The sequence below is a fragment of the Cupriavidus sp. BIS7 genome (genome assembly GCF_000292345.1).
Lineage (GTDB): Bacteria > Pseudomonadota > Gammaproteobacteria > Burkholderiales > Burkholderiaceae > Cupriavidus.
This window is the reverse complement of the sequence record NZ_ALOU01000049.1, coordinates 57,672-115,342: the sequence shown is the minus strand read 5'-3', so window position 1 is coordinate 115,342 and position 57,671 is coordinate 57,672. Positions and strand designations below refer to the sequence as shown.

At 61.0% G+C, this 57,671-nt stretch carries 49 protein-coding genes and 1 tRNA gene (2 of these 50 cut by a window edge); 25 read left to right on the top strand and 25 right to left on the bottom strand.

The window, feature by feature from the left end; genetic code table 11:
• Positions 1-22: the 5' end (the start) of an allantoate amidohydrolase gene (locus B552_RS0118090; protein ID WP_019450461.1), read on the bottom strand. Its footprint begins 1,235 nt before the window's first position; the window shows 22 of its 1,257 coding nt (coding positions 1-22); its start codon is at positions 20-22; its stop codon lies beyond the left edge, outside the window.
• A gap of 488 nt (positions 23-510) precedes the next feature.
• Between B552_RS0118090 and B552_RS0118085 the strand changes: the two genes are divergently transcribed.
• From B552_RS0118085 to B552_RS0118060, 6 genes are all read left to right on the top strand, one after another.
• A complete protein-coding gene (locus tag B552_RS0118085) occupies positions 511-1,917 on the top strand; it encodes a C4-dicarboxylate transporter DctA (protein WP_019450460.1) in 1,407 nt (468 codons plus the stop codon).
• A gap of 52 nt (positions 1,918-1,969) precedes the next feature.
• Positions 1,970-2,662, top strand: coding sequence for a GntR family transcriptional regulator (locus B552_RS0118080; RefSeq protein WP_019450459.1), 693 nt, complete (start codon positions 1,970-1,972; stop codon positions 2,660-2,662).
• A gap of 106 nt (positions 2,663-2,768) precedes the next feature.
• Entirely contained in the window at positions 2,769-3,353 is a 585-nt protein-coding gene (locus B552_RS0118075; RefSeq protein ID WP_237718242.1) for a hypothetical protein, read from the top strand.
• 76 nt (positions 3,354-3,429) lie between these two features.
• Positions 3,430-4,122, top strand: a complete 693-nt coding sequence (locus B552_RS0118070; RefSeq protein ID WP_019450457.1) for a PspA/IM30 family protein — start codon at positions 3,430-3,432, stop codon at positions 4,120-4,122.
• 60 nt (positions 4,123-4,182) lie between these two features.
• A complete protein-coding gene (locus B552_RS0118065; protein WP_019450456.1) occupies positions 4,183-4,842 on the top strand; it encodes an OB-fold-containig protein in 660 nt (219 codons plus the stop codon).
• A 77-nt stretch (positions 4,843-4,919) separates the two neighbouring features.
• Positions 4,920-6,644 carry a flotillin family protein gene (locus B552_RS0118060; RefSeq protein ID WP_019450455.1) on the top strand — a complete coding sequence of 575 codons (1,725 nt, stop codon included), beginning with the start codon at positions 4,920-4,922 and terminating at the stop codon, positions 6,642-6,644.
• 263 nt (positions 6,645-6,907) lie between these two features.
• Here the strand turns inward: B552_RS0118060 and B552_RS0118055 are convergent, their stop codons facing one another.
• Together B552_RS0118055 and B552_RS0118050 are read right to left on the bottom strand one after the other, a co-directional pair.
• Complete coding sequence (locus tag B552_RS0118055) at positions 6,908-7,819, bottom strand: LysR family transcriptional regulator (RefSeq protein ID WP_019450454.1); 912 nt, start codon at positions 7,817-7,819, stop codon at positions 6,908-6,910.
• A gap of 115 nt (positions 7,820-7,934) precedes the next feature.
• A complete protein-coding gene (locus B552_RS0118050; RefSeq protein ID WP_019450453.1) occupies positions 7,935-8,612 on the bottom strand; it encodes a hypothetical protein in 678 nt (225 codons plus the stop codon).
• Between the two features lie 285 nt (positions 8,613-8,897).
• Here B552_RS0118050 and gcl point away from each other — a divergent pair, with 285 nt between their 5' ends.
• The 6 genes from gcl to B552_RS0118020 all read left to right on the top strand — a co-directional run bounded on the left by gcl (position 8,898) and on the right by B552_RS0118020 (position 16,648).
• Positions 8,898-10,682: a glyoxylate carboligase gene (gcl, locus tag B552_RS0118045; RefSeq protein ID WP_019450452.1), complete on the top strand. Its 1,785-nt coding sequence runs from the start codon at positions 8,898-8,900 to the stop codon at positions 10,680-10,682.
• 98 nt (positions 10,683-10,780) lie between these two features.
• Positions 10,781-11,560, top strand: coding sequence for a hydroxypyruvate isomerase (gene hyi / locus B552_RS0118040; protein ID WP_019450451.1), 780 nt, complete (start codon positions 10,781-10,783; stop codon positions 11,558-11,560).
• 183 nt (positions 11,561-11,743) lie between these two features.
• The gene (gene glxR, locus B552_RS0118035; RefSeq protein ID WP_019450450.1) at positions 11,744-12,667 is read left to right on the top strand and encodes a 2-hydroxy-3-oxopropionate reductase; all 924 of its coding nucleotides are present in this window, start codon (positions 11,744-11,746) and stop codon (positions 12,665-12,667) included.
• Between the two features lie 76 nt (positions 12,668-12,743).
• Positions 12,744-14,075: a glycerate kinase gene (locus B552_RS0118030; RefSeq protein WP_019450449.1), complete on the top strand. Its 1,332-nt coding sequence runs from the start codon at positions 12,744-12,746 to the stop codon at positions 14,073-14,075.
• Between the two features lie 32 nt (positions 14,076-14,107).
• On the top strand, positions 14,108-15,574 hold the full coding sequence (pyk, locus tag B552_RS0118025) for a pyruvate kinase (protein WP_019450448.1): 1,467 nt from the start codon (positions 14,108-14,110) through the stop codon (positions 15,572-15,574).
• Between the two features lie 180 nt (positions 15,575-15,754).
• The gene (locus tag B552_RS0118020) at positions 15,755-16,648 is read left to right on the top strand and encodes a neutral zinc metallopeptidase (RefSeq protein ID WP_019450447.1); all 894 of its coding nucleotides are present in this window, start codon (positions 15,755-15,757) and stop codon (positions 16,646-16,648) included.
• A 159-nt stretch (positions 16,649-16,807) separates the two neighbouring features.
• Here the strand turns inward: B552_RS0118020 and B552_RS0118015 are convergent, their stop codons facing one another.
• The 4 genes from B552_RS0118015 to B552_RS0118005 all read right to left on the bottom strand — a co-directional run bounded on the left by B552_RS0118015 (position 16,808) and on the right by B552_RS0118005 (position 18,727).
• Complete coding sequence (locus B552_RS0118015) at positions 16,808-17,152, bottom strand: hypothetical protein (protein ID WP_019450446.1); 345 nt, start codon at positions 17,150-17,152, stop codon at positions 16,808-16,810.
• Between the two features lie 287 nt (positions 17,153-17,439).
• Positions 17,440-17,871, bottom strand: coding sequence for a nucleoside diphosphate kinase regulator (gene rnk, locus B552_RS0118010; RefSeq protein WP_019450445.1), 432 nt, complete (start codon positions 17,869-17,871; stop codon positions 17,440-17,442).
• A gap of 144 nt (positions 17,872-18,015) precedes the next feature.
• On the bottom strand, positions 18,016-18,153 hold the full coding sequence (locus B552_RS29105) for a hypothetical protein (RefSeq protein ID WP_193352203.1): 138 nt from the start codon (positions 18,151-18,153) through the stop codon (positions 18,016-18,018).
• Positions 18,154-18,292: 139 nt separating this feature from the next.
• Positions 18,293-18,727 carry a Cd(II)/Pb(II)-responsive transcriptional regulator gene (locus B552_RS0118005; RefSeq protein WP_019450444.1) on the bottom strand — a complete coding sequence of 145 codons (435 nt, stop codon included), beginning with the start codon at positions 18,725-18,727 and terminating at the stop codon, positions 18,293-18,295.
• 234 nt (positions 18,728-18,961) lie between these two features.
• Here B552_RS0118005 and B552_RS0118000 point away from each other — a divergent pair, with 234 nt between their 5' ends.
• Both B552_RS0118000 and htpX read left to right on the top strand, forming a co-directional pair.
• Positions 18,962-19,345, top strand: coding sequence for a hypothetical protein (locus tag B552_RS0118000; RefSeq protein ID WP_019450443.1), 384 nt, complete (start codon positions 18,962-18,964; stop codon positions 19,343-19,345).
• A 112-nt stretch (positions 19,346-19,457) separates the two neighbouring features.
• Positions 19,458-20,336: a protease HtpX gene (gene htpX / locus B552_RS0117995; protein WP_019450442.1), complete on the top strand. Its 879-nt coding sequence runs from the start codon at positions 19,458-19,460 to the stop codon at positions 20,334-20,336.
• Positions 20,337-20,375: 39 nt separating this feature from the next.
• Here htpX and B552_RS27680 read toward each other — a convergent pair whose 3' ends face one another.
• The 7 genes from B552_RS27680 to B552_RS0117960 all read right to left on the bottom strand — a co-directional run bounded on the left by B552_RS27680 (position 20,376) and on the right by B552_RS0117960 (position 30,411).
• Positions 20,376-21,401 (bottom strand): GlxA family transcriptional regulator, encoded by a 1,026-nt coding sequence (locus tag B552_RS27680; protein WP_019450441.1) that lies wholly within the window; start codon positions 21,399-21,401, stop codon positions 20,376-20,378.
• 166 nt (positions 21,402-21,567) lie between these two features.
• On the bottom strand, positions 21,568-22,776 hold the full coding sequence (locus B552_RS0117985; protein WP_019450440.1) for an MFS transporter: 1,209 nt from the start codon (positions 22,774-22,776) through the stop codon (positions 21,568-21,570).
• 87 nt (positions 22,777-22,863) lie between these two features.
• Positions 22,864-26,082 (bottom strand): cytochrome P450, encoded by a 3,219-nt coding sequence (locus tag B552_RS0117980; RefSeq protein ID WP_019450439.1) that lies wholly within the window; start codon positions 26,080-26,082, stop codon positions 22,864-22,866.
• Between the two features lie 163 nt (positions 26,083-26,245).
• Positions 26,246-26,650 (bottom strand): alternative ribosome rescue aminoacyl-tRNA hydrolase ArfB, encoded by a 405-nt coding sequence (gene arfB, locus B552_RS0117975; RefSeq protein WP_051003587.1) that lies wholly within the window; start codon positions 26,648-26,650, stop codon positions 26,246-26,248.
• A 59-nt stretch (positions 26,651-26,709) separates the two neighbouring features.
• Positions 26,710-28,101 (bottom strand): FAD-binding oxidoreductase, encoded by a 1,392-nt coding sequence (locus B552_RS0117970; protein WP_019450437.1) that lies wholly within the window; start codon positions 28,099-28,101, stop codon positions 26,710-26,712.
• A 222-nt stretch (positions 28,102-28,323) separates the two neighbouring features.
• Complete coding sequence (locus B552_RS0117965; RefSeq protein WP_193352202.1) at positions 28,324-29,547, bottom strand: RtcB family protein; 1,224 nt, start codon at positions 29,545-29,547, stop codon at positions 28,324-28,326.
• A 30-nt stretch (positions 29,548-29,577) separates the two neighbouring features.
• The gene (locus B552_RS0117960; protein WP_019450435.1) at positions 29,578-30,411 is read right to left on the bottom strand and encodes an enoyl-CoA hydratase; all 834 of its coding nucleotides are present in this window, start codon (positions 30,409-30,411) and stop codon (positions 29,578-29,580) included.
• A 218-nt stretch (positions 30,412-30,629) separates the two neighbouring features.
• Between B552_RS0117960 and B552_RS0117955 the strand changes: the two genes are divergently transcribed.
• Together B552_RS0117955 and B552_RS0117950 are read left to right on the top strand one after the other, a co-directional pair.
• A complete protein-coding gene (locus tag B552_RS0117955) occupies positions 30,630-31,010 on the top strand; it encodes a hypothetical protein (RefSeq protein ID WP_019450434.1) in 381 nt (126 codons plus the stop codon).
• A gap of 9 nt (positions 31,011-31,019) precedes the next feature.
• Positions 31,020-31,262, top strand: a complete 243-nt coding sequence (locus B552_RS0117950) for a YMGG-like glycine zipper-containing protein (RefSeq protein ID WP_026035785.1) — start codon at positions 31,020-31,022, stop codon at positions 31,260-31,262.
• Between the two features lie 477 nt (positions 31,263-31,739).
• Here the strand turns inward: B552_RS0117950 and B552_RS29440 are convergent, their stop codons facing one another.
• A complete protein-coding gene (locus B552_RS29440) occupies positions 31,740-32,015 on the bottom strand; it encodes a helix-turn-helix domain-containing protein (RefSeq protein ID WP_019450432.1) in 276 nt (91 codons plus the stop codon).
• A 377-nt stretch (positions 32,016-32,392) separates the two neighbouring features.
• Between B552_RS29440 and B552_RS29245 the strand changes: the two genes are divergently transcribed.
• Together B552_RS29245 and B552_RS0117935 are read left to right on the top strand one after the other, a co-directional pair.
• A complete protein-coding gene (locus B552_RS29245) occupies positions 32,393-33,106 on the top strand; it encodes an ATP-binding protein (RefSeq protein ID WP_280949277.1) in 714 nt (237 codons plus the stop codon).
• Between the two features lie 58 nt (positions 33,107-33,164).
• A complete protein-coding gene (locus tag B552_RS0117935) occupies positions 33,165-35,750 on the top strand; it encodes a S8 family peptidase (RefSeq protein WP_019450430.1) in 2,586 nt (861 codons plus the stop codon).
• 2,168 nt (positions 35,751-37,918) lie between these two features.
• Here B552_RS0117935 and B552_RS0117915 read toward each other — a convergent pair.
• Together B552_RS0117915 and B552_RS0117910 are read right to left on the bottom strand one after the other, a co-directional pair.
• Positions 37,919-40,396: an arsenate reductase (azurin) large subunit gene (locus B552_RS0117915; RefSeq protein WP_019450427.1), complete on the bottom strand. Its 2,478-nt coding sequence runs from the start codon at positions 40,394-40,396 to the stop codon at positions 37,919-37,921.
• A gap of 16 nt (positions 40,397-40,412) precedes the next feature.
• Positions 40,413-40,937 carry an arsenate reductase (azurin) small subunit gene (locus B552_RS0117910; RefSeq protein WP_019450426.1) on the bottom strand — a complete coding sequence of 175 codons (525 nt, stop codon included), beginning with the start codon at positions 40,935-40,937 and terminating at the stop codon, positions 40,413-40,415.
• A gap of 173 nt (positions 40,938-41,110) precedes the next feature.
• Between B552_RS0117910 and B552_RS0117905 the strand changes: the two genes are divergently transcribed.
• The 4 genes from B552_RS0117905 to B552_RS0117890 are packed head-to-tail and all read left to right on the top strand — an operon-like array spanning position 41,111 to position 45,154.
• A complete protein-coding gene (locus B552_RS0117905) occupies positions 41,111-41,989 on the top strand; it encodes a PhnD/SsuA/transferrin family substrate-binding protein (protein ID WP_019450425.1) in 879 nt (292 codons plus the stop codon).
• A 10-nt stretch (positions 41,990-41,999) separates the two neighbouring features.
• Positions 42,000-43,457, top strand: coding sequence for an ATP-binding protein (locus B552_RS0117900; protein WP_019450424.1), 1,458 nt, complete (start codon positions 42,000-42,002; stop codon positions 43,455-43,457).
• 14 nt (positions 43,458-43,471) lie between these two features.
• Complete coding sequence (locus tag B552_RS0117895) at positions 43,472-44,809, top strand: sigma-54 dependent transcriptional regulator (protein ID WP_019450423.1); 1,338 nt, start codon at positions 43,472-43,474, stop codon at positions 44,807-44,809.
• 36 nt (positions 44,810-44,845) lie between these two features.
• Positions 44,846-45,154, top strand: a complete 309-nt coding sequence (locus B552_RS0117890; protein ID WP_019450422.1) for an acylphosphatase — start codon at positions 44,846-44,848, stop codon at positions 45,152-45,154.
• A gap of 85 nt (positions 45,155-45,239) precedes the next feature.
• Here B552_RS0117890 and B552_RS0117885 read toward each other — a convergent pair whose 3' ends face one another.
• The 5 genes from B552_RS0117885 to B552_RS27665 form a co-directional block, all read right to left on the bottom strand.
• The gene (locus B552_RS0117885; RefSeq protein ID WP_019450421.1) at positions 45,240-45,968 is read right to left on the bottom strand and encodes an MIP/aquaporin family protein; all 729 of its coding nucleotides are present in this window, start codon (positions 45,966-45,968) and stop codon (positions 45,240-45,242) included.
• 165 nt (positions 45,969-46,133) lie between these two features.
• Positions 46,134-46,652, bottom strand: coding sequence for an arsenate reductase ArsC (locus tag B552_RS0117880; RefSeq protein ID WP_019450420.1), 519 nt, complete (start codon positions 46,650-46,652; stop codon positions 46,134-46,136).
• Entirely contained in the window at positions 46,649-47,101 is a 453-nt protein-coding gene (locus tag B552_RS27670) for an ArsI/CadI family heavy metal resistance metalloenzyme (RefSeq protein WP_019450419.1), read from the bottom strand. The genes B552_RS0117880 and B552_RS27670 overlap by 4 nt, the downstream gene beginning before the upstream one ends.
• Positions 47,098-47,436, bottom strand: a complete 339-nt coding sequence (locus B552_RS28540) for a metalloregulator ArsR/SmtB family transcription factor (protein WP_083860322.1) — start codon at positions 47,434-47,436, stop codon at positions 47,098-47,100. Before B552_RS28540 ends, B552_RS27670 begins: the two co-directional genes overlap by 4 nt.
• A gap of 147 nt (positions 47,437-47,583) precedes the next feature.
• Complete coding sequence (locus B552_RS27665) at positions 47,584-48,093, bottom strand: DUF6471 domain-containing protein (RefSeq protein ID WP_157160288.1); 510 nt, start codon at positions 48,091-48,093, stop codon at positions 47,584-47,586.
• A 2,076-nt stretch (positions 48,094-50,169) separates the two neighbouring features.
• Here B552_RS27665 and B552_RS27660 point away from each other — a divergent pair.
• Positions 50,170-52,926, top strand: coding sequence for a DDE-type integrase/transposase/recombinase (locus B552_RS27660; RefSeq protein ID WP_019450414.1), 2,757 nt, complete (start codon positions 50,170-50,172; stop codon positions 52,924-52,926).
• 5 nt (positions 52,927-52,931) lie between these two features.
• Positions 52,932-54,011 (top strand): AAA family ATPase, encoded by a 1,080-nt coding sequence (locus B552_RS0117845; protein WP_026035782.1) that lies wholly within the window; start codon positions 52,932-52,934, stop codon positions 54,009-54,011.
• A gap of 620 nt (positions 54,012-54,631) precedes the next feature.
• Here the strand turns inward: B552_RS0117845 and B552_RS29240 are convergent.
• Positions 54,632-54,775, bottom strand: a complete 144-nt coding sequence (locus tag B552_RS29240) for a hypothetical protein (RefSeq protein WP_019450412.1) — start codon at positions 54,773-54,775, stop codon at positions 54,632-54,634.
• Positions 54,776-55,469: 694 nt separating this feature from the next.
• Positions 55,470-55,545, bottom strand: a tRNA-Arg gene (locus tag B552_RS0117825).
• Between the two features lie 325 nt (positions 55,546-55,870).
• Here B552_RS0117825 and B552_RS0117820 point away from each other — a divergent pair.
• Positions 55,871-56,752 (top strand): c-type cytochrome, encoded by an 882-nt coding sequence (locus tag B552_RS0117820; RefSeq protein ID WP_019450410.1) that lies wholly within the window; start codon positions 55,871-55,873, stop codon positions 56,750-56,752.
• A 105-nt stretch (positions 56,753-56,857) separates the two neighbouring features.
• Here B552_RS0117820 and hemN read toward each other — a convergent pair whose 3' ends face one another.
• Positions 56,858-57,671, bottom strand: the 3' portion of a protein-coding gene (gene hemN / locus B552_RS0117815; RefSeq protein WP_019450409.1) for an oxygen-independent coproporphyrinogen III oxidase. 692 nt of this gene lie beyond the right edge of the window; only the last 814 of its 1,506 coding nucleotides appear in the window; its start codon lies beyond the right edge, outside the window; its stop codon occupies positions 56,858-56,860.

The window sequence follows — 57,671 nt, the reverse complement described above, 5'->3', positions numbered from 1 at the left end:
ACGGCGTAGGGGTTGCTGCCATCTGAGTGTCTCTCCTGCTGGTGGTCCGAGGCTGTTTCAGAATGATTCTGGCGTCGTTGCGGGGCCTTGCCGTACTTGTTTGTACTGTCTGCGGCCCCGCGCCTAGCCAGAACCGCTGCGCTTCATTCTGAAACAGCCTCGGGCTCGGTCCGGGCAAATCCCAAGGCTGAGCTCTATTCTGTGCGATTCATGTTAGCACAGTGAATTCAGAAATTGCATACAAAAATGATATGCACTATATTGGCCTCCATGCACCGACAATCCGCTGCGGACAATCCGGTCCGGACAAGTGGATTGCGTGGATTCCGCCTCAACAGGGGGGCTTTCCATGCGGGATATGGCGCTTGCGCCGATTTCCCGTGGTGACGCCAGGCTCGCCGCCACGTCCGCACTCCCGCGCCATGTGACGGCAGGCATTCCTGAAGCAGATCAGGGTCGGCCAGCGACGCAAAGACGTCTGCCTGGACCGCGCCCGGCACGGAGACAACGATGCAGCATGCCGTACCCACGCAGCGCGCCGCCGGCGCACGCCTGCACACCCGATTCACCCGCTCGCTGTTCGGTCAGGTTCTGATCGCGCTGGTGATCGGCACCCTGCTCGGGCTGGTCTTTCCCGAGTTCGCCGCCAAGCTCAAGCCGCTGGGCGACGGCTTTATCAAGCTGGTCAAGATGCTGATCGGCCCCATCGTGTTCTGCGTCGTCGTGACCGGCATCTGCGGGGCCGGGGAACTGAAGAAGGTAGGCCGCGTCGGTATCAAGGCCGTGATCTATTTCGAGATCGTCACGACGATCGCACTGGCGCTTGGCGTGGTGATGGCCTACGTGTTCCATCCGGGCACCGGCATGAACGTCAATCCGCGCACGCTGGACATCTCGGCCATGGCCGCCTACATCGAGTCGGCCGACAAGGTGAAGAGCACGGGCATGGTCGATTTCCTGCTCAAGCTGATTCCGAACACGATCATGGGCGCGTTCTCCAGCGGCGATGTGCTGCAGGTGCTGCTTGTGTCCGTGCTGTTTGGCTGCGCGTTGTCCGTGGTGGGCGAGCCCGGCCGGCCGCTGGTCAAGCTGATCGAAACGTTTTCCCAGACGATGTTCAAGATGATGGGCTTCATCATCAAGCTGGCGCCGCTGGGCGTGCTGGGTGCGGTGGCGTTCACGGTGGGCAAGTACGGCATCGGATCGCTCAAGCAGCTCGGCTTCCTGGTGCTCCTGTTCTACGGCTCGGTCGCGATCTTCGTGGTTGGCGTGCTGGGCGTGATCATGCGGCTGTGCGGTTTCTCGGTGCTGAAGCTGATCCGCTACCTGCGCGCCGAACTGCTGGTGGTGCTGGGCACCGCATCGTCCGACAGCGTGCTGCCGCAGGTGATGAAGAAGCTCGAGTACATGGGCATCCGCAAATCGGTGGTGGGCCTGGTAATTCCTACCGGCTACTCGTTCAACCTTGACGCTTTCTCGATCTACCTGACGCTGGCCGCCGTGTTTATCGCCCAGGCCACCAACACGCCGCTGGCGCTGGGCGACCTGCTCGGCATCCTGGCCGTGGCGCTGGTGACATCGAAGGGCGCGCACGGCATTCCGGGTTCGGCGATCGTGATCCTGGCTGCGACGCTCTCCGCGCATCCGGCGATTCCCGCCATCGGCCTGGTGCTGGTGCTGTCGGTGGACTGGTTCATCGGCATCGCCCGTGCGGTGGGCAACCTGATTGGCAACTGCGTGGCCACGGTGGTGGTGGCGGCCTGGGAGCGCGATATCGACCGTGAACGGGCCCATGGCGTGCTCAACGGCACGATTCCGGCCGGCGAGCTCGAGGAAGGACTGGCGGCGCCGCACGAGCATCTCTCCGTGCAAGTACCGGTATCGGCGCCGCTGCCCGGCACCGCCTCGGGGCGCTAGAATCACGCACATCCCAGTTACCGCGCAAGTCCGCCAGGCCACGCGCGACACCATGCCCGAGCACATTGATCCCGACATGACCGCCGAGGCGATCGCAGACGACATCGTCTCCGCCATCGTCTCGCACCGGCTCCCGCCCGGCACCAAGCTGCGCGAGGAGGCGCTGGCCAGCGTCTATCGTGTCAGCCGCACCAAGGTACGCGCGGCACTGCTGATGCTGTCCAAGGACAAGGTGATCCAGATCGTGCCGGACAAGGGCGCGTTCGTGGCCAAGCCGAGCGCGGAAGAAGCGCGCGAGGTGTTTGCCGTGCGCCGCATCCTGGAAGCGGCCCTGGCGCGCGAGTTCGTCGCCAGGGCAACGGCGGCGGATTACAAGCGCATCGAAAAGCACCTGTCGGCCGAGCGCAAGTCGCTGGGTGGCAACGACGCCCAGACGCGTACCCGGCTGCTGGGCGACTTCCACATCGTGCTGGCCGAGGTGGCCGGCAACAACGTGCTGACAGAGATCATGCGCGAACTGTCGATGCGCAGCGCCGTGATCACGATGCTGTACCAGAGCCGCCGCGATGCAACATGTTCATCGGACGAGCACCGTGCGTTCATCGAAGCGGCACGCGCTGGCGACGCGGATCTTGCGGTGAATCTGATGGTCGAGCACCTGGCGCATGTCGAGGCCGCTTTGCACTTTGAGGAAGTACCTGCGGCGGCACGCAGCAAGGATCTGGTTGCCGCGTTGCTGGCTTGACGCGCCTTGGCTTGAGGCGCCCTTCCCGCGCGGCATCGTAGAGCCCTCGAAAGCTTTTCTGCCCTGAACACTTCTGCACCTGAGCGTTCGAGCGCCCACACATTGCTTGCGTTTGCAATTTTTTAATTGCAAACGTTTACCACCCGCAAAAAATGCACTAGGCTTCCCAAAACGACATCAAATGGGCGGGCTTGGCGTGCAGACAGTATCCATTCGCTTACCTGAAGACGACCTTGCGTGGTTGAGCAATCTTCAGTTGCCTGGCGCAAGCAGCCCTAGCGACAAGCTCCGGGCGTTGCTGGCCGATGCACGACGTCGCGCCGAGGGCGCTAGCGACTACATCAGTTGTCTGGCTTTGCTCCGCGAGCAGATACGGCCACTGCTTGATGCAACTCAGACGTTGGAATATGCAAACGCCATCCATTCGGAGATTGTGCCGATGCTGGCGATGCAGACCCCCGAATTGATGGCGACCTTGATCGCAGGCGTGCCAACCGGAAGTGATGCAGTGGAAGAAGCGCGAGCATTGGAGGCCCGGCTCGCCAGTCGTGCGATGAGGATGCTCCTGAGCCTGCTGCGCCTGGCCGTCACCAATCGAACCCCTGCGTACGACCAGGCCGCACTGGATCCCTTCGTGCCTGAAATTCTGGAACTGGCGGGCATGATTCGAATGACGCGGGATACGCCTTAGATTCGTAGTTGGCAGCATCCCAGAGGGGGCAACACCTCTCGACGTGACACCGAACCGTTTCTCGAGGAGCCGCACCATGATCAATGCAGGATTGGGCGATCGGATTCGACGCCTGTTGACAGCCAACGTCCACGCTTTGGTAAGCACGCTTGAATCCAAGGCACCACAAGCCGTCCTGGAACAGTATCTACGGGATTTCGATGAGGTGATTGCCCAGGCGCGAGTCGTGCTGGGCCAGCACGAGGCGTCGCGTCACCAGGCGGCGAAGGCAATCGCGCGGCTGAACAACGAAATGGAACGACTGGATGAGCAGGTCGCGCTGGCGCTGGACCAGGGCGACGAGGCTGCAGCGCGTGCCGGTGCCGAACGCCAGATCGATCTTGAAGACCAGCTTGTCACGCTCAACGGCGGCTTGCAGGATGTCGTCGACAAGGCCCAGAGCGCCGAGACCGATCTGCTGGGCCTCCGCGCGAAGCGTGCCGAGATGGAGCAGGCGTTGAAGGAAATGATTGCGGCGCGCGCCGCGGCGCAAAAAAGCGAGCCGTCTTTTGCGGGTACGCCATACGCGCATGGCACGCAGCGGGCAGAGAGGCTGGCAGAGGGCTTCAACCGCACGCTGGCCGATGCTTCCGGGCTGGCAGGACTTGGCGCATCGGATTCAAAGGCCAATGCTTCGCTGCTTAGCCGCCTTGAAACCCTGCACCGTCAGCAGCGTGTCACAGAGCGACTAGCTCGTGTAAAGGATGCGAAGGAGACCGACAGCCACTGAATCTCGCTTCGATACGGCGCCAATGCCCGGCAATATCAATACTAAAAAAGACAACTTCCTATGGATGCGCTATTGCTGCCTGGTAATGCTCCTTTCGTCGTCGCCATCGGCTTGATGGTATTGATCGGACTACTCGAGGGCATCGCTCTCCTGCTTGGCCTCGGCCTTTCCGACGTGGCGGAGAATCTGCTTGTTACCCATTTCGCGATCGACCATGTCGATGGTGCTGCAAGTAGCGCAAGCGCTGTGGGTCAGTTCCTGGGATGGCTGCACGTCGGGCGCGTGCCGTTGCTGGTGCTGCTGGTTCTGTTTCTGATGGGATTCGCAATGATCGGTTTGGCGATGCAGAGCACGCTTGGGGCGATCTCCGGACACTTGCTGCCGGCCCCGCTTGCCGCCGCGCTGGTCGCACCCGCGGCGTTGCCATTTGTTCGCGCGACCGGGGCCCTGGTCGCCGGCATTCTGCCGCATGACGAGACCTCTGCCATCTCCGAGCAAGACTTCATCGGGCGCGTTGCCACGATAACCGGCGCCGAAGCATCGGTGGCCAATCCCTCGGAGGCTCGCATGGTAGATGAGTCCGGCCAGATTCACTATCTTCGTGTCGAGCCTGACGACCCCGAACATCCCCTCGTTCGCGGTGATGCCGTACTTATTGTTGCAAGAGTTTCCGGCAGTCTGTATCGCGCCATCCCCAATCCACGCCCCGACCTCTTATAGAGATTGAATTTTCATTCTCGCTGCGCGATCGCAGTTCGTCTATTGACTGGTCCTACCTACGGAGTTTCAAACCTAATATGGATTCCTTGATCGTTTGGGGTGCAATCGGCCTGGCTGCCATCATCGGCATCTGCATCGTCGGTTTGATCTTCTCGCGTCTGTACACGCGGGCTTCAGCCGAGCGCGCCTTCGTCCGTACTGGACTTGGCGGGCAAAAGGTCATCATGAGCGGTGGCGCGATTGTCCTTCCGGTGTTCCATGAGGTCATTCCGATCAACATGAACACCCTCAAGCTGGAAGTCAGCCGCGCTTCGCATGACAGCCTGATTACCAAGGATCGCATGCGGGTCGACGTAGTCGTTGCGTTCTTTGTCCGTGTAAAGCCGACGGCCGAAGGCGTCTCTACTGCAGCGCAGACACTTGGGCAACGCACCATTGCCCCGGAAAGCCTGCGCTCGCTGGTGGAAGACAAATTTGTCGATGCGCTGCGCTCGACCGCTGCGCAAATGAGCATGCAGGATCTGCAGGACGCCCGCGAGAAATTCGTCCAGGGGGTGCAGAACACCGTCGCGGAGGATCTGACCAAGAATGGGCTCGAACTGGAGAGCGTGTCGCTCACGAACTTCAACCAGACGTCGAAGGAGTTCTTCGATCCCAACAATGCATTTGATGCAGAGGGCCTGACCAAGCTCACGCAGGAAACGGAGCGCCGCCGCAAGGAGCGCAATGAGGTGGAGCAGGACACCGAAGTTGCAGTACGCGAGAAGAATCGCGACGCGTTGGCCAAGAAGCTGGAGATCGAGCAGCAGGAGGCCTTCATGAAGCTCGACCAGGATCAGCAGGTCAAGACGCGCACGGCCGAACAGAATGCTCGCATCACCGCCTACGAAGCCGAACGGCGCCAGGAAGCCGAGCAGAGCCGGATTGGTGCAGAACGGCAAGTGCAGGAGTCCGAGATCCTGCGTGAACAGGCGGTACGTACCCGCAAGGTGGAAGCTGAACGGGAGGTGCGTGTAAAAGAGATCGAGCAGCAGAAAGTGACCCAAATGGCCGCCATCGAACAGGCCAAGGTCACAGAGATCGCGGAGCAGGAAAAGGCGATTGTCATTGCTGAGAAGTCGGAAGCCCAGTCGCAGGCACAGTCACGCGCAAACGAAGCGCTGGCGGAGGCCGTGAAGGCTGAACAGGCCGTGGAAACGGCGCGTAGAACCGCGGAAGCCGACCGGGCCAAGCAGGTCGCCCTGATCGAGGCTGCGCAAGAGGCTGAGACACTCGCGGTGCAGGTCACAACGAAGGCCCGATCTGAGCGCGAAGCCGCTCAGATGCAGGCGACTGCCATCGTCGAACTCGCCGAAGCTGCTCGCAAGAAGGGCCTGGCCGAGGCCGAAGCCCAGCGCGCGCTGAATGACGCCATCAATACGCTATCTTCCGACCAGACAAGCCTGAAGTTCAAGCTGGCATTGCTGCAGGCATTGCCAGCGGTGATCGAACAAACGGTCGAGCCCATCAAGGCTATCGATGGCATCAAGATCATTCAGGTCGACGGTTTGAATCGCGGAGGCGCAGGAGGCGATAGTGGTGTTGCGGCGGGCAATGGCAACAATGGCAACCTGGCCGAGCAAGCGATGTCGGCCGCGCTGTCCTACCGCGCGCATGCACCGCTTATCGACTCGCTTCTTCAGGAAATCGGGCTGTCGGGTGGATCGCTCAATGGACTGGTCCCCGGCGCCACGCCTGCGGCACTTGACGGCGTGACGACGCTGCCGTCTGCCGCAGCACGGAATGACCTGCGGGAAGCGTAGTTGTAGGCACTATGCATGCCGCTGCAAGATTGAAGTTCGGTGTGAATCTGGTGGGATGATGCCTCCGGCTTGATCGCCATCAAGGACGAAGGATGGATGGGAGCGCATCATTCCCCTAGCCATGGAGTTGCGGGGGCGCACTTCATGAGCTCTCCCCGTCCTTCGCAAGAAGGGCTGCCCGCAGACCGCAATGGCTGCGGGCTTTTTCTTTTGTAGATATTGCTTTTCTCCCCTCCCTTCTACCGCACGGCGGGAGAGACATCTCAAACCCTGCTACTCCAATACCCCGGCTTTGCGAATGCCTGCTTCAGGTGTTCGATGAAGAAGCGGATCTTGGCCGGTACTGGCCGCTGCTGCGGGTACACCGCGAGGATGTCGTAGTCGGGCAGCGCGTATTCGTCCAGCACCGTAATCAGCTCTCCGCTTTCCAGCTGCGGCAGGATTTCCCAGGTCGAGCGCCAGCCCAGCCCCAGACTCTCGCCGGTCCAGCGGTGCAGCAGTTCCCCGTCATTGCAGTCGAGGTTGCCGTTGACGCGCACCGTCACGGTCTTGCCGTTCTGCTGGAAGTACCAGCCGCGCTGCTGCCCGCCCTGAAGGTTGAATGCGAGGCAGTTGTGCTTTTCCAGGTCTTCCAGCGTATGTGGCACGCCGTACTTCGCGAAGTAAGCGGGCGTGCCGCACACCACGCGCTTGTTGGTTGCCAGCTTGATTGCCACGAAGTTCGGATCGATCGCACCGCCGATGCGGATGCCGAGGTCGTACCCCTCGCGCACCAGGTCCACCACGCGGTCGGTCAGGTTGAACGAGATCTGTACCTCGGGATTGGCGGCCAGGAACGCCGGCGCATGCGGCGCAACGTGCTTGCGTCCAAACGCGGCCGGTGCCGACACGATCAGGTGGCCGGTGGCCTTGTGCTTGCCTTCGGCGATCAGCATCTCGGCGCGGTCGAGGTCGGCCAGCGCCTTCTTGCACTGCTCCATGAACGCCGCGCCCTGCTCCGTCACCACGATGCGGCGCGTGGAACGGTGCAGCAGCTTGACGCCGATGCGCGCCTCCAGCGCGTTGATGCGGCGGCCGATCATGACCGGCGTGACGTTCTGCGTCAGCGCAGCCGCGGCCATGCTGCCGTGTTCCACCACGGCGATGAATGCTTCGATTTGTTTGAGTTTGTCCATGCCAGCTAAGCCAAATGTCTCCTGCCGGCACATTGTGAGGCATCAGAGCCTTGCTGCGCATCCCCGCGCGGCAATGACGCCCATCCGGCGCCCACCCGGTGCCCTTCAACCCCCCTCAGGTCTGGCGCTGGCGGCCCAGGGCTTCGCTGATCTCCGCGGCCTCGCCAAGCACATGCGCCAGCCGGCGCAGCGGCGAACTGCATTGCAACTGGGCGAACAGCGCCAGCGCGCAACCGGCCACCAGCACCGCGCCGTAGATGGCCACCAGCGCGGGGCCGCTGCCGGGCGCCATCACAGCGAGCCCGTCGGCCAGGATCACGGCGGCGGGACCGATGGCCAGCACCAGTGCCATGGTGCGTGCGCAGCCCTCCCAAAGGCGCGCCTGAAGTGCCACGCGGCGCTGGCGGGCCCGTAGCTGGAGCGCCGGAATCCGCCCCAGACGCAGTAGCAGAGCATTCTCGGCCTCGGATTCCGCGTCCAGCCGATGTGACAGCCAGCGCAGCGGATGTTGCAGCGCAGCACGGCCGCGCAGCAGGCGCGCGAACCACGCGGCGACATAGAGCACGCCACTGACGGCCAGCAACACGTGGAAGGCCTGTGGCAGCCACGTGGGAGGTGTCTGCGCCAGCACACGGTGCCACCACAGCAGCGCCCCGCCGCCGGCCAGCGTGGGAAGCAGCGCCAGGACGAATCCAGTCCACAGCCCCTTGGCAACCCGGCTCTCAGCGTTAGCAGCCGGTGCCGTCTGTAGCGCTTCAATCAGTTCGTAGGTGGTTGGCAGCCGCGAGTACATGGCAAGGCAGAGGGCGATTCGAAACCCGTTATTTTGGACCGAGGACCGCGCCGCCGATAGACCGGAACGCAGTAAATCGCGTCAGACCCCACGCCGTGGGGGAGCCCGGGAGCACCGGTGAATGCGTACTGCCACGGTCACATCGGATCGGTACATGCTGCAACATTACTAACCACAGGTATCGAATCAACTGATCGCGCTTCTGTTTATCCACAGGCGGTGCAGGCATAGCATCGGATCCAGAACAAATCCCACCCATTGTTTTGAATCGTATTGGAGACAGACATGCCGAAGATGAGAGCAGTCGACGCGGCCATCGCCGTTTTGGAAAAGGAAGGCATCACCACCGCGTTCGGCGTACCCGGCGCCGCCATAAACCCGTTCTACTCGGCCATGCGCAAGGCCGGTTCGATCCGCCACCTGCTGGCGCGTCACGTGGAAGGCGCCTCGCACATGGCCGAGGGCTACACCCGTGCCGAGCCGGGCAATATCGGCGTCTGCATCGGCACGTCGGGCCCTGCCGGCACCGACATGATCACGGGCCTGTACTCGGCCTGGGCTGATTCGATCCCCATCCTCTGCATTACCGGCCAGGCCCCGCGCGCCCGCCTGTACAAGGAAGACTTCCAGGCCGTCGATATCGAATCGATCGCCAAGCCGGTGACCAAGTGGGCCGTGACCGTGCGTGAGCCGGCGCTGGTGCCGCAGGTGTTCCAGCAGGCGTTCCACCTGATGCGTTCGGGCCGTCCGGGTCCGGTGCTGATCGACCTGCCGTTCGACGTGCAAGTGGCCGAGATCGAATTCGACATCGAAACGTACGAGCCGCTGCAACCGTACAAGCCGGCCGCCTCGCGCGCGCAGATCGAGAAGGCGATCTCGATGCTGAACCAGGCCGAGCGTCCGCTGATCGTCTGCGGCGGCGGCGTGATCAACGCCGACGCATCGGAGCTGCTGGTCGAGTTCGCCGAACTGGTCAACGTGCCCGTGGTGCCGACGCTGATGGGCTGGGGCGTGCTGGCCGATGACCACCCGCTGCAAGCCGGCATGGTGGGCCTGCAGACCTCGCACCGCTACGGCAACGCCACGCTGCTGGCCTCGGACTTCGTGATGGGCATCGGCAACCGCTGGGCCAACCGCCACACGGGCAGCGTCGACGTCTACACGAAGGGCCGCAAGTTCGTGCACGTCGATATCGAGCCCACGCAAATCGGCCGCGTGTTCGGCCCGGATCTTGGCATCGTCTCCGACGCCAAGGCTGCGCTGGAACTGTTCGTCGAAGTGGCACGCGAAATGAAGATGGCCGGCCGCCTGCCGTGCCGCAAGACCTGGGTGGCCGACGTGCAGAAGCGCCGCCGCACGATGAAGCGCAAGAGCGACTTCGACAACGTGCCGGTCAAGCCGCAGCGCGTGTATCGCGAAATGAACCAGTACTTCCCGCGCGACGTGCGCTACGTGACGACGATCGGCCTGTCGCAGATCGCCGCCGCGCAGTTCCTGTCGGTCAACCAGCCGCGCCACTGGATCAACTGCGGCCAGGCAGGCCCGCTGGGCTGGACGATTCCGGCCGCCATTGGCGTGAAGACCGCCTCGCCGAACTCGGACATCGTGGCCATCTCGGGTGACTACGACTTCCAGTTCATGATCGAGGAACTGGCCGTGGCCGCGCAGTTCAAGGTGCCGTACATCCACGTGGTGGTCAACAACTCGTACCTGGGCCTGATCCGCCAGGCGCAGCGCAACTTCGAGATGGACTACTGCGTGCAGCTTGCGTTCGACAACATCAACGCGCCCGAGCTGGAAGGCTATGGCGTGGACCACGTGAAGGTTGTCGAAGGCCTCGGCTGCAAGGCGATCCGTGTGTTCAAGCCCGAGGACATCGCCCCGGCCTTTGCCGAAGCGCGCGACCTGATGGCCGAGTTCTCGGTGCCGGTGGTGGTCGAAGTGATCCTCGAACGCGTCACCAACATCGCGATGGGCACCGAGATCGACAACATCAACGAATTCGAGCCGATTGAGGACATCGAAGACGTCGATACGGCGATCCTGGCCGAAGAAACCAGCGCCGCCTAAGCAACGATCAAGCACCGTTTCCCCGTAGTACGCCACCCTGCCCCGCTCCACCGGGGCGGGCGTGGCGGGTTTTTCCCAGACACCGAGAGAGACAAACAATGCCAAAGCTCGCAGCCAACCTGACGATGCTGTTTAACGAAGTCGGCTTCCTGGACCGCTTCGAGGCCGCCGCCCGCGCCGGATTCCGTGGCGTGGAGTTCCTGTTCCCGTACGCGTTCCATGCCGACCAGATTGCCGATCGCCTGAACCGCTTCCAGCTCGACCTGGTGCTGCACAACCTGCCTGCCGGCAAGTGGGAAGCGGGCGAGCGCGGCATCGCGTGCCATCCGGACCGCGTTGGCGAATTCCAGGACGGCGTGGGCGAAGCGATCAAGTACGCGAAGGTGCTTGGCGTGCGCCAGCTCAACTGCCTGGTTGGCATCCTGCCGCAGAACGTAAAGCGCGAGCAGGCCAACGAGACGCTGGTGGAGAACCTGCGCTTCGCGGCCAATGCACTGGCGCAGGAACATATCGATCTGCTGGTCGAGCCGATCAACACGTTCGACATCCCTGGCTTCTTCCTGTCGCGCACGCAGCAGGCCATCGACCTGATCGGTCAGGTCAACGCGCCCAACCTCTACGTGCAGTACGACATCTATCACATGCAGCGCATGGAAGGCGAGATCGCCAATACGATCCGCGCCAACCTGCCGAAGATCAAGCACGTGCAGCTTGCCGACAACCCCGGCCGCAACGAGCCCGGCACCGGCGAGATCAACTACCAGTACCTGTTTGGCTTCCTCGACGAGATCGGCTACCAGGGCTGGATCGGCTGCGAGTACAAGCCGAAGACGACTACCGAAGCCGGCCTGGGCTGGCGCGCGGCGCACGGCGTCTGAGGCACGGCTTGTTTTGGCTCCCTCTCCCGCAAGGCGGGAGAGGGCGGGGGGAGAGGGCAACGAGGCTCTACGAAGTGACCTCGGTGTTCCAAGCGCTGCGCCCTCTCCCCCAACCCCTCTCCCGCGCTGCGGGAGAGGGGAGCAGAACCCACAGAATTTTTCTACCTTACTGGAGACATCAACATGGCAAACCAACGCAACGTCGGCTTCATCGGCCTGGGCATCATGGGCGCCCCGATGGCGGGACACCTGCGCGCGGCCGGACACACGCTGTTCGTGCATGACGTGAACCCTGCGCCGCAGTTTCTCGTCGATGCCGGCGTGACGGTCTGCACCAGCGCCGAGGAAGTGGCCAAGCGTGCCGACATCGTGATCGTGATGGTGCCGGACACCCCGCACGTGGAAGCCGTGCTGTTCGCCGAGAAGGGTGTTGCCGCCGCGTTCAAGGCCGCTGGCAAGGACGCCTCCTACGGCAAGATCGTCGTGGACATGAGCTCGATCTCGCCGATCGCCACCAAGGACTTCGCCGCGCGCATCAACAAGCTGGGCGCCTCGTACCTGGACGCGCCGGTGTCGGGCGGTGAGGTGGGCGCCAAGGCAGCATCGCTGACGATCATGGTCGGCGGCCCCTCGGAGGCGTTCGATCAAGTCAAGCCGCTGTTCGAACTGATGGGCAAGAACATCACGCTGGTGGGCGGCAACGGCGACGGCCAGACCACCAAGGTGGCCAACCAGATCATCGTGGCACTGAACATCCAGGCCGTGTCCGAAGCGCTGCTGTTCGCGTCGAAGGCTGGCGCCGATCCGGCAAAGGTGCGTCAGGCGCTGATGGGCGGCTTCGCTGCATCGCGCATTCTGGAAGTGCATGGCGAACGCATGGTCAAGCGCACCTTCGATCCGGGCTTCCGCATCGAACTGCACCAGAAGGACCTGAACCTGGCACTGCAGGGCGCGAAGGCGCTGGGCGTGTCGCTGCCGAACACGTCGACCGCGCAGGAACTGTTCAACGCGTGCGCGGCCAACGGCTTCGGCAAGCTTGACCACTCGGCACTGTGCCGCGCGATCGAGATCATGTCGAACCACGAGATCGCCAAGGGCACGAAGTAAGCCCGCCCGCAGCCGCCCGCGCCGCTTTTCGGGGCGGCTGCATTTGCTTTCGCTTGCGTTTTATTTCAGGACTCACATGTTTGCCACCGACGCCACCGCCGCCCTGCTGTCGCCGCAGCGACAGGCCGGCACGCCCGACTATCGCAACCCCGTTCAGGCCCGTGCACTGCTGCGCGACCTGTTCGATACGGCCGTCTCGGCCGTGAGCGCGACGCACTGCCTGCCGCCGCATCTGCCGTCGCCGCCGAAAGGGCGCACCGTCGTCATCGGCGCGGGCAAGGCCGCTGCCGCGATGGCGCAGGCAGTGGAGTTGCACTGGCAGGGCGAGCTGTCCGGTCTGGTGGTCACGCGTTATGGCCACGGTGCCGAGTGCCATCGCATCGAAGTTGTCGAAGCCGCGCACCCCGTGCCGGACGCAGCAGGCCAGCAGGCCGCGCAACGCATGGTAGAACTCGTGCAGGGCCTGACCGCCGACGACCTCGTGCTGTGCCTGATCTCCGGTGGCGGATCTGCGCTGCTTGCCGCACCGGCACCCGGCATCACGCTGGCCGACAAGCAGGCCGTGAACAAGGCGCTGCTGCGCAGTGGCGCGAACATCGGCGAGATGAACTGCGTGCGCAAGCACCTTTCCGCGCTCAAGGGTGGACGCCTGGCCCTGGCTTGCGCCCCGGCGCGCGTGGAAACGCTGCTGATTTCCGATATTCCCGGCGATGATCCGACGCTGATCGCAAGTGGTCCGACATTGCCCGACGAGACCACCTGCGCCGACGCGCTCGCGGTCATCGCCAAGTACAACATCGATGTGCCCGCCAACGTGCGCGCGCATCTGGAGAGCGGCGCGGGCGAAACGCCCAAGCCCGGCGATGCGCGCTTCGAAGGCCATCGCAGCGTGACGCTGGCCAGCGCGCAGCAATCGCTCGAAGCTGCCGCCGCGCGTGCACGCGAACTCGGTCTCACCGCGCACATCCTGTCCGACAGCATCGAAGGCGAAGCGCGCGACGTGGCCGAAGTCCACGCTGCCATCGCGCGCCAGATCGTCGCCCATGGCCAGCCATTCCAGAAGCCTTGCGTGATCCTGTCCGGCGGCGAGACGACCGTCACTGTGCGCGGCAACGGTCGTGGCGGCCGCAATGCGGAGTTCCTGCTTTCGCTCGCGGTGTCGCTCGACGGCCTGCCCGGCGTGCATGCGATTGCGTGCGACACGGACGGCATCGACGGTTCCGAGGACAACGCCGGTGCGCTGCTGGACCCCGACACGCTGACGCGCGCCGCGGCACGCGGGCTGTCCGCACGCGCGCACCTGGAGAACAACGACGGGTACGGCTTCTTCGCCGGCATCGACGACCTGATCGTCACCGGCCCGACCCGCACCAACGTGAACGATTTCCGCGCGATCCTGATCATCTGAAACGCGCCCTGCAAGGAAGAGAGGAGACAATCATGAGACGCCAGCGCAAAGCCAAGATCGTGGCCACACTCGGCCCGGCCAGCACGGACATCGCGGTCATCCGCCAGTTGTTCGAAGCCGGTGCCGACGTATTCCGGCTGAACTTCAGCCACGGCACGCACGAAGACCATCGCGCGCGCTATGACGCCGTGCGTCAGGTCGAAGAGGAAACCGGCCGCCCGATCGCGATCCTGGCCGACCTGCAAGGCCCGAAGCTGCGCATCGGCACGTTCGCGGCCGGCAAGGTGGCGGTCAGCACCGGTGACAAGTTCGTGCTCGACAGCGACCCGACTCCCGGCGATGCAACGCGCGTCTACCTGCCCCACCCCGAGCTGTTCAAGGCCGCCAACGCAGGCCAGTCGCTGCTGATCGACGATGGCAAGGTGCGCCTGAACATCGAGGCCGTGTCCAGCGGCAGCATCATCACGCGCGTGGCCAACAACGGCACGCTGTCCGACCGCAAGGGCGTGAACGTGCCCGATGCGGTGATCCCTATCCCCGCGCTGACGGAGAAGGACCGCCGCGACCTGGCCTTCGCACTCGAACTTGGCGCCGACTGGATCGCGTTGTCGTTCGTGCAGCGCCCGTCCGACATCCTTGAGGCGCGCGAAATCATCGGCACGCGTGCCGGCGTGCTGTCGAAGATCGAGAAGCCGGCCGCGCTGCAGCAGCTCGAAGAGATCGTGCGGGTATCGGATGCGGTGATGGTGGCGCGCGGCGATCTCGGCGTGGAACTGCCGCCCGAGCGCGTGCCCGGCGTGCAGAAACGCATCCTGCGCATCTGCCGCGAGCTTGGCCGCCCGATCGTGATTGCCACGCAGATGCTGGAGTCGATGATCGACTCTCCGGTGCCGACGCGCGCCGAGGCCTCGGACGTGGCCAGCGCCATCTACGACGGTGCCGATGCAGTGATGCTGTCCGCCGAATCTGCAAACGGCCGCCATCCGGTGCCGGCCGTGTCGATCATGGATCGCATCATCACCGAGGTGGAACGCGACCCGCTCTATCGCAACATGATCGACGCCCAGCACGAGGCGCCGCTCTCCACGCGCCAGGACGCCATCTGCGCCGCGCTGCGCGAGGTCACGCACATCATCGGCGCCAAGGCTACTGTGACGTACACGTCGTCGGGCGCCACCGCGCTGCGCGCGGCACGCGAGCGTCCGTGCGCACCGATCGTCAGCATCACGCCGAACCTCGACATCGCGCGTCGCCTGGCCATCACCTGGGGCGTGCATTCGACGGTGAGCCCCGATGTGCAGAGCGTCGACGAGATGGTGGAGGCGGCCGCACGTGCCGCACTGGTGGAAGGCTACGCCGCACCGGGCGACCAGATCACGATCGCGGCCGGCATGCCGTTTGGCCAGGGTGGCACGACCAACCTGCTGCGCGTTGCTGAAGTGGGTACGGAGGTAGCCGGGCTCGACATCGGCAAGGTGCCGGTTTCCGAGGCAGTTTGAGGCACTGAGCCCTCTCCCCCAGCCCCTCTCCCGCCACGCGGGAGAGGGGAGAACACCGTGGGCATTTCAAGACCTGTCGGTTTGCTCCCCACCGTCCGACAAGAATCGCACCGTCCCACTGGGCGTCAGATGCCGTTGCTATACTCCATCGGCATATCAGAACCCCCGACGGAGCCCCCAATGCGTCTCGATGACGAAGCCGAAAGCCAGAACGTAGAAGATCGCCGCGGCGATGGCTACGGGGGTGGCGGCGGATTCGGTCTGCCCATTGGCGGCAAATCGATCGGCATCGGCACGATCGTCATCGCACTGGCCGCGTCCTATTTCTTCGGCATCGACCCGTCGGTGATATTCCAGGGCGCGTCCGTGGTCCAGAACCACCAGCAGCAGGCGCCGCAGCCCCAGGCACATCGCCCGCCCGCAAATGACCAGTTGACGGTATTCACGCGCAAGGTGCTTGGCAATACCGAGCGCACGTGGGAACACATCTTCGAGACGGACCTGAACCGGCGCTACAACCCGCCGAAGCTGGTGCTGTTCTCCGGCGCCACGCAGACTGCCTGCGGCACTGGCCAGACCGCGATGGGCCCGTTCTATTGCCCCGGTGACCAGAAGGTCTATATCGACCTGTCGTTCTACGACGAACTGCGTCAGCGTTTTGGCGCCGGTGGCGATTTCGCGCAGGCGTATGTGATCGCGCACGAGATCGGGCATCACGTGCAGAACCTGCTCGGCGTATCGGGGAAGGTCGATGCTGCGCGCCGCCGCATGAATGAAGCCCAGGCCAACCAGCTTTCCGTGCGCATGGAACTGCAGGCGGACTGCCTGGCGGGTGTCTGGGCTGCCAATGCGCAGCGCCTCAATCAGCAATTGCTGGAGCCAGGCGATATCGAGCAGGGCCTGAAGGCCGCCGCCGCGATCGGCGACGACCGCCTGCAACGCCAGGCGCAGGGCTACGTGGTGCCCGAGGCCTTTACGCACGGTACGAGTGAACAACGCGTGCGTTGGCTGCGTCAGGGACTGACGACAGGCGACGTCCGCAAATGCGACACATTTGCCGCGCGGCAACCTTGATAAGTCAGGGAAAGACAGCAGGCGGGGGAAAAATCACCTGCGCGACGGAGAGAGAAGGAGGAGGTCGGTCGCGCAGGTGGGAGAGAAACCTATGAGCAGGCGGCCACGCGAAGTGGCCGCCGCGATCCATCAGGACCGGATGCTCCGATACTTCAGACTTCAGACGCGATAGCCGTACAGGTCGCCGTTGCGGGAGTTGTCGAGCGACGAAGCGGAGATCTCGCCGCTGAACGTGCGCGCGCCTTCGCTGTAGCTATCAAACTTGCCCTGGCGCATGCCTTCGCTATAGCTGTCGAACTTGCCACGCTGCCCGTCGGAATAGAAGTCGTACCTGCCGATCTTCGACCCTTCCGAGTACGTGTCGAACTTTCCGGTACGCGCAGCATCCGCGTACACGTCAAACTTGCCGAGCTTCTTGGATGTGGCTGGTGCGGCCATGGCGGCCGAGGCGGCGGCAAATGCGGCGAGAACAAGCGCGCCGCCAAGGATACGTTTGGCGATCATCTGGGACTCCTTCAACTGATTCACAACTTTTTATGGACGCAGCTGACTTCTGCCCGTATGCACCATCTGTGTGGTGATCGAGCACGGACTGAAGGTTAGTGGCTGGTACTTCTACGAGAAATACCGCTGCGACGAATGGTGCGTTGCACGCCGTGAAACGCTGGAGTTGTGGATGAACGGAAGGTGTTGCCCACCGGGCGGTGAGCCCCGTTCGGTACTGCGGGGCAGAATCGGTCACTCACCCGGCATGGATGCCAAGCCGGATGAGTCACGATCGGGTTGCGTCATCAAAGCGTGTACTGGCCGCTGGCTTCGGGCTGGAATGCGATTTCCATGATGGTGACGCGCTGCGCGCGGCCGTCCGGCAGGCGGTAATCGACGGATTGGCCGGCACGGGCACCCAGCAGCGCCTGGCCGATTGGCGACAGCACCGATAACCGGCCGCCCGCCAGGTCGGCATTGTCGGGATACACCAGGGTCCAGTCGCGCGGCTGGGCCTCGCCCTCGAGCACACACACCACGCGCGAATTCATCGTAACGACATCCCGCGGAATGGCATCGGGCGAGACGATAACTGCGCGAGCCAGCAGTGCATCGAGCATCTCGTCGAGCTCGGCCGTACCGGAGCGGCTGGCAATGCCCTCCAGGCGAGTGATGTCGAGTTCGGTCAGGTAAAGGGTTGCAGCGCGTGATTGCGCGGCTGTTTTGGTCTTGGCCATGGCAATGCCTCTCGCAAAAGCAGATTCGATTGGCCGGCGCGGCGTTTTCGCGCGCCGGAGGGACACAGCAAGGGAAATGCGTAAGTACGTGGTGGCTCGGGCCCGGTTCGGCGCCGGACCCCTACGACTCAGGATGGGGATCTGTCAGGCCGGGAACCGGGCGGGATCAAGCGGGGCGTTGATCCGGCGGCTGGCGTGGATGGCCGGCGCCATCACGCGTGCGCGCGCCGGTCGCGCGAGGCGAACCATGGCAAGGGCGGCGAACGGTAGATGACGGGACATCGCAGGAATGCTCTGAGTTACTGGTAAGGCGTCAAAGTGACGAGCGGCCATCGTAGCACAGCCGCCTTGCAGCCGGCTGGCGAAGGTCGCGAAGGCGGGATGGCCGGGATGGCCGGGATGGCGAAAGCCGGATGGGCTGTCAGTGGCGCGGATGGCACTCGCAAGCGGCGCCTTCCGCTGCCTGCTGCAGGTTCTGGAGAATGCCGCACTCGCTGGCCGGGTGCGAATTCGGGTTCTCGCACGAATGGCGCAATGTGCGCAGTTGCCCTTCCAACGCTTCAAGCGCGACGCGCTGCGCATGGATCTGCTCGATCTGGCGGTCCAGCAGCGTGTTGATATCGTCACACGCAAGCGACGGGTTACGCTGGAAATCGCGCAACCGGCGCACATCCGCCAGGCTCATGCCCAGCGAACGGCAGTGACGCACAAAGTTGAGCTGGACCAGATGGCCGTCGCCATAGCGGCGATAGCCGTTGTCCTCGCGCTGCGGGGCGTCTAGCAGCCCCTCGCGTTCGTAGTACCGAATAGTTTCGACGTCGCAACCACTGTGCCGGGACAGTTCACCAATGCGCATGGCCGGTTCCTCCACAATTGCACAATCCCTGTAGTCATTACAGGGTTACCGACGAAGTGTAGCGCAATCGCGATCATTTTGCGGGCTCGCGCGCCGAGCCTTGAGAATCCTCGGAAAGTGCGCCGGCCGCACCATGGATGGACCGCGCGGATGTTTTCGATCCTGTAGAATCGACGCCATTCTTTTAGTGCCCCGCGCCACCCGCCACTCGTGCAACCGTTCCGGTTACTGCTGATGATCGTGCTGCTTGCCTTCCTGCCGTTGCAGGCCTGGGCAGGCATTGGTGCGTCTTCTGCATCGGGGATTGCGCTGACACAGTCGCAACAGACTTCGCAACAGACTTCGCAACAGACAGGGAATGCCACGCATGCCCTGCAGGCGACGATGCAGGTGGTGGCCGATCAGGTCGACCACGGCGCGCCGGCATCTCAAGATCCCTCCTACCCTGCCGATAGCGCGGAATCGTCGCCCCCGGGCGCGGATTTCGCCGAGCAACTGCTGCCCGCGCCGCTTCCGCGCATGGTGACAGCGGCCGGCCGCGGCGCGGTGCCGCAATACGTCCGCACCGTGCTGCCGGACCCCGACCTGCCTCTGCTGCCGCGCCCTCCGCGCGGCTGATCCTCTTTCGCGCGGAGGTTGCTTCGCGCGCATCCTTTTCACGTGGCACGTTCTAGCCGTGCCCCGCGCTTGCGGCTTCGTCCGCGTTCTTCCTGAGTCTCGCCCCACATCCATGAAACGAATTTTTCTGTTCCTGGCGACCAACATCGCCGTCATGCTTGTCCTCAGTATCACGGCCAGCCTGCTGGGCGTGAACCGCTTCCTGACCGCGAACGGTCTCAACCTTGGCATGCTGCTGGCGTTTTCCGCGCTGATGGGCTTTGGCGGTTCGTTCATCTCGCTGTTGATGTCGAAGACCATCGCCAAGTGGTCGACCGGTGCGCAGGTCATCACCCATCCGAGCAACAGCACCGAACTCTGGCTGGTACAGACGGTAGAGAAGCTGGCCATGCGGGCCGGCCTGCCGATGCCCGAAGTGGCGATCTATGAAGGCGAGCCAAATGCATTTGCCACGGGCGCGTCAAAGAAAAGCTCGCTCGTGGCCGTATCCACGGGCCTGCTGCAGTCGATGTCGCACGATGAAGTCGAGGCAGTGCTTGCGCACGAAGTGGCGCACATCGCCAATGGCGACATGGTCACGCTGACGCTGATCCAGGGCGTGGTGAACACGTTCGTGATCTTCCTGGCACGCGTGGTCGGTTATTTTGTCGACTCGTGGCTGCGCCGCAATGACGAGGAGTCGAGCGGCCCCGGCATCGGCTACATGATCACCGTAGTGGTCTGCGAGATTGTCTTCGGCATCCTGGCCAGCGTCATCGTCGCCACATTCTCGCGGCATCGCGAGTATCGTGCCGATGCCGGCGCCGCCAAACTGCTGGGCACCCCGAGCCCGATGGTGGCCGCGCTGCGCCGTCTTGGCGGCCTGGACGCCGACGGCCTGCCGCAGAACATGCAGGCGATGGGTATCTCGGGCGGCAAGTCGTGGATGGCGCTGTTCGCCAGCCACCCGCCGATCGAGTCGCGTATCGCTGCCCTGCAGGGCGCCCGCTAAGCAGCGCTCAGGGGCGGTACCAGCAGCACGCGCTGGCGGTCAGGCTGCCGCCAGCGCCGCCTCCCTGCCCTCCACGCGGAACGCCGCCCGATACCTTTCGGGCGTCGTCTGCAAATGACGCTGAAACGCCTGTCGCATGACGTCGGCGTTACCAAACCCGGTGGCGTGCGCAATGGTTTCCAGCCGGCGATCGCCACCCTCCAGCAATCGCCGCACCGCTTCCACACGAAGCCGCTCGACGTAGCGCGCCGGCGTTTCTCCCACCTGCCTGGCAAATACCCGCGCAAAGTTGCGCGGACTCATCGCCGCCTTTTCGGCCAGCACACCCACGGAAAGGTCACGGCCGAGGTTATCGGCAATCCACGTCTGCAGTGCCTGCAGTTCCGGACTTTGCGCGGCCTGCGCCCGCAGCACTGTGGAAAACTGTGCCTGGTTACCGGGCCGCCGCAGGAACAGCACCAGCTCACGCGCCACTTCCAGCGACACGGCATGACCGAGGTCTTCCTCGACCAATGCGAGCGAGAGATCCATGCCTGCCGTCACGCCTGCCGATGTGTAGAAGCGCCCTGCGCGAATCCAGATTGGATCGGCATCGACGTCAAGCTGCGGATGGCGGTCAGCCAACCGTGTGGCATGACGCCAATGTGTTGTCACGCGCTGCGCATCGAGCAGCCCTGTGCTTGCCAGCACAAACGCGCCGGTACAGACCGCTCCCATCCGGCGTACCTGCCCCGCTTGCGCGCGCAGCCAGCCGATCAGGCGTTCGTCCTCTGCCGCGCGCGCATGGCCAGATCCGCCAGAGATCAGCAGTGTGTCGATGGGCCTGCCGACCTGTTCGCGTATCCGGTGATAGGGTGCGTCGGCCAGCATGCGTACGCCGCTCTCGGTTCGCACGATCGCATCGTCGCTGACGCTGACCACGTGCAGTTCGTAGGGCGGCTGTTGGCGGCCGCACAGCTTGTTGGCGGCGCCGAACACCGCGGTTGGCCCGGTAACGTCGAGTTCCTGCGCAGGATCTGGCGCGACGATCACCACGACGCGCGGTAGTTCGGGGGCGATTGGCATGGTTGGGGCAGTTGGATGTTGATACGCTGGCCCTCTCCCCCGACCCCTCTCCCGCGCGCGGGAGAGGGGAGAACCCCAAGGGCATCTCGATCGCTGTCGGTTCGCTCCCCTCTCCCGCCTGCGGGAGAGGGGCTGGGGGAAAGGGCCGGCGCCTGCAATGCGAAGATCATACGCCCGCAGCCGACAGCGCCAGCCGCTCGCGCCGTTGCCACGCCAGCGTCACCACAAGCGCCACCGCCAGCGCCGGCAGCACGGCCATATTCACGCCCTGCCAGCCCCACTGATTCAGCACCTGGCCCGCTGCCAGCGTTGCCAGCGCGGTCAGCACGGCTGTGGAAAACTCGCTGGCCGCCTGCGTCCGTGCCCGCTCCGCCGGGCGGTAGCTGCTGGTCAGCAGCGTCGTGCCGCCGACGAACATGAAGTTCCATCCCACCCCGAGGCAAAGCAGCGCGACATAGAACGCGGGCAACGACGTCGAGCACAGTGCGACGATCGCTGCGATGGCCGACAGTGCAATGCCGCTGACCAGCATGAGCGGATTACCGAAGCGTTGCAGCAGCCAGCCCGAGAAGAACGACGGCGCGTACATGCCGACCAGATGCCACTCGATGATTTGCGCGCCCTGCGTGATGGTGTGCTGGCATGCCACGGCCGCAATCGGCGTGGCGGTCATCATGAACATCATCACTGCATTGCCGATGCCGTTGTTCGCGAACGACGCGAGGAACACCGGCTGCCGCACGATCTCGCCAAGAGGCCGGGCCGGCAGGTGATCCACGGATGCAGCCGAATGCATGGGAGCGGGCGGCTCGCGATAGGCCAGCGCCAGCAGCGCCACGGACAGTGCCCCAAATATCGCTACCACGGCATAGGAGCCCGCAAACGGCAGCGGCTGCATCATGTCCGCGCTCCACGCGGCAATGGCGGGGCCACATACCGCTGCAACAACCCCGCCCGTCAGCACGGCGGAAATCGCGCGCGGCTTTTCCGCCGCAGGGGCGGCGTCCGCCGCGGCAAGGCGGTAGAAGCGTGCAAATGCCTGGAACACGCCAACCAGCGCGGTGCCAACGCAGAACAGCAGGAAGTCATGACGCCAGATCGCCATCACCGAAACCAGCCCGCCCGCCATGCAGGCCGCGCCCCCAATGCAGAACGCCAGGCGCCGGCCCAGCCGTTCGATCAGGAATGCCGCCGCGATCGCCGTGAGCGCCGAGGCCACTGTGATCAGCGCGAACGGCAACGTGGCCAGTGCCTTGTCCGGCGCCAGCGTATAGCCGACCAACCCGGTCAGCGTCAGGTCGACGGACAGCGCCGACGTGTAAAGCGCCTGGCACAGCGCCAGCACGCGCGCCTGCCGCATTGCGAGGGAAGCCATCGGAATCTCCGGAAGGAAGGGGGATGGCATCCAGCGTACGAGGCAGCAAGCGCGGCCGACGGACAACGTTCAGCGGATTCCTGCCAACTAGTTGAAGACGTCCTGCCTGTAGCGGCCGTTTGCCACCAGTCCGGCGAACCAGTCCGACGCTGCCTCGGCAGTCATGCCGCCCTGCGCCGCACCGATGTCGATCAGCGTCTGGCGCACGGCGGGTGCCATGCGACGCCCATCGCCGCAGACGTATATCGTCGCGCCGGCCTGCACCTGGGCCCAGACGTGCTCCCGTCGCTGCCAGAGCAAGTCCTGCACATAACGCGCGGCTTCCGGCACAACCGAATAGGCGACATGAACCTCGGCCACGCCCTGCCCGGCCCAGCGTGCGATGTCGTCGCCATAGAGCCAGTCATGTTGCGGATGCCGGCAGCCGAAATAGAGCTGGACCGGCGTCACCGCGCTGCCAGCGGCCTGCTGCGCCGCGCGCTCTTCAAGGAAGCCCCTGAACGGCGCGATGCCTGTGCCGGGCCCGATCAGCAGCATCGGCACTGAGGCATCGGCTTCCGGCGCGAATGGCGGATTCGGCGTGCGGATCGACGCGGACACGTGGGCACCGGGTTCCAGTCCCTGAAGCCACGTCGATGCCACGCCACGGAACTGTCCACGCCCGGACAGCGCAGGCGCCCACACCGTTCCGACCAGCAGCGTCGCCACGTCCGGCGACACCAGCGGCGAGGAAGCGATCGAGTAGAAACGCGGCCGCATCGGCACCGTGCAGGCCAGAAGTTCCTGCAGCGTCAGCGTGATGGCCGGGTATGCAACCAGTACATCGAGAATGCCGAGCCGCTTTGCCGCCACCTTCGCGGCATGGCCGTGTTCGACATCGTCGGAAGCCAGCATTTCGAGCGACTGTTTGGTGAACGGGCAGCGCGTGGCCTGCGCGAGCGCACGCAGCGTCTGCCGCGACACAACGTCCTGCAACTCGACGAAGTGCGTCAGCAGGTCCCGTACCGGCAGTGCCTGGCCGATTGGCAGACCGCGCCCGGCGCCATGCTGCGCCGACAGCGTGACCATCGCTTCGTGGTCGATGTCGAGCCGTTCGCACAGGTCCGCCACAAGCCTTGCATCGTTCTGCGGCCATACCGCGACATGGTCGCCCGTGCGATACGTGACACCGGGCGGCACTTGCAGGCGAATGTCGCGCGTCGACGTGCGTGGTGCCTCGATCGAGAAATCCCACAGGCCGCTTGGGTCGCCCACCAGCTCATCGTTCGACAACACCGTGAACGTCTGTGTGCCGGCCGGCAGCGTCTCGGCACGAATTGCCGCCATGCTGCGCAGCGCCACGTCCACGGCGATGCCGCCCGCACTCGCACCATCGGCCTGAAGCGCCTGCCAGAGCTGTGCGAGCCAGCGATCAGCCGCCTGGTCGAAATCGCCATTGCCGTCGGCCTCGCCGCGCGGCAGCAGCGGCACGGCACCGGCCGCAGTAAAGAAATCGAACACGCGTCGCGGAAACGCCTGGTACGTGGCCCACTGGGAATTGCCGCAGCCGAGCATGGCGATGCGCAGTCCGTCTGCGCGGTAGCCAGCGGCATCGCCTGCATCGAGCATCGCTTCGAACTTGCGTCCCGAATCGGGCGCCCTGCCGTTGTAGGTGGCGGCAACGACGATGGCCAGCCCTGAGGTGGGCAAGGCGCCTGCTGCATCGTCTAGATCGGCCAGCTTCGCATCGAACCCAGCCGCAACCGCGCCCGCGTGGATCTGCTCGGCCAGTTCCCGGGCCGTACCAAGGCTGGATGCGCACAGCACGGTCATCGCCTGGCCATGCCCGCGAACCTCGGACTGCGCCGTATCGGTGGCCGCCTGCGGGACACTGTGTGTGACGAGCCGCTCGTGCGGCCTGCGCCGCCGTGCGCGCAACACGAAGTTGTCGGGCTTGATCGTCAGCGTTTCCTTGAGCCGGAACTGATAGTCATGCGGGTCATGGAACGCGAAGTTGCGCAGCATCAGCGCCAGCGCGAGCTTGGCCTCGGTCAGTGCGAACTGCCGGCCTATGCAGGCACGCTCCCCCTGGCCAAACGGCATATATGCATGCGCGGGAAGCCTTGCCTCGTTCTCGGGCAGGAAGCGGTCGATATCGAAACGCTCGGGGTTCGCCCAGACGTTCGTATCGCGATGCAACGCCGTCAGCACCACCGACACGCGCCGGTTCTTGCGCAGGAGGTAACGGCCGCCGAGCACCACGTCATCGAACGGCGCCACGGCAAACGCCGGCGCGGTGGGCCATAGCCGCAGCGTTTCCTTGAGCACGCGATCGAGCACGGTCATGCGTGCAAGGTCGGCGTAGACCGGTGGCGCATCGCCGGGCAGTACCGTGTCGACTTCGGCATAGGCCTGCGCCAGCACGCCCGGGTTGCGCAGCAGTTCGTAGAGTGCAAACGTCAGCAGGCCACTGGTGGTTTCGTGGCCGGCAATCAGGAACGTGATGACCTGGTTGCGGATGTTGGCGTCATCCAGCCGCTGGTCTGTTTCGGGGTCGCGTGCCTCGAGCATCAGGTTCAGCAGATCCATGCCAGACGTTGGCGATGCACGCCGCTGCCTGATCACGTCATCGACGAGATTGCGCATGTACGCGACATCGCGGGCGGCCTGGCGATGTGCACGACCCATGAAGCGGTCCTGGATCGGCAATCGCGTCAGCTTCTGCATCGCCTCCCCGAGCGCGCCAACCATCGCCACGATGAACGGGTCCAGTTCATCGCTCGCGAACGAGTCGAAGTCATAGCCGAAACCGGACAGCGCGATGGTGTCCAGCGTCAGCCTTGTCATGTCGTCGGCCACCGCGATATCGGCATCGGCGCCCTGCCGGTCCCACTTGTCCACCAGCCGCGTGGCCACGCGCAGCATCACATCGAAGTAGCCCTTCATGGCGCGCTGGCTGAAGGCCGGCATCAGGATGCGATGTGCGCAGCCCCAGTTCGGCTCGTCGCTGTGCGCGGTGAACAGGCCATCGCCGGCCATGTCGCGCAGATAGGACAGCGGCGGGCCGATGATCTTGCGAAAGCGCGTGGCATCGCACAACTCACTGACCAGCGCCACCGACGACACGAACGGCACGCGACGTCCCGCGAAGTCGAGTTCGAAGATGCCATCGTGGTGACGGCTGCGCGCCAACAGGTGCTGGCCGACTTCCCCCGGGGTGATCTGCAGCAGGTTGCCGACGATTGGCCAACCCGGATCGCGCGGGATCGGCTCGATGGCAACAGCAGGGGCAACAGCGGGAGCAGCGGCAGGTGTTGCGGTGGGCATGGAATGAGCGCCTTGTCGTCGTGGACGTCATGTAAATTTGCCGTAGACAATCGCCAGATTTGGCGGCGAAGTCAACGTGCACGCGTCGAGGATGCCTTCCAATCGGCACTTTCGGCCGCACGGCCCCGTCCGTTTGAAGTGATTGTTCGAATCGGCCGGGAAGCTAGTCGAACACCTTGCCGCGCAGCGCCTTGACCTGCCCGCGCTGAGTCTTGGCTTCGAGCCGGCGCTTGCGCGAGGCCAGCGTCGGCCGCGTGTCGCGCCGCACGCGCGGTGGCACGGCCACGCTGCGCACCAGTTCATGAAGGCGCCGGATGGCATCGTCACGATTCAGTTCCAGGCTGCGATGCTGCTGCGCCTTGATGACGACCACGCCATCGCGCGTAATGCGGTGGTCGTGCAGCGCAAGCAGCCGCTCCTTGTGATCTGGCGTCAGCGAGGACGCGCGCACGTCGTAGCGCAGGTGCACCGCATTCGACACCTTGTTGATGTTCTGCCCACCCGCGCCCTGCGCACGGATTGCGGTGATGTCGTACTCGTGGTGGGGAATAAGGAGATCGTCGGCCATGCGCCGCATCATAGCAACGCATGGCGCGACGGTGTGCCGCCGTCGGTATCACATAGGTCTCACGGCGCCGGGGCGATGTTCTGGTTGGTCGAGAACAGGTTGTGAGGATCGTAGGTGCGCTTGATCTGGGCCAGGCGGGCGTAGTTCGGACCATAGGCCGCGCCAATGCGCGAGCTTTCGTCTTCGGTCAGGAAGTTGACGTAGACGCTGCCCGTGGCAAACGGTTCGGTGGCGCGGAAGAAATCGCGCGCCCAGGCAATGCAGGCCGCGTCCTCACTGGGGTGTTCCCATCGCGAGTGGACGTTGAGTACATAGCGAGCATCGCGGTGGTGGTACGCGGTGTCATCGGGTGCCACGCGATTGGCCACGCCGCCAACCTGGCCGACAAAGATGTCCGCCAGCGGCGATGGCAGCCGCGCTGCGTAGTCGGTCATCGCTTCGATCGCGCCGTCGTCCAGCCGGATGAAGTTGTGCGACTTCCAGTAGTTGCGCGCGCCCGGGCCGAGCAGCGCATCGAAAGCCTGTTGCCACGCAACGTAAGGCATCTGCCCGACGTGTTCGCCGATGGTCTCGCCGAATGCGCGCAACGGGGCGACGGCCTTTTCGGCATCGGCCGGGTGGCCATCGTAGAAGACCGCCAGCACCACCACGTCCGTACCATGCGCGGTGGCCGGCAGGAACGGCAGCGGCGGCGCCTTGCGCAGCACCACCCAAACGTTGAGGTCCTGCGGCATTGCCGATTCGGCATAAGTGCGGTATTGCCGGAGCACGGCCTTGGCCTCGACAGCCGGAAACACCAGCAGGCCCGCCGTAATCATCGGGCCCACCGGGTGCAGCCGGAACTGGAATAGCGTCACCGCGCCAAAGTTGCCGCCGCCGCCGCGCAGCGCCCAGAACAGGTCGGGGTCGTGCTGCGCGTCTGCCCAGCGCCGCGTGCCATCCGCGGTGACAACCTCGCAGCCCAGCAGGTTATCCACAGTCATGCCGTACTTGCGCGTCAGCCAGCCAAAGCCGCCGCCTAGCGTCAGCCCCGCCACGCCCGTGGTGGAGTTGATGCCGAGCGGCGTGGCCAACCCCTGCGCCTGCGCCTCGTGGTCGAAATCGGCGAGCGTGGCGCCGGGGCCCACCCAGGCGACGCGCGCTAGCGGATCGACATGCACGCCGCGCAGCAACGACATGTCGACGACCAGGCCGCCATTGCAGATGGCGCTGCCCGCGATGTTGTGCCCGCCCCCGCGCACCGCCAGCACCAGGCCCCGGTCGCGCGCGAAGTTCACGGCCTGCATGACATCGGCGGTGCCGGTGCACTGGACGATGACCGCAGGCCGACGGTCGACCGTGGCATTCCAGACGGTGCGCGCGGTGTCGTATCCCGCCTCACCGGGCAGCAGCACCTTGCCGCGCACGGACTTGCGCAGCATGTCGATATGGTCGGGGGACAGGGTTGGCATGGCGGCACCTCCACAAGCACACGCCGGGGCTCAGGAATTTGCGCCCGGAAGAGCTATCCATGCAAGGCACGCGCCAATGGCCGCAAAGCCGCACCGGCGCTGGATTGTCTGAATGTCTGTAGCGGTATGTGGCGGTTTCGCCGTCAGAAGATGAACGATTGGTTTCAATGTTGGGGCGGCGCAAGCGGGACATTCGCGGGTCCTAGCCTTGCTACCCCCTTCTTACCCCTTCACGCAGACCACCTGCCGCAGCGTGTGGACAACTTCCACCAGCGAACGCTGCGCGGCCATTACGGCGTCGATGTCCTTGTAGGCCATCGGGATTTCATCGATCACGGCAGCGTCCTTGCGGCATTCAACGTGCGCGGTGGCCCTCTCCTGATCGGCCACCGTGAATCGCCGCCTGGCTTCTGTCCGGCTCATGGCCCGGCCGGCGCCATGGCTGCATGAGCAAAAGCTTTCCGGATTGCCGAGCCCCCGCACGATGAAGCTCTTCGCGCCCATCGATCCCGGGATGATGCCGAGCTGCCCCTTCTGCGCGGACACGGCGCCCTTGCGGGTCACGTACACGTCCTGGCCGAAGTGGTGCTCCTTCTGCACGTAGTTGTGGTGGCAGTTCACCGCGTGCTCGTCGATGCCGAACGGTCTTGCGATCACGTCGCGCGCGGCGGCGATGATCGCCTCCATCATCACTTCGCGGTTGCGCCGCGCATACTCCTGCGCCCAGCCCACGGCATCGACGTAGTCGTTGAAGTGCCGGCTGCCCTCTTCGAAGTACGCGAGATCCCTATCGGGCAGATTGGCGATGTGCTGCCGCATGTCCTGCTGCGCAAGTTCGATGAACAGCGTGCCAATGGCGTTGCCCACGCCGCGCGAGCCGCTGTGCAGCATGAACCAGACGCTGCCGGCCTCGTCGAGGCACACCTCGATGAAGTGGTTGCCGGTGCCTAGCGTGCCCAGGTGCACGTGGTTGTTGGTCCGCTCAAGCCGCGGGTACTTCTGCAAGAGCTTCTGGAAGCCTGGCAGCAAGGTTTTCCACACCTCGTCCACGTGGTGCGGCGCGCGCCCGCCCCAGGCACCGGGATCGCGCCTGCCGGGCGCACGGCCATGCGGTACGGCCCGTTCGATCGCACCACGTAGCCGGGACAGCGAATCCGGCAGATCGCCAGCCTTCAGCGTGGTGCGTACGGCCATCATGCCGCAGCCAATATCGACTCCCACGGCCGCCGGAATGATCGCGCCGCAAGTGGGAATCACGCTGCCGATCGTCGACCCCTTGCCCAGATGAACGTCCGGCATCACCGCCAGATGGTGAAACACGAACGGCATGCTGGCCGTATTGCGCAACTGGCGCCGCGCGTCCTCTTCGACGGCCACGCCGTTCGTCCACATCTTCACGGGCTTGCCGTGGGCCAGCTCCATCAGCTGGTAATCCCGATCACTCATGACTTCGCTCAGGTTGCGCTCAACTCGCACTCAGGTTGCCGGACCGCCGCGCTTCCAGTTTGGTGCGCGCTTTTGCAGAAATGCGTCGATGCCTTCGCCGGCATCTTCTTCCATCATGTTCCGGGCCATGACGTCGCCCGCGAATGCGTAGGCATCACCGAGTTCCATCTGCCGCTGGCGATAGAACATCGCCTTGCCATAACGAATCGCGGCGGGACTCTTCGAGAGGATGGCATCCACCTTGCGCGCCACAGCCGCATCGAGCTCCTGCTCTGGCACGGCCTCGTTGATCAATCCCCAATCGGCAGCCGTTTCGGCATCGATGAAGCGGCCGGTGACGAGCAGGTCGAACGCGCGCTTGGTGGACACATTGCGCGACAAGGCCACGGACGGCGTGGAGCAGAACAGACCGACATTGATGCCCGACACCGCAAACTTCGCTGCCACGGATGCAATGGCCAGATCGCAACTTGCCACCAGCTGGCAGCCGGCCGCTGTCGCGATGCCATGCACGCGGGCGATGACCGGCACCGGCAGTGTCTGGATTGCCTGCATCACCACGCTGCATTGCGCAAACAGCGTGCGGTAGTAGGCAAGGTCCGGCCGGCCACGCATTTCGCGCAGGTCATGCCCCGCGCAAAACGCCTTGCCTTCTGCCGCCAGCACGACGCACCGGACCGCATCGTCCCGTGCGATGGCGTCGAATGCGGAGCGCAGCGCGTCAAGCATCGCCTCGGATAGTGCGTTGAACTGAAGCGGACGGTTCAGCCGCAACGTCACCACGCCGTCCTGCGTGTTGCGGAGCACAAAGGGCTCAACTGCGGGTTCAACTGCGGGTTCAACTGCGTTGCCAGCGGATTCCATTGCCACGTTTGCACTCCGTCGAAGGGTTGTTCACACACTTTCACACACTATTCGACACCAGAACCGGCCTGGAATCCACGGTGACGTGAGAGGCCTCATTCGTGACGCCTTGTGCCCTTTCGCCCATGTTCGGTGGCCTGGCAGACACCCGGGCAGCGACTAATATGGTGTAGCGGTCCCGCCCTGTGCGGTACCAACAACTGCGGAGGGAAAATGCGATGGCAAGAAAACTGAGCTGGCTCGCGGCAACGGCGACGGCATGCGTCGCGCTGACATTGGGACAAGGCGCGCGCGCCCAGGAAATCCCGCTGGTCACCGGCAAGCAGTGGACACAGTCCACCGAGCAGATGAAGAAGGCTTACCTCGTTGGCATCGCCAACCTGGTCCAGGTGGAATCGGCCTATTACAACGACAAGCCGCCCGGCGACACGCAAAGCATCGTTCCTCGCCTTGCAAGGGGGCTCAGGGGCCATACGCTCGATTCGGTGCGCCAGCGCGTGGATAGCTGGTATGCCGCGCATCCAGACGAATTATCGAGGCCGGTGATTGAAACGATCTGGTTCGACATGGTCATTCCCGGCCTGCAACCCAAGAAGTGAGGTGACGCCATGAAACGACTCCAAATGATTGGTGCGGCGCTGGCCATTGCCGGTCTTGCCGGCGTTGCCGGATGCACGAACATGACTCCGCAGCAGCAAGGCACCGTGTCCGGCGCGGCGATCGGTGCGGCGGCCGGCGCGGGCATTGCCGCCATTGCTGGCGGAAGCGGCTGGACCGGCGCCGCCATCGGTGCCGTCGCCGGCGGTGTGGCAGGCAACATCAAGGGCAACAAGGAGCAGCACTGGTACTGATTTGCCCCTCGCAGGGACCGGCGCGGGCCAGTGCATGGTGAAATCGCGCCGGGCAGGTCGATCCTTCGGCACGCGCAATGTGCTTGCAGCCGGTATCTTGCGTGGCGGGTAGTGTGGCAGTGGTGGGCGGCAGAAGAAAATGTGGAGATACCCAAATGATGTCGTTCAGGGTACCCACAAGTTGTCGCGACTCTCTATGCGCGGTGCTGCATCGCGCACTTTACTACAAGCTCAAAGTACCCATGAAGTGTCGCATCGTTCGTCGCTGAACCCATATCGTGTCGCATCGTTCAAAGCGCGCTTTAAGCCAGCGTCATTTCGAGGAACTCAAGAAATACCTGCGACCAATTGCTGGACTCCGTCCACTAATGAAAGCTGGCGGACCAGGCCTACTCGGTATAGCGACTTGTTGAATTTGCAGAAACAGACACTGGTACGAAGTGCCTTGAAGGCGGCGTGGCCAGGCACAAGTCGGGGCTAAGCGGGCGAGCGCGCACGACTGTCCAGCAAGGACACAACCATCCGCGAGTACTTGAGTGCTTCCTGAACGGCCGTTGTGGCCATATCGGCGTCCATAGAATCGGCTATGAGCGCTAAGCACGCGTCTATTACGCGCGTTGGCGCACCGAGCTTGCCACTCTCGTAACGCGAGAGGCAGCTCTTTTCCACGCCCAGCAGAGTTGCGAACTCCTTTTGAGTTCGCTCGCCACGGGCCCGCCTCACCAACTCCGCTTGCGACCTAGGGTACGCCATTTGAGTGAAATTGCATCTATTACAACGTGGTTGCTATAATAGCATCAAAAGACGTGACGTAACCTGTACCAAGCGTCTAAGATTCAGGCGGGGGAAACGTTATGGCTCGGTCAGACCAACTTAAAGCTCTATTGCGTGCGCATGCCGGCGACGATTCAGAGCACTTCTATTCAGTTGCGCTACAGGTGGCTGCCGATGAGGCTCGCCGTGGCCACGTTCGCCTGGCTGCCGAGCTCAAGGAGCTCATTGACAAGGCTAAGAGCCAGCGAGAAGTAAGTGGGCGTATTCGGAGCGCGCGACCGATTCCCTTGGCTCAGCCTAAGGGCGAATTGGGTGACTTGCTCACAGTGCGCTATCCCACTGAGCATCTATCGGAAATGGTGCTAGCGCCTCCCGTGCAGATAAGGCTGCAACGCGTGCTCAGAGAGCAGCGTAGTGCGGCTGCTCTCATGGGATATGGGCTGTCCCCTCGTCGACGATTGCTTCTTGTCGGGCCTCCCGGTACCGGGAAGACGATGACTGCTCAGGCACTAGCTGGAGAACTGCGTCTTCCGCTCTTCACGGTCAGGTTTGACAGCTTAATCACCAAGTTCATGGGCGAGAGCGCAACGAAGCTCAGGCTCGTATTTGATGCGCTGAAGCAAACGCGAGGGGTCTACTTTTTTGACGAGTTTGACTCGCTAGGCCTGCAGCGTGGCAGCCACCACGATGTCGCCGAAATGCGCCGGACGCTCAATATGTTCTTGCAGCTCTTAGACCAAGATGATTCAGATAGCCTCATTATCGCGGCGACAAATCATGCCAAGGACCTAGATGTTGCACTGTTCCGTCGGTTTGATGATGTGATTCGATATGAGCCGCCAGACAGCGACCAAGCCAAGACACTCATTCAAAATCGCTTGGCTCTCTTCATGACTGCTGATTTTGACGCAGGCGGTGTCGTGGAGGCTGCGTCAGGTCATTCTCATGCCGAGATTGCACGGGCCTGCACGGATGCATTGAAGGATGCCGTTATGGATGGGAATGACCGGGTCACATCTGACGCAGTTATTGCCCATTTGGAGGAACGCGCCCAGTCTAACAGGGGGTAATCTGCTGGCATTATTTGCATGTACACTTCAACGCTTGGGCGTTGGAGTTCCATGAGTTATGCCAAACGATAAACTTCCACATCTGTCGGTTGTCGGTTTCACAAAAAGCCAAAGCTTCAAGTCTCCTCAATCGCTCCCAATAAAGCTAAAGCTCCCGCAGCGTCAGCCGCTTGCGCATGGCCGAAAGCTTCTCGCCCGCCTCAGGGCCATTGAACAACAGATTCCGACCCTACGCGCGGAACGCACGAAGGCTGGACTCAGCCAAGGCACGGGTCTTTCAATTGCGCTGGAAGTCTCCCCAGCAAAGTACTTCCTTCCAACCAGTGTCGAATGGAAGCGAGACAACATCGAAGTACTTAGCTTCACCGAAATTCAGGGGTCCGGGGTCGCTGTCTTGCATGTCCCCTACGGCAAGTTAAGCGCTTTTGAAAAACGCGTTCGTGAATACATGGCTACGCCCCAAGCCGGCAAGAAGCGCGCTCACATGCGACTCATCTCAGTCGTTGACGATATCCGAGGCGCCAGCTTCCAAGACCTCTGGACCGAGGAAGAGCCACCTCCACCACTGGACTCGCAACCGCACTGGTTCCAGATGTGGCTACGGACCACTGGGCACCTTGCGGAAGAAGTGTATAAGTCGTTTAAACAGACGGCGCCGCAGCTCGAAATTTTCCTGGAGCCTGGGTATGTTCGTTTTCCTGGGCGTATTGTCGTAGCTGTCCGAGCAACGAGGCTCGCGCTAGAGCGCGCGGCAACCCTGCTTGATTACATCGCAGAAATTCGCAATGTGCAGCCAACCGCGGGCTTCTTCTTGGCTGATACCAAGCCGCATGAGCAGGCGGATTGGGTCCAATCTCTGGTCGACCGAACCAATTTCGCGGATGGCGCGGATTCGACCCGGCTGACGCTATTGGACACGGGCGTGAACTCTGCGCATCCGCTCCTGTCACCGGCATTGGTCACAAAAGACAAACACGCGTTTGACGCCGAGTGGGGCACCAGTGACCATGATGGGCATGGTACCGAGATGGCCGGCATTGCTGTCTATGGCGACCTTGTCGGGCCACTCGCCAGCTCTGAACCGGTAACGCTCTCGCACAAGCTGGAGTCCGTCAAAATCCTCCCTCCTCACGGCGCCAATCCACGGCATCTGTATGGCGACATCATGTGGCAGGCCGCCGGGCGGGTAGAGGTGGAGAACCCGACAGCGCGCCGCGTGTACGCAATGATGACCACAGAAGTCGGGCTTGCAAATGGCTCGCCAACCGAGTGGTCTGCTACCGTGGACCAAATCACTTTCGGTCGCTTACCTATCGAAGTCGGCGTTGATGACGAGCCCCAGCAAAAAACACCCCGTCTTTTCGTGCTAGCTGCAGGCAACGTACCTTGGTCTGCATGGACCCAATACCCTACCATCAACACCTTGGCCCAAGTCGAATCGCCTGGCCAAAGCTGGAACGCGATTACGGTGGGAGCATGCACGAGCCTGACCGACTTTGATGCAAAGACATATCCGGAATATGAGGCTATCGCTCAATCCGGTGCTCTGTCGCCCAGTTCGACTACGGGCGTTCTTTGGCATACCCCTTGGCCACATAAGCCTGACGTGGTCGCGGAAGGTGGCAATGGCTCGTACGATGGCTGGAAGCAAGTCGTTGTTGGACCAGCAGACCTTAGGCTATTGACGACTTCACATCAACCTACAAAAAGTCCTCTTGCGGAAACAGGGGATACCAGCGCAGCAGCAGCCGAGGTGGCACGAGTCTGTGCAACCCTCACTGCGCAGTACCCTCACTATTGGCCAGAGACTGTTCGAGCTTTAGTTGTACACGGCGCTCGTTATACGGCCCCCATGCAGCAGGCGCAAGCGGAGGCCGACAAACAGGATGAGAAGCGTGCGCTATTGCGAACGTATGGCTTTGGGCAAGTACACGGCGAGTTCTCTTCGTTTTCGACACATCGCCGTGCGACCATGGTCGTTCAGGGAGAGCTCACTCCCTTTGCGCGGACTGACGGGTCCATTCGCTTGGGTGAATTGAGACTACATGACCTCCCGTGGCCGGACGACGCACTGCGTTCAGTTCCAGCTTCGAGCGTAAATTTGCGTGTAACCCTGTCATATTTTGTGGAGCCGAATCCGAGCCGACGAGGCTGGCTCAGCAAATTTCGATATGCCTCTCACGGCCTACGCTTTGCAATACGGGCCGCAACGGAAACGGAAGCACTTTTCCTGGCTCGCATCAACAAACTAGCGCGAGCGGAGGAAATCGCGAAGGAAGTACCAGCGCCGACGGACTCCGAGGTTGATGTCAATGATGCAAAAGATAAGCCGAGTTATGACGACCCCGATGTCAATGGCTGGGACTTTGGGCCGCAGCTGAGAGCTAGAGGCTCCATCCACAGTGATGTTTGGCGCGGTACTGCAGCCGATATCGCCAGCAAAGGACAAATCGCAGTGTTTCCTGTGGGAGGCTGGTGGAAGGACTGGCAGGAGACCAAGCAATGGTCCAATGCCGTTCGATATTCAATGGTCGTGACCCTTGAAGTAAGTGACGACGTTACCGTCGACCTGTACACGCCCATACAGAATATTCTGACCTCCACAACTACCACCGTGGATATCGTGGGCGACACGAGCGAATAACCGACGGCCACCTCGGCTCGCCGTCCTATGCGCGCAACTGCTAGGGCCGCTAAGGCGGTAGAGCGAAGCGCAAATGATTCTCGCACCATGGTGCCTCAAGCGTCCAGGGCACGTGCTTGGTGCTCGGGCAGATTTGGAGAGCTCCTTGTCAGTGGCTGGCGCGTGGTTGGCTTCCCTAACGCCATTGCGTAGCTATGTCGCCGTTCGTCCTTGCATCCATGGGCGGAACGCCTACACTGCAGTCACGCTCCGTTTTCGGAGCCTCATCGTTGCCGCGACAAGCAGAACTACATTCTGGCAACAACCTCCCAATCGTGTTTTGCAGATTCGCGCTATCGCCCGACGCTTTCGGTAGTTCCGATGCTCGTCTGTGCCTTGTCTTCAAAGTGCAGATGACATTCGCGCTCGACGGCTGCATTCGCATCCTCTGAGTCCTCAGCTCTAGAGGTTGGGCTATTGCGGCCGTCATCACGACAAGGCAATGACGGCGCAGCGTGTTGACGCAGACACCCGTATGCCGTGCCCAACGGCAGGGGAACCGTCATGTCAATTTGGTCAGTCGCGGACATCGCTGAGCAACCAGATATCACGCTCCAGTGCTGGCACGTCTTTGAGACCGAGCGCCGGGAACATCATTTCGTCGGCTACTGCCTCGAGAACGCGTCCGGAAGGGTGAGCTCTGCCATCGTCTCATTTGACCGCAACTCCCGAGCGGGCATTACTCGCAGCGGAAGACGGTACATCCTGTCAGGCGAACCTGGATTCGACCAGGACGCCTTATATGTTTGGGGTATCTGGTCCGCCCGCAACGGTGTTACGGAAGCAAGGGACGTTAGCGACCAGTACTGGGGGCAGTCGGAAGAAGACGCCCTCTGCGTTAAAAATCGATGAGCTCGATGCGGAAGGACCGTCATGCCTGCTTGGATTTCGGAGCCAAGAGATTTGGCTAGCGATGCCGTTCTAAAAGAGTGGCGGGCACTGTTGACTTACGGTGGTTCAAGACACTTTGTTGGCAAATGCATGCGTACTGGCCCATACCGTGTCAGCCCTCCTATTACATCCTTCAACTGGAATACGCGAACGGGCATGACTGAGCAGGGAGTGCGCTTTGTCCTATCTGGTCCTCCTGGTCGCGACACTGGACTGTGGAAACTCGTCTGGCTGATAGCGACGTGGGATAACAAGGTATCCGGCACGAAAGACATCACCGGTGAGTATGTCGAGTACTAACGATGCGCAACTGCCTTCATGGCCAGCGCCCCATACGCAAGCAAAAGGGCGTGAAAGCGTGAGAGCGCGAGAGCGCGAGAGCGTGAAAGGAGTCTTGCTCATGCCTACTGTTGTCCGAATAGGAGCGGTTCCGACTGCGGAAAGCTATATCGAACAATGGCGGCTGCTGGCGACATTTCGTGGCGACCAGCACGTTGTCGGCAGGTTTTCTGGCACCAACAAATACTGGTCGACTCTACCAATCGCTCGCTTGGATACATGCCGTCGCGTGGGCCTCACGCGGGATGGGCAATTCTTCCAACTGGTGGGCGAGCCTGGCTCAGCTAGGGAAGCCAAGTACTTCGTAGCGCTGTGTGCAGTGTTTGACCAGCGACTGCTGACAACAAGGGATGTCACGCGCGAGTTCTTCTCGAGCGACCAATAGCCTTGCTGGTTGCGAGATGGCTGTCTGTTCAGACAGAGCACCTGAGTAAGGTATCTTTCCAGAAAGAGCTAGGGGATTGCCCTATTTTTTGGTCGGGCTCCGCCCTAGCCATTTTATCCAGCTGAGCGGATTGATGCCGGGCCGGCGGCGGACCTCCTCGCCCCAAGCCAGACGTTCTTGCCAGCTACTCCGGGCGCCGGTCGCGAAGTGCACGGTGGACGCGTTTAGCAACGAACACATGCAGGTATTCGTGAATACGAGCTTCTGTGATGAGCTCGCGCAATGCCGCGAAATATGCCCGCCTGACGACATGCGAAGGGGCGCCGAGCTCTTCCGCGATTCTTTCGATTCGCTTCTTGTGGCTATGGTGCTTCATCGCACCACCCGCCGAGCGGCGCTGTCTGCAACATCAACCACCGATGAACGAAATTTCAAGTTGTGACCGGTCAAACTCGACAGCGTTTTCATGGCGCTGGTCCGGGATGAGGGCCGGCAGATTGCCGGCCCCTGTCGCCTACGTGTAACGGCGACTCTTGAAGCTCACCGTCTGCTTGTAGTCCTCCTGTGACCCCACTCGACGAATGTTTGCCCATGTGCCCTTGTAGTAGGGAACGATGTTGCGGTCGGTCCATGTCGTCGTCACATTATCTTGGATGCCGTTGACATGGCCGAAAACCATGAACGTCTGGTCGTGCTTTATTTCTGGCGCCGGGTATGCCATGGCATAGGTGGAGCCGAAGTCGTTGAAAACCTCGACGATGTCGCCCGCACCAATCCCAAGTTGCTGCGCGTCTGCGGGGTTCATTTCGATATAGGCCATCGGGTCTCGTGTACGGACGAAATCGTTGTACTGGTCGTGATAGACCGTTTGCCATACCTCATTTGTGCGGCCGTTGTTAATCCAGAAGCGATACTTTGCTTTCTGGTCGGCTATGGGCTTTGGTAGACCAGGCCATGGTGACGGCTTGAACTGCGCCTTGCCATCCGTCGTGTCGAATTTGCTGTCCATGTACAGCATTTCCGTGCCAACAAGCTTACCGCCTTCCCATGCCTTCGCTGGCAGTTGGACCCCGTTGTTAGCCATGACGCGCAGCCGTTCATAGGTCACCAGATTGCCCGTATCTCCGCCCTGGCTGTCAATCTTTCCGGCTCCAGGTTGCCCGGCTTTACGGAATCCATCATTGAACGCGTCCTCCTCAGTTTTCCAGTCGAAGCCATCAAACCGGGCGGCCATCTTCGTGTTGCCATCTTTGCGGTACATGTCACGCAGGGTATTGGCAATGCGAGCTGCAATGAGGCAGTCGGGAAGCGCAGTTCCCGGCGGGTCCATGAACCTTTCGGAGAGTCGCATACGCCGTTCACCGTTCATCGAGGTCAAGTTCATTTCTCCGGGATGTGCCGCAGGCAACATTAGGTGTGCAGCCTGTTCAAGCATCGTCGGGTAGAGATTGATGCTCGCGACAAACAGACCGCCCTTGCTCGTCGCGTCATAAATCACGTCGACCATCTGCTCGGTGGTCACACCACGGGCGCGCTGCATCGCATCCTTGACCATTTGCGACCGGCGCAGGACCACTTCGCGCAACTGCTGAGCGTTGTTGCTCGTCTGGAAGTTATTGCAGCCCCACCACGTCATCATCCGGCCCTTGCCGTTGATGAGCTCCTGGTCGATGTATATCTTCGTGTTGCCTGGGTATGGGGGCCGCGTATAACCTTCCTGGTGACCGCCCATTCGGACGACGCCGGTTCCTCGCCGCCCAACATTGTGGGTCGCGAGCACGAGGTCCACGAGTGAGGACTGAATCAGATAGTTGTCGTTGCCCCAGATGATGCCCTTTTCGTAGGCGTGCATCGTCCTCGGCATCTGGCCAGTGGCCTTTGGTTTGTACGACCATTCAGCCGCTGTCCGAATCTTGTCAACGGGCACACCCGTGATTTTGCTGCACTCTTCCAGAGACAGCTTGTTAGCCTGCACGGCTGCGTCGAAGCCGCTGGTATGCGCGGCAATGAAGTCACGGTCAATCCAGCCTTGCTGGACGACATGAGTGAACAGGCCATTGAACAGCGCGATATCCGTACCAGGTTGGATGTCCAGGTGCAGAACATTCTCCTTCCCGGCTGCGTGCTCGGCGACAGCGATAGTCGGCGTCCGCCTAGGGTCGACAAAAATCACTCTGGTTTTCGGCGCCTCCTCGCCCGGGAAGCGCTGTTTCTTCTTCTCTATGGTCGTGCCGGTAAGATTTGGCACCCAGTGATTCAGGAAGTAGTTGGTCTGAGTTTCATACGAGTTCGCGCCAATGGCCCAAATAACGTCGGCGAGTTCGGCGTCCTCGTAGGAGTTGTTTAACTCTCCAATACCCATCTCGCGAGTGGCATGGCATTCGGAGTTGTATGCCGGCCGGTTGTGGATACGGACCATGGGGGTCTGCAGAGCCGTGAACATCAGCTTGCCAGTACCCCACGTGTTCTCGAAGCCACCACCCGCACCACCATGGTCAAAGGCTGAGAACACGATGCCGCTCGGACCATCCTTGTCGAGGACCTTCTTCATCAGACCGGCGTAGAGCGCCAACGCCTGGTCCCAGGTCGTATCGACCCATTGGTCGCTAAGGTAGATGCGTGGATTCTTCAGGCGCTCCTTGGTCAGGCCATCTGGGGCGTACATGTACGTCGCCATCTTGCCGCCACGTGTCGAACTGAGTCCGCTGTTCACGACGCAACTCTTATCCGGCACAATCATGATGGTGTGGCGGGAACCGTCGCGGTCGGTGACGACATTCTCCATGGCTGGCGTCATGACGATGGATAGCGGCGGCAGTTGCTTGCGATAATCGAGGCCGAGCGCATTTTGGTTCGGTGCTCGACCGCCTTCCTGGTCTTCGGGCCATTTGTAGACGTGGTACCCGCATCCGACGATGCAGAAGTGACAGGTCATGTTGGTCCGCTTAGCCGTGACCGGGGGTAGTACGATGCGGTCCTTCTCGGTAGCCATTTTCAGCTCCTCGAACTCAAAGGATGTTCGCCTGACGGCCGTACAACAAGCCTTCCAGGCCGACAGCTGTCACTGTCCCCGTCTTCTCGTCATAACGGAGCTTCACGCGGGGTAGGTTCTCAGTAGCCTGACCGATGACCATTTGCCCTGCTTTCTCCGCATCGAAGATGCTCATGTGGCAAGGGCACTTGAATGTCTTTGTTGCCGGCTCATAGACTACTGGGCAACCCATATGGGTACACATGACGCTATAGGCAACAACGTCGCCGTCCGGGCCGACACCACCCGGGACGCGATTGCCAAGCTTTACGGCAATACAAGGTGACGCGGCATCCGGATAGGTGAACGAGATTGGGGTGTTGGGCGCCATCCGGCCGAGTTGCCCCACGCTCTTTCTCGGATACGGCAGCTTGGTCTTGCTTGTATCGACGGGTGCCGCAGCCTCCGCTGCGGTCGGTACCAAGGCGGACGCAGCGGAGGCTGCGATGGAAGTGCTGCCCAGCTTGAGAAATGTGCGACGGCCGATTTTGAGTTCGGGCATGTTGCCTCCTTGCTTGAATCTTGCTTGCCTAGTCGCTAGCATCGATTCCGTGGCAAGACGTGTGCCACCCGGCTCAAAGGCGGTTGGCGGGCACGCCTGCGGGCAAATATGGATGCGGAGTCGCTGGGCACCGTTACCGTCCAGTAACGGTTCGTGAGGGGGAATGAGCCGTTATGTCACCAATTCTCAACATCGGTCGACGGCGATTTCTCAGTTCCGCGCTGAGCTTGCCGCTCCTCTCATCTCTCGGATTCGGCTCCGGCAGCGAACGTACATCGATTGCGTTCGGCACGACGGCCGTCTTTCTCGATAACGAAATCAGTCTGCTGGCACGTTGGGCAAAAGAACTTGGCAGCGTATGCGGTGCAAACGTGAGGTTTGTGCAGCGCAATAACTACCAGGAGATTCACGAGCTATTAGCTACGAATCGCCTCGAGCTCGCATGGGTCTGCGGCTATCCCTATGTCACGCATCCCCAGACCATGCGGTTGCTGGCGATACCCGACTACCAGGGGCAGCCACTTTATCGCTCCTACCTGGTTGTCCCGAAGAACGACGACCGAACGACTCATATCACGCAACTTCAGAACCGTGTGTTCGCGTTCAGCGACCCACAGTCAAATTCTGGTTTCCTGGTCCCCGCCACCGAGCTCATTCGGTCAGGCATACGGCCAAGTACCTTCTTCAAAAAGTCCTTCTTCACGTATGCGCACCGGAAGGTGGTCGATGCTGTGAGTTCCGGACTGGCGGATGCCGGTGAGATAGACGGCTACGTCTTCGACACCATAGAGAAGCGATACCCGGGCCGCACTCGGGATGTAAAGGTGGCGTGGCGCTCCCCGCAGTACGGCTTCCCGCCGATTGTTGCTCGTCAAAATCTCGACGAAGAGACGTTCCGTCGCATTCAGCGCGCGCTCGTCGACATGAGGGAGCGGCCGGAAGGTCGCGACATTCTTCAGCAGTTGAACCTCGATGGCTTCGTAGAGGGTGCCGACAGCGTGTTCGATGGTATTCGCGGGCTGGTCAGGATTCTGGAAGCTGGGCCAAGGTAGGCGTCCGCAGATGTTTGCCAATCTCAGTTATCGCTACAAGATTCCGCTGGCATTGAGCGCGGTAATCCTACTTACGGAATTGCTCGTTACTGCCGCGCTGGTTAGCCTCGCACTGGCAGATGCGCGGAATGACCTGGAAAACGGCGCTCAGAATCTTTGCCGCGTGCTCACGCTGTCAGTTCGGGACCCGATGGTCAAAGACGACGTGTGGCGAGCATTCGAAGTTATCCGACCGCCAGTCGCGGTCAAGGAGTCAACGAACCCATTGAAGGAAATCGTGCTCTTTGACGCGCAAGGGCGCGTTTATGCATCGACGTCCCCCAGAAAGGAGCCCATTCAGAAAGCGGTCGCCCAGTTGCCCGCCGAGTATGGCGATGTCATTTCGCATCTACGCACCGCCGGTGAGCCCTTCTACTTCAACTTTCCGGGACTGTTGGCGACCCATGATGTTACAGCGGGCATGCCCGTGAACTCTGATGACGGTGGCCGCCTGGGGTATGTAGTCTTGGTCTACGACGCAGATATCCTCTACGGCCGCATTCGCTCAACGCTTGTCAAACTTGGGGTGGCTACGGTTCCTGCGTTGTTGTTACTGATACCGGTGGGTTGGCTCTGGGGCGACCGCATGGCGAAACCTCTCCTGCGGCTTGCCTCGGGGATGGCTCGAATTGGCAAGGAGCCAGCGGAAACGGTTGCCGCCGATATTGCCGTGCGGGGGAAAGACGAGATAGGTCAACTGGGTCATCAGTTCCAGGCCATGCTTGGAGAATTGGCTCAAAAGCAAGCATTAGAGCGTGAGGTCGTTGTCTCCGAAAGGCTGGCAGCCGTCGGGAGGGTCGCTGCCGGTATCGCCCACGAAATCAACAATCCGCTGGGCGGTATGCTCAACGCCATCGACACGCTCAATACTCACGGCACCCCAGACGCGCAAACCAAAAAGACTCTTGGGCTTCTCGAGCGAGGTCTCGGCCAAATCCGGTCCACCGTATCGGCGCTACTCGTTGAGGCGCGACTGGATTCCCCTGCCATGGGTCCCTCGGACTGGCAAGACCTGAGACTGTTGATAGCACCGCAGATACATGCGAAGCAGGCAGTGTTCAACTGGGAAGTGCAGCAAGCGGAGGCCATCGCGCTGCCCGCCCATCTGGTTCGACAACTCGTCCTTAATTTGCTGTTGAACGCCGCGACGGCCGTCGAGCACGGAGGCTGCGTGGATGTTGGGGTGTTTGCGCATCAAGCTGAGCTACAGATAAGGGTATCAAACACGGGGCAATACATATCCGGGGTTGCAATGGAGCACTTGTTCGAGCCGTTCAGTTCCGCTTGGGAAGGGGGAGAGCGGCGTTCATATGGGCTGGGACTATGGGTCAGCTATCAAATTGCCACGCAGCTTGGTGGCACCATAGCCGTTGAGAGTGAACCGGGGCGGACGTACTTTCTGGTGCTGCTGCCATTTGCACCGGGATAGAGCAGGAGTTCATCATGTCGGCGACGCTTATTTGTGTGGTCGAAGACGACCCCATCATGGGCGAGTCTTTGGCAGACAGGTTCCGTCTGGAGGGGTTCGATGTGGACTGGTACACCGATGGTGAATCCGCCTTGGGTGCGATGGGGACTCGTCCTTACCAGGCTGTCATTAGCGACATCCGTCTGCCAGACATTTCGGGAGAAAATCTGTTTGCACGCTCGGTAGCTGCGCGTACCTCCCTTCCGCCCTTTGTCTTCATTACGGCCTATGGGTCCATCGAAACCGCCGTCTCCCTCCTGAAAAGCGGTGCTGCGGATTACATCACGAAGCCGTTCGACATTGGCGCATTGGTCGAAAAGGTCAGGCAACTGACCGGAACATGCATCCCAGAACAGGCCATGCCAGCGCAGTGCGAGCTTGGCGTGTCGGAAGCGATGCGGCGCCTTGCGGACCTGGTGCCGCGAGTTGCAGGTCGTGCGAAATCGATTCTGATTACTGGTGAGTCAGGTGTAGGCAAGGAGGTGCTGGCACGGTTCATTCATCGGCATGCACCCGGCGATGGAACTCCGTTTGTTGCGGTCAACTGTGGCGCCGTTCCGGAGACCCTTCTTGAATCCGAGTTTTTCGGCTACGAGCGTGGCGCCTTCACAGGCGCCGGACGTCAGAAGAAAGGGTACTTCGAGCAGGCCGACGGTGGAACCCTCTTTCTCGACGAGATAGGCGACTTGCCGCTGTGCATGCAGGTGAAGCTGCTGCGGGCATTGCAGGAGCCGCGCATCACCAGAGTCGGTGGCGAAAGAGAGGTCGAAACCAACTTCCGCCTCGTTTGCGCGACAAACCGGGACCTCGCCGAACTGGTCAGTGCCGGGAAGTTTCGCGAGGACCTGTTCTACCGAATCAACATCGTTCAGCTCAGGGTACCGGCGCTGCGAGACCGCCCCGATGATGTTCTCTGGCTTGCCCATCGCTTTGTGAAAGATATCGCGAGCCGGCTCGGTGAGCCGACGAAGCTCTTTCACCCATCGGCAGAGGCACGTCTTGCGACCTATGGGTGGCCCGGGAATGTGAGAGAGCTCCAGAACCGTATTGAACGCGCTTGCATCGTCTGTCCCCAGAATATGCTTTTCTCGTCTGACATATTTGAAGAGGATGGAACCCATGCACCTGCTGTCGTGGGTACGGACACGCCGCTGGATGACTACATGGCAGCATGTGAAGGCGCATTCATTCGTTCCGCCCTGGTGCAGCACCAGGGTCATATATCCGAGACGGCTCACGCCTTAGGCATTTCCCGTAAGAGCCTCTGGGAGAAGATGCGCAGACATTCGATTGCGGCCGGGCTTCTTCATTGAGAGGCCACGCTGCCGCAACCGGTGTGGGAGCACCTGATGGAAGCAGACAGAAACGCCGTGACGCTGGAGACAAGACTCGTTCGCATCCGTGGCCGTGTGCAGGGCATTGGCTATCGAGAGGCGTGCGTACGGCGCGCCCAGGAGCTGGGCGTCACCGGCTGGGTCCGTAACCGCCTTGACGACTCCGTGGAAGCACTGTTGCAGGGTTCTCCGGCACAGCTTGCTGACATGTGTGCCTGGTTAAGTGAGGGCATGTCAGCAGCGCTTGTCGAAGGACTTGACGTCACCGAAGTGCAGCCGCCGTTTGGGCGTTTCGACGCCTTCGAGCGCTTGCCTACCTTGTGATGGCTGCTAAGTTGGTTCTCCAGGGAAACCAACTTGCACACTATCAAGGACGGCTAACACCTTTGGCGTCTCACGGAATCCGAGGTTAGTTTGTCTGCTCGCTGCGGATTTGGCTGGCATCCGCCTGAGCAACCGCATCGGAAGAGCTCGCCGAAGGCCTATGTGCGCGCTCCAACCAAAGGAACAGGAGGACGGCAAGAGTGCCGCCCACCAGTTCGCTGATGATGAAGCCAGGGGCATCTAGCGGTCGGATTCCAGCGAAGGTGTCGGTGAGCGAGCGTGCGATAGTAACGGTGGGGTTGGCGAACGATGTCGAAGCCGTGAACCAATACGCCGCCGTGATATAGCCGCCGACTGCCACCGGTACAAACTCCATTCGCCGCTTCGCCACGTTCAGAATGACCGTGAGTAAGCCGAACGACGCCACCACTTCACTCCACCATTGTGATGGGCCGGTACGGACATGACCTGATACCTCTATCAGCGGCAAGTCAAACATTCCGTGAGCGGCCAACACTCCTGCAATGGCACCGAGGCCTTGAGCTAAGACGTAGGCTGCAGCGTGCTTCCAGCCCAGCTTTCCGAGGCACACCTCGGCGAGTGTCACGAGTGGATTGAAGTGCGCTCCCGAGATACTCATAAAGGTGGCAATGAGCGCCACAAGCCCTGCGCCTGTCGCAAGCGTATTGGCGAGGAGTGCGATACCGACGTTGCCGCCGGCGAGCTTCTCCCCCATGATTCCGGACCCCACGACGGTTGCAAGGAGCAGTGCTGAGCCCAAAAATTCGGCCACCACGGCGTGACGCAATCTCATAGTTTTGCTTTCCCGATGTCGGTAACTTCATTTTTCACTGCCAGGCGGTCGAGCGATGCAGGGGGCAGGTTTATGAAGGGCTCATGCCGCATGCGGAGTGTTGAAACAGTGCGTTGTAGACCTTGTCGCTCATCTCTGAACCCCTGGGGGTTGCAGGCCCTACTATCAGGCCGCAGTAATACCGGACACGTCAATGTCGCCAACCCTTTGCAGTTCAGCGTGAATGGCTGCCTCATCAAGCTGCTCTAATGGGACCTTTAGGAATGCCTCGACACGGTGTTTAATCTGCTTGAAGACTTGGTCGAACGCAGCGCGCTTCGTATCGTCAGAGCCCTCCACCGCCGCCGGGTCATAGAATCCCCAGTGCGCCGACGATGGATTCCCTGGCCAGAACGGGCACACTTCGCCAGCCGCCTGGTCGCACACGGTAATGATGAAATCCATGTGGGGCGCATCTGCATTGGCAAACTCGTCCCATGACTTACTGCGCAAAGTCGACAGGTCATAGCCGGTCTTCTTGACTTGCTCGACCGCGAACGGATTCACCTTACCCGACGGCTGGCTGCCCGCGCTGAATGCCTTGAATCGGCCTTGGCCCATTGTTGCCAGCAGGGCCTCGGCCATGATGCTGCGTGAGGTGTTGCCCGTACAGAGAAAGAGAACGTTGTAGGTGTCTTTGCTCATTTCTCTCGTGCGCGGAAGGTGATGGTGGCGGGTGTCGGAGCGCAGCAAGCTGAGGCATTCTCCTCCGAACGCGATTCCCCAAATGTCGGGATGGAATCCAGCGTGTGATACGACTCCCACGCAACACCTTGGGGGTCCAAGGTCCAGTACTTGTCCGACTTGGCATAGCAGCAGTTCGTACCGACTTGGGCCTCCATCGGAAGTTCGGCATTGGCCAGTCGTGCGTGCATTTCGTTAAGTTCGGTCTCTGACTCGACTTGTATGCCCAAGTGGTCCAGGCCAACTTTGTGACCACGCTTCGAAATCGCGAAGTTGACGCGCGGGTCGTCCAGCATCCATTTCGCGTAGTCGTCCTTCGTGACAGTCGGCTTGCTAGCAAAGAGCGCCGAGTAGAAACGGATACTCTCAGCTAGGTCATCAACCGATACGTGAACGTGTAGTCGTTTCATGATTCATCTCCACAGGAGGTACACCCGTTCGTCGGTACTGCGGCACAGGGCTCGCCTTGGCAGCAGTTCTCTGTCAGGAATCCAATGAGCTCACTCATCGCCGAGTAGTTCGCCGTGTAGATGACATATCGACTTTCCTGGCGGGACTTGACCAGCCCAGCTTGCACAAGCTCCTTCAAGTGAAACGAGAGCGTGGATGCGGGCAGACCCGTTACCTCGGCGATGTGTCCTGCCGACAAGCCTGTAGGCCCTGCCTGTACCAATAGGCGATACACCTCCAGCCGGGAGTTAGAGGCAAGTGCAGCAAGTGCGACTACGGCGTTCTTCGTTTCCATAATTCTAGAATAGTAGAAATGAAGATTTAGAGCAAGCGTGGACCTCCGGTGCACCGCGGTTGTTAGCGTGAGGGATGTAACCGAGCCTTGCGATTAGAGGCTGGCGGACTAGAATATTGGTATGCGTTTCCACATACCATTTGCATTTTAGGAAGTCGCCGAGGCTTGTCCTGTCTTCCGAACATCGGAGGTATCGACGAACCGGTCCATACCTTCCACGGAGGTCAAAAGCGACAGCTGAAGCAATAGCGTGAACTGATACGTGCCCGCCATGACCTGATGTTCCAGGCGAGACGCATCTAGGCTTAAGCCAGCTTCTTTCGCCAGATATTTCGATACTTCTACAAATGTCAAAGAATGCGCAGCTAGCTCACGTAGGAATAGCTCCGTGCTCGCAGCCTCCCAACTGTCCCGAGCATCGAGAAGCTGCTGAAAGGGCTTGGGTAAGTCAGCTTGCAGGGCGCAAAGCAGTTGCAGGAAGAATTGGCATTGAAACCCACCGCGTTGCACTTTTCCTTCAGCCGAGCGCGGGGACTCATGTACCCCTACAGAGGCCAATAGCTTCGCTAGCTCCTCGTAGGAAACCCCTTTGCGCGCGAGCAGGCCACGTGCAGTGCGTGACGCCAAGCGCGTCCATGGGGTATCGACGTGACTCAAGCTGATTCCTTGAAATTAGGGCGGGCGACGATAGAGAAGTAGAACAATCCCTTGTGGGAAGTCGTCCTATCAACAGGGCTAACGCTGGAACGGTAATTCTAAGCGCAGTCTTCATCTACCGATGAAGGCTGCCGAAGAATGCCGCCTGCACTGCCCGCGCGTGTTGCCACAGGGATTTCATATGGCAACTCTATACCTAACCTTCGACGGCGTTCTTCACCCACGTGACGTCGAGTTTCGTGGGCGGAATTTGCCGCGTCTGCGCACGGTCGGACATCGTTTGTTTGAGCATGGTGTCCTCCTCGAGCAAGTCCTCACGCTCTGCCCTCAGACCGAGGTTGTTCTCCACACATTGTGGGTAGCCGCTATTGGCTATCGCGCTTCCGTCCGGCTGCTACCGAGGTCCGTTCAAGCTCGTGTGCTCGGCGCGACTTTGCCAGGAAACCGCTCACTACGCGCTCGACTGGAGCCACTTGGCTCTCGGCGCAACTGGCTAGAGCGAGACCTTCTCCGCAGGCAGCCCGAGAGTCCTGTGCTTCTGGACTACGACCTCCAGCAGATTCCGACTGCTCTGAAGGATAGCGCCTGCATCGTTGACGGCCGTCGCGGACTTTCCGCCAAGGCCTGCGAGCAACTTTACGCCCTCTTAGTAATGGACGCAGACGCGTCGGCGAACCGTATTTGACGCGGAACATCGCGAGGAGAACTTGATGAACACGGACATCTACCTTGGCTATGCAGGGGTACTGCTGCCATATGACGTCGGCACGGAGACCGGCACCGGCGCTATATCGGTAGCACCCCCGAAGCTCGCATTCTCAGGACCTCTGGCTGAACTGCTGACGTCGTTCGATTCAGTTTCCATCGTGCTGGCGACATGGTGGACCCTCAGATATGGCCGCAAGGCTACGGTGGACGCACTACCGGAGTCGCTCAGCTGCAGAGTTGTCGATGATGTTTTTAGCGAGTGCCTCTGCAAGTTCCCGGGCACCCATCAGATACCTGACCGAACCAAGTTGACCGTCGAGTCAATTCGACGGCGTCGGAACGCTCACTGGCTTGTACTTGACCATACAGCCTGCCGATGGCCGGTCCAGGTTCTGCATCGGGCGCTCCTTCTGCACCCAGCAATGGGCCTATGTAGTCCGCAAGCCCTCGAGCACCTTAGAAGTGTCCTTACGAGACTCACCTAAAATCATTTTCCATAAATTCTAAAATCATCCATTTTAGAATTATGTTCGAGCTTGAAAATTAATTACCCTAAAATGGCGAAATCTGTCAGCACATTTTCACAGGAGACGCAACAGAAAATTTTTCTCTCTCAGCCTTGCGATAACTTGATAGCCGAAAGTATTATCTCACCCTTCTAAAGCGAATCGACTCAAGCGGATGAACTAACCTGCCCTGTCGCTTGCCCCAACCTGCGCTGGACGGACCTTCACGGACGACCAGAAATGAAAAAGGGCAAAGACCAGATATCTCTACCTAGACTTTGCCCCGGGAGCTTCTCGTGAGAAAAGCTCAGTTCGCACTCGGATTATCTCACGAGTAGCCTCCCGGAGTCAAAGCGACCTCGCTCGCCCATAATCTTGGCGCGCAGAATGGAGCTAATAATGACTCTCCTCTCGATTATCGGCGGTATTTCCTGCCCCTTCCTTGCGGAAAAAGCATCGTTGCAGCCACTTGCTGTGAAGCAAAAGCCTGCTCGACGGGTGATTTGGACCGACAGCTACCCACCTATGCCACCGGCTGCCTCGCGTAATTTGTGGCTATTTAGCCACCTGCAAGGCGACGTCGGTGCGGAGAATCCGCCCACGTCTCAAGGCGCACGGCCATCAAGAACGCGCCAGCTTCGGTTCCTCCGCTCCAGGGCTAGCCGTCGAGCCAGAAGCCGTTCGTAGTTATCCACCGAGAACCCAATTTCGAACACGCGTGAGAAGCGCACTTTCGAGGTAATTGCGAGCGACTTTATGCTCGCCAATTCTTGAGAGTCTTTCGCCACTCGAAAACCTTAAGGCCATCCTTCCTCGAAGTTGGCCGGGATGCGTTCGCCTGCGCTCTTGAGATTATCAGTTTATGAGAACTCCCGCCGCCCTCCGCGATGAAATCGAGGAGTTAATGCACAAGGTCGCGATGCCTGCAGCCGGTCGCGACTTTGTTCGCAAAGCTCTCTCAGGCAACCCCTCTAGGAAAGTGAGTTCGCGGCATTCGAATGTGATTACAGCATACACCTGCAGGTCGACCGGCCAGCGAATAGCAACGGAAAGCCGCGGTCCGGAGTACCGCGCCGCTATTCGCTACGATTTGCTCTCTAGTGTTCTTTACTTTACCGCCCAGCCAGGCAGTGTCCTACTTCCAATGCAGGTAAGACGCAAAAAGAAGGCGTCGGACGGCAGCACTAATGCTACGGCCATCGAAACGCGAACTCGATGTACCCCCGACTTTCTAGTTATCGATGACGGATTCTATGTCGACGAATGGAAGACCGAGGGTCAGCTAATTCACGATTTGAAGAAATATCCCTACCGCTTTTCGCGCGATGAGAATGGCTGGCATTGCCCGGAGCGAGAGAAGTTCTTCAGTGAAATGGGATTGGTTTATCGACTTCGCTCAGACAGTGAACACAATCCCACCTTCGTGGAGAACCTCGAACACCTCAGCGACTATCTAGAAGACAACGTCGAGCCCTCCTCCGAAGTCGCTTGCCGGGCGATTGACAACGCGATGCAGAGCGTGAAGCTCGGAGCAATATCGTTTCGCGAGCTCATGAAGCTCGCCATGCCGCTAACGCTGCCCGAAGCCGCAGACGCTGCTCAGTTGATTTTGCCCGCCTTTACCGTAGATGACGTCCTCCAAGCCATCGCGAAAGGTCAATTGTTTGCTGACCTAGATGTCGATGACCTATCGGACCTAGACCACACCGCGATATGCAGAAGTGAAGCGACACTGGCCTTGCATCGACTGAGCCGACAAGCGACTCACGAAACCAGCGAATTCCTAGACTACTCCCTCGCCATCGGCGCGGAGTTCCTGTTTGGGGAGAGCAAATACACGGTAAATGCACTGACGGCAGATGTCCTTCTCTATCGCGATGACAGTCACCACGTGACCAGCATTGCTGTCTCAGAATTTGAGCGGCTGGTGGAGACTAAGCAAATTCGGATGCTCCGGGATAGCGGCGAGGAAGACTCGTATGACCCGGTACGCGCCCCCTCGGACGAGGAGATAGAGGTTGCCAGCCACCGGCACAGCATGGTCGAGGCACGCCGCTATGGCGCCGTCGAAAGCAATGTGTCGACGCGGACGCTTCAACGCTGGGCTAAGCGCGCTCGCGAAGCAGGTGAGAGCGCTTATGCGCGTACGATTGCCCTACTAGACAAGTTCAGACCTGGAAACACCACCTGCCGAGTCCCTGCCGAAACACTGGACCTGATTAAGCGCATTTCCGAAGAGACCAACAACCCGACCAATCCCATCGACGCAAACTCCTACAAGCGGTTCGTGGCCCGCTGCAAGGAGGAGAACATTCCAGCTGTATCGTCAAAGACGTTCTATAGACACTTTCGCGAGCTCAAAGATGTAAAGAAGCGCCAAGGTTCGCGGCAAGCATATGCTGAGGCGCCAATCACGTGGTACCTCAGCCTCAAAGAAAAGATACATGGCGGCAGGCCGTTCCAGTGTGTCCATATTGACCATACCAAGGTGGATATCCTCGTCCGAATACGAGGCAGAGGTGGACGAGTCTATAAGCGGCGCCCTTGGCTCACCATCGCAATCGATGCGCATACCCGCGTGGTCCTTGCCTTCTATCTGAGCGTGCATCACCCAAGCACTACCAGTTGCGTGATGATTCTTAGAGAGATTGTCCGGCGCCATAGGCGGATGCCATCGATGCTCATTGTCGACAACGGTCGCGAGTTCTGGTCGAAGCATTTCAATAACGTCTGCCATCTCACGCGCACCAGCATTCGGTATCGACCTCCGCATGAGAGTCGATTCGGCGGGGTATGTGAGCGTCTTTTCGGCACGTCAAATACGCTACTTGTTCACAACCTTGTCGGCAATACAAAAGCATGCCAGAACGTACGGACCCTCACCCGTTCAGTAGACCCCATACGTGGGGATACCTTGTCGTTTCCAGTCCTGCATGGGTTGTTCGATTTCTTCTTCTATAAGGAATACAACGAAACTACCCACCCTGCACACGACCACACGCCAAACGAGTATCTGGCGAAACGATTCGCTGAAACAGGTGCACGACTCAATAAGTGTGTGGACTATGACATGAAATGGAGAATCGCGACCTGCCTGCCTGTGGACAGGGGAGGTACGCGTCTAGTCAGCAAAGCAGGCATCAAGGTCGGACACCTTCACTATTGGAATGATGCCTTCGCCGATGCGAAACACATCAACGCCACGGTGGAGGTGCGACTCGATATGTGGAATTCCGCTATCGTCTACGCAAAAGTGGACAGGCACTGGATTCGCTGCAAATCAAGCGTGCTTGCGCAAGTTGCCAGGTTCACGCGCATCGAGCTTAGGTACTTGTTCGAAGCTATGCGAATGAAGCTCGGGAAAGCAGACAAGAGTCTTCCAGAATCCACCATATTGCAGTGGCTCAGAGCTTACGAACGAGGAGAGGACTTCTGTATTCCGGCCTCAGCGAGTGAGGAAGCTATTGCTCCTTACGAAGCGAACGGAACGGGCGCGACTGTTGAGCACCGCCGAGTGCAGCAAGCCACGACGCCACCTAAAGACTCAAAGACGCAGACACATGCTGTCGAGTACAGCTATCAATCTCTAACAGAACACGACGTGCTGCCACAGTTGTAGTGCAAATGGAAACAAAACTCTCTAGGGAAGCCGCGACAAGTGGCTCCATCGCAATGAAGGTGGCGTGGCTGAAGCAGCTCTGCTTTGCTCATAACAGCATGAGGCAGGTATCCGAAGCGGTTACCCGGCTGATGACGCCAGGAACTGAAGGAACCATAACCTTGGTTGTTGGCCCTACCGGCGTTGGCAAAAGCACTCTCGGACGCAGACTTCTCACCCAGTTCCTCCAGCAACATATTGCGGAGATTCACGAGAACCGGGGCTGTATCCCCGCGATACTTGCAGAGGTCCCACCGGCGAGCGGTGGCAAATTTGATTGGCCTCTGTTTTACCGCGAGATAGGTGACAAGCTCCTCGTACCGCGGTGGGACGAAGCCATATTGACGAAACCTGGACCGATGCTCGCTGCACCGGAGACGGTCTTCAACAAACTGCCTAGCATGCGCTTTGCCGCTACGCGTGCACTGGAACAACGAAAGACAAGGCACATCATTCTTGACGAGTGCGTTCACTTTACGAATTCGGACGAAGAACCTTTGGAATACGGCGACCTTCTCAAGTCGCTTGCCAATCTGCCAGGAACGAATCTTCTGATGTTGGGGGCGTATGGCTCGGAGGCACTTGTAAAAGCAAGCGCCCAAATCTCACGACGAGTCTCGGTTGTCCACTTTCCTCGGTATCCCGCTACGCCACAGGGCCGCAAGGAATATGGAGTGTTTCTCTTTTCGCTGCAGTCTAGTCTCCCTCTTCCATATGACGTCAATCTCATGCAATTCAGAGACGTTCTTGCGGCCGGGACGTGTTCGCTTCCAGGCTTTACGGCAGATGTTGTATGCCAGGCCGTCGTGAATGCGGCAACCGATATGCAGACTAGTGGGGTATCGACGTGGAAGGATGAGTATCTTTTCTCTGCAATGCCCAGTGCCGTACAGCACGCAACAATTCTTGCAGACTGCTTGGATGGTGAGGAGCGCATACGCAAGTACTTGCCAAGCCTGACCAAGCCTGAGTATGTGTCGGAGGATGACGTTAGGAACGAGCTGCAGAAGAAGCGAGATGAGTCCTTTTCGCTGAGAGAGTTCTAATGCTCGAACTACTAGAGTCTAACAAGCCGGCCGGATGGCCCGAGGACCTCCCAGCGCGCTCCTACTTGTACAGCCTTGAACCAATGGGCCTGAACGGGGCGACACGTGAGGACTTGCGTAGCTATTTTCAGCGACTTTGTGTTGCATGCAATCTTGCGCCATGGTCGGTGGCCGACAAAGCTGTCGCACCTCTTGTTTCCTCCTGGAGGCGTCTGAACACCCGGAGCTTCGTAAATGACTGGTTCATCAATGCGATGAGCGGCTTTGGCCAAAACGCTGCTGATTGGTCACGCGCGCTGAATCTACTTACCGGACGTGAGGACCTTCAGTACCTTACGCTTATCCATCTTCAAGACCTGTTGAGCAATTTCCTTCTCGCATCCAAGTGCGGGCGCTACTGCCCTCAATGCTATGCAGAAGATGTCAGCCGTGAAACGGAAGCCTACAACCGCTTGTTGTGGACGTTTGATATCGTCAAGGCATGTCCGATTCATGAACTGGAGCTCATGGAAGGCTGCTCATGTGACAAATCAAGTAACACGGGACGCAAGTGTTTCATCCCTGGGCGATGTCCACATTGCGCACAGAGCCTATCCCAAGGTAATAGCCGACGTGCCTCATCACGAGATGTAGATGCAGCACGACGAGTCGCAGAATTGTTGGATGTCGCGCAGTTCTTCGAAGAGATACTGCCTGAGCCTGGCGGCGTAGCGCAGTTTCTCAGACACGCGATAGCAACTCTTGCCAACGGAGTCTCCGCGCATTTCGCCTCCGCGCTCGGAGTAACAAAATCAAGCATGCACGGTTGGCAAAACGGGCACGTGGTTCCTAGCTTTCCCGTTGTCCTTCGAATTGCGCAGTACTGCAATGTCGGCATTTCGGACGTATTGCTTGGCAACGAGCTAGTGATGACCCCGAATGAGCAGTTCGCAAGGACGCGCACTGCTGTAGTGTCTCGAGCCAAGCGACGCCCTATTCCTTGCTGGGAAACCGTATCAGAAAGACTGCAGGACCTCATCGCTCGAGGAGAGGCCATCCACGTTAATGAGACGGCTAGGATTCTCGGGGTTTCGGATAAATTTCTCCGGGAGCGCTTTCCCGACGCTGTCGAAACAATTGTCCAGAACGGGAGGCGTGTACGAAGGACTGCGGTCGAAGCGAGGGCCGCGGCACGCACGCACGCGTATCTTCGAAAGCGCAGGGAGCTTGTCGCAGCTGGACGTCGGGGGTCTCGCCGAGAGGTCGTAAGCGGTCTGCGAGATGATGGAATCCGAATGAGTTTCCACGAAGCTGGCGCCGTTCATCGGCTTGCTCTGTCCGCTGCAACTTCAAACGAGTGACCACAGCCAAAATGGCCGTCTAATGCATTTTTCCCATGCCGCGGGATACCATGAGATGTCGTTTACGACAATTCATGGGTAACTCCACAGAAAAACTGCCGGAAAGCCTTGTCAGGCTTGGCGCGCCCGGCTGGGATCGAACCAGCAACCCCTGCCTTCGGAGGGCAGTACTCTATCCATTGAGCTACGGGCGCGATGTGAGCTTTTTTGGCAACGGACGAGTGCCGTCGCCGGAAAGTCGCATAGGATACCTCGTTTGTCCCAACCCGTCCATGCGGGTTCCGCCGGTTAGTGCGATTCCGGGCCACGGCAGGCATCGCAGCCGCCGCTTTTGGCCCCCGGACGCCAAGTCTTACGTCTATAATCGGCAGCTATTTGCGTCGCCGGAGAGACGTACGCGGGGCCAGAGACAGCCCCGGACGCAAAAACGACAGATTCATCCCCGAAGAATGGGCAAGACAAAGCAAGCCGCCCCCAACGTGCTGTGCAATAGGTTTCCCGCAAAATCGAGAGTTCTGTATGAGTGACGTCCACCAAGCAAACGACCACCACGAGTCGCCAATCAAGACCCCGAAGCAGTTGATCGTCGTCGTGATCGCTGCATTCCTGATCCCGATCATCGTCATCATCCTGCTGGTCAATTTTGTCGGACACGGCACTCGCGAGGGCGCCGGCTCAACGCAGACAGCCGAAGCAGTCAACGACCGGATCAAGCCGGTTGCCTCGCTCGAAATCAAGGACCCCAACGCACCGCGCGTCTTCAAGACCGGCGAGCAGGTCTACCAGCAGGTCTGCGCGGCGTGTCACGCCACGGGTGCCGCTGGCGCGCCGAAGTACAGCGTGGCCGGTGACTGGGCGCCACGTATCGGTCAGGGCTTCGATGGCCTGCTGCACTCGGTGCTGAACGGCAAGGGCGCCATGCCTGCACGTGCCGGCACGACCCCCGATGACCTGAGCGACTACGAACTGAGCCGCGCCGTGGTGTACATGGCCGATGCCGGTGGCGCCAAGTTCCCCGAGCCAGCCGCTCCGGCCGCCCAGGGTGCCACTGCACAGGCCGCGGCCTCCGCTCCGGAAAGCGCTGCCCCTGCCGCACCGGCACCTGCTGCTACGGCTGCAGCCCCGGTTGCAGCCGCCGCTGCAGCGCCGGCCGCGGCATCGGCCGACACTGGCAAGAAGGTCTACGAGCAGGTTTGCGCTGCGTGCCACGCCGCTGGCGTAGCAGGTGCGCCGAAGTTTGGTGACAAGGCCGCCTGGGCGCCGCGCCTCAAGGAAGGCATGGACGCCGTGCACAACTATGCGCTGAAGGGCAAGGGCGTGATGCCGCCGAAGGGTGGTTATGCCGGTCCGGACGCCGACGTACTTGCCGCCGCCGACTACATGGCGAACGCTGGGAAGTAAGCCACTCCGGGGGCAACCCCGGAAGCCACCCCGGCCGCACAAAAAAGCCCGCGAATTTCTTCGCGGGCTTTTTTATTGGATCACTTGCTGCAAATCAATTTTTCTTTAAACCACGCGTGAGTAGCGCACCAGCGGGATGACCTTCGTGTCGTTCGCCGCCGGCGCTGCCTGCTTCGGCCGCTTGGCATCCTCACGCAGATAGTGGTCGAACACCATGGCCACGCGACGCACCAGCAGGCGGCCAAGTGGCGTGATCTCGATGCGGTCAGCCGTGCGCCGCAGCAGATGATCCACGGCCAGCTTGTCGAGGTCGGCCAGTTCGGCGGCAAACGTCTTGCCAAAGTCGATGCCATGCTCGGCTTCCACGGCAGCAATATCCAGCGTGCCATTGCACATCAGTTCGCCAATGATGGACTTGCGCAGACGGTCATCAGCGGATGTTTCGAACCCGCGCACGATCGGCAGGCGGTCGTCGTCGATGGCGGCGTAGTAGTCGTCCGTGGTGCGGGCGTTCTGCACGTAATGGCCAGAGACGGCGCCAATCGCCGAAACGCCAAGGCCCAACTGGTCGTAGCCCGCGTGCGTGGCATAGCCCTGGAAGTTGCGCTGCAGCCGGCCTTCGCGCTGCGCGATCGCAAGGTCATCCTCGGGCAGCGCGAAGTGATCCATGCCGATGTAGACGTATCCGGCTGCCGTCAGTCGCTCGATTGTCGAGACGAGGATGTCGAGCTTTTCCGCGGCCGGCGGCAACGCGGCGGGGTCGATGCGGCGCTGCGGTTTGAATACGTGCGGCAGGTGCGCATAGCTGTAGACCGAAAGCCTGTCCGGCCGCATTTCCAGCACGCGGTCGATGGTAGCGGCAAAGCGCTGCGTGGTCTGGTGCGGCAGGCCGTAGATCAGGTCCATGCTGACCGAACGG

Excerpts from the sequence above, each read along its gene's own strand:
- B552_RS0118085 (WP_019450460.1), top strand. The coding sequence starts at position 511 with ATGCAGCATGCCGTACCCACGCAGCGCGCCGCCGGCGCACGCCTGCAC.
- B552_RS0118080 (WP_019450459.1), top strand. The coding sequence starts at position 1,970 with ATGCCCGAGCACATTGATCCCGACATGACCGCCGAGGCGATCGCAGAC.
- B552_RS0118070 (WP_019450457.1), top strand. The coding sequence starts at position 3,430 with ATGATCAATGCAGGATTGGGCGATCGGATTCGACGCCTGTTGACAGCC.
- B552_RS0118065 (WP_019450456.1), top strand. The coding sequence starts at position 4,183 with ATGGATGCGCTATTGCTGCCTGGTAATGCTCCTTTCGTCGTCGCCATC.
- B552_RS0118060 (WP_019450455.1), top strand. The coding sequence starts at position 4,920 with ATGGATTCCTTGATCGTTTGGGGTGCAATCGGCCTGGCTGCCATCATC.
- B552_RS0118055 (WP_019450454.1), bottom strand. The coding sequence starts at position 7,819 with ATGGACAAACTCAAACAAATCGAAGCATTCATCGCCGTGGTGGAACAC.
- B552_RS0118050 (WP_019450453.1), bottom strand. The coding sequence starts at position 8,612 with ATGTACTCGCGGCTGCCAACCACCTACGAACTGATTGAAGCGCTACAG.
- gcl (WP_019450452.1), top strand. The coding sequence starts at position 8,898 with ATGCCGAAGATGAGAGCAGTCGACGCGGCCATCGCCGTTTTGGAAAAG.
- hyi (WP_019450451.1), top strand. The coding sequence starts at position 10,781 with ATGCCAAAGCTCGCAGCCAACCTGACGATGCTGTTTAACGAAGTCGGC.
- glxR (WP_019450450.1), top strand. The coding sequence starts at position 11,744 with ATGGCAAACCAACGCAACGTCGGCTTCATCGGCCTGGGCATCATGGGC.
- B552_RS0118030 (WP_019450449.1), top strand. The coding sequence starts at position 12,744 with ATGTTTGCCACCGACGCCACCGCCGCCCTGCTGTCGCCGCAGCGACAG.
- pyk (WP_019450448.1), top strand. The coding sequence starts at position 14,108 with ATGAGACGCCAGCGCAAAGCCAAGATCGTGGCCACACTCGGCCCGGCC.
- B552_RS0118020 (WP_019450447.1), top strand. The coding sequence starts at position 15,755 with ATGCGTCTCGATGACGAAGCCGAAAGCCAGAACGTAGAAGATCGCCGC.
- B552_RS0118015 (WP_019450446.1), bottom strand. The coding sequence starts at position 17,152 with ATGATCGCCAAACGTATCCTTGGCGGCGCGCTTGTTCTCGCCGCATTT.
- rnk (WP_019450445.1), bottom strand. The coding sequence starts at position 17,871 with ATGGCCAAGACCAAAACAGCCGCGCAATCACGCGCTGCAACCCTTTAC.
- B552_RS29105 (WP_193352203.1), bottom strand. The coding sequence starts at position 18,153 with ATGTCCCGTCATCTACCGTTCGCCGCCCTTGCCATGGTTCGCCTCGCG.
- B552_RS0118005 (WP_019450444.1), bottom strand. The coding sequence starts at position 18,727 with ATGCGCATTGGTGAACTGTCCCGGCACAGTGGTTGCGACGTCGAAACT.
- B552_RS0118000 (WP_019450443.1), top strand. The coding sequence starts at position 18,962 with ATGATCGTGCTGCTTGCCTTCCTGCCGTTGCAGGCCTGGGCAGGCATT.
- htpX (WP_019450442.1), top strand. The coding sequence starts at position 19,458 with ATGAAACGAATTTTTCTGTTCCTGGCGACCAACATCGCCGTCATGCTT.
- B552_RS27680 (WP_019450441.1), bottom strand. The coding sequence starts at position 21,401 with ATGCCAATCGCCCCCGAACTACCGCGCGTCGTGGTGATCGTCGCGCCA.
- B552_RS0117985 (WP_019450440.1), bottom strand. The coding sequence starts at position 22,776 with ATGGCTTCCCTCGCAATGCGGCAGGCGCGCGTGCTGGCGCTGTGCCAG.
- B552_RS0117980 (WP_019450439.1), bottom strand. The coding sequence starts at position 26,082 with ATGCCCACCGCAACACCTGCCGCTGCTCCCGCTGTTGCCCCTGCTGTT.
- arfB (WP_051003587.1), bottom strand. The coding sequence starts at position 26,650 with ATGGCCGACGATCTCCTTATTCCCCACCACGAGTACGACATCACCGCA.
- B552_RS0117970 (WP_019450437.1), bottom strand. The coding sequence starts at position 28,101 with ATGCCAACCCTGTCCCCCGACCATATCGACATGCTGCGCAAGTCCGTG.
- B552_RS0117965 (WP_193352202.1), bottom strand. The coding sequence starts at position 29,547 with ATGAGTGATCGGGATTACCAGCTGATGGAGCTGGCCCACGGCAAGCCC.
- B552_RS0117960 (WP_019450435.1), bottom strand. The coding sequence starts at position 30,411 with ATGGAATCCGCTGGCAACGCAGTTGAACCCGCAGTTGAACCCGCAGTT.
- B552_RS0117955 (WP_019450434.1), top strand. The coding sequence starts at position 30,630 with ATGGCAAGAAAACTGAGCTGGCTCGCGGCAACGGCGACGGCATGCGTC.
- B552_RS0117950 (WP_026035785.1), top strand. The coding sequence starts at position 31,020 with ATGAAACGACTCCAAATGATTGGTGCGGCGCTGGCCATTGCCGGTCTT.
- B552_RS29440 (WP_019450432.1), bottom strand. The coding sequence starts at position 32,015 with ATGGCGTACCCTAGGTCGCAAGCGGAGTTGGTGAGGCGGGCCCGTGGC.
- B552_RS29245 (WP_280949277.1), top strand. The coding sequence starts at position 32,393 with ATGGTGCTAGCGCCTCCCGTGCAGATAAGGCTGCAACGCGTGCTCAGA.
- B552_RS0117935 (WP_019450430.1), top strand. The coding sequence starts at position 33,165 with ATGCCAAACGATAAACTTCCACATCTGTCGGTTGTCGGTTTCACAAAA.
- B552_RS0117915 (WP_019450427.1), bottom strand. The coding sequence starts at position 40,396 with ATGGCTACCGAGAAGGACCGCATCGTACTACCCCCGGTCACGGCTAAG.
- B552_RS0117910 (WP_019450426.1), bottom strand. The coding sequence starts at position 40,937 with ATGCCCGAACTCAAAATCGGCCGTCGCACATTTCTCAAGCTGGGCAGC.
- B552_RS0117905 (WP_019450425.1), top strand. The coding sequence starts at position 41,111 with ATGTCACCAATTCTCAACATCGGTCGACGGCGATTTCTCAGTTCCGCG.
- B552_RS0117900 (WP_019450424.1), top strand. The coding sequence starts at position 42,000 with ATGTTTGCCAATCTCAGTTATCGCTACAAGATTCCGCTGGCATTGAGC.
- B552_RS0117895 (WP_019450423.1), top strand. The coding sequence starts at position 43,472 with ATGTCGGCGACGCTTATTTGTGTGGTCGAAGACGACCCCATCATGGGC.
- B552_RS0117890 (WP_019450422.1), top strand. The coding sequence starts at position 44,846 with ATGGAAGCAGACAGAAACGCCGTGACGCTGGAGACAAGACTCGTTCGC.
- B552_RS0117885 (WP_019450421.1), bottom strand. The coding sequence starts at position 45,968 with ATGAGATTGCGTCACGCCGTGGTGGCCGAATTTTTGGGCTCAGCACTG.
- B552_RS0117880 (WP_019450420.1), bottom strand. The coding sequence starts at position 46,652 with ATGAGCAAAGACACCTACAACGTTCTCTTTCTCTGTACGGGCAACACC.
- B552_RS27670 (WP_019450419.1), bottom strand. The coding sequence starts at position 47,101 with ATGAAACGACTACACGTTCACGTATCGGTTGATGACCTAGCTGAGAGT.
- B552_RS28540 (WP_083860322.1), bottom strand. The coding sequence starts at position 47,436 with ATGGAAACGAAGAACGCCGTAGTCGCACTTGCTGCACTTGCCTCTAAC.
- B552_RS27660 (WP_019450414.1), top strand. The coding sequence starts at position 50,170 with ATGAGAACTCCCGCCGCCCTCCGCGATGAAATCGAGGAGTTAATGCAC.
- B552_RS0117845 (WP_026035782.1), top strand. The coding sequence starts at position 52,932 with ATGGAAACAAAACTCTCTAGGGAAGCCGCGACAAGTGGCTCCATCGCA.
- B552_RS29240 (WP_019450412.1), bottom strand. The coding sequence starts at position 54,775 with ATGCGCGGAGACTCCGTTGGCAAGAGTTGCTATCGCGTGTCTGAGAAA.
- B552_RS0117820 (WP_019450410.1), top strand. The coding sequence starts at position 55,871 with ATGAGTGACGTCCACCAAGCAAACGACCACCACGAGTCGCCAATCAAG.